Source organism: Peribacillus sp. P4_D6 (assembly GCF_056401795.1).
Map to the genome: position 1 here is coordinate 1 of NZ_JBFUIQ010000024.1, position 53,335 is coordinate 53,335.

A 53,335-nucleotide genomic window follows, 5' to 3' on the forward strand; every position below is an offset into this window, starting at 1 on the left:
GTAAACTCAGGTACACTTGCGAGCCTTGGCCGTAAGGATGCGGTGGCAACCGTTGGGGCCAATAACACGTCCCTTAAAGGCCTTCCGGCTACATTGATGAAAGAAGCAAGTAATGTTCGTTACCTATCACACATCAAAGCCCTATTCAGCCTGGCTTATTAATTTTAACAATAAAAGAGGACCATTCATCTTTTGATGAATGGTCCTCTTTTGAAATCAAATCTTTACTTGGTTGATGCTGAATCTAAGGGAAAATCCCTCAGGTAATTTTGCCTTTGTCAATATCCTGGTTTCTTTCAAGCGTATATCATTATAAGAGGAGACTTTCATCAATTCTTCATCCATATAAGCAGGATGGGTCATTATCTCCACACTCGCCCCATCCATTACTCTCCCTTTCAAGTTTTGAAAGTAATCTTCAACCACCATTTCTCCATAAAAATCATCCAGGAATACATCTGTAACGGTTTGAATCCCTGCAAGGTGGCTTCCGGCATTACGGACTGGCAATCCATATTTATCTGACAGCTTTTTAATAACCGGTAGAAATGCTTTGATCCCGTGTACATGATGGTGGCTATCGAAATGAGTCGGGAATAGGCCAAATTCCAAAAATCTTTCGATTTGCGCTGACCACTCCCTCTCCAATTCGCTCAAGGAAATGCAGGCAGGATCCCCATATACCGTACCTTGCTTCTTAAAGAAACCAGATTCGTCAACCAAACTCGGAACATCACTCAACAAAGGTTTACCCCATGTCAGGACTAAGTGAATACCTACCTTCAACGAGGGTGTTTTCTTGGCGATTTCAATCGCATGCTCCGTTGCTTTTGCATTCATCATGATCGTTGCCGAATTGACAATTCCATATTTGTGGCTATCCAAAATCCCATAATTCACCGCTTTAGTTAATCCGAAATCATCTGCATTTACAAGGACTTCTATCATGATAAATTATCCTGCAACTCCTTTTTTTCAAAAAACTGCGGCAAATAATCTTTATGTGCCTCCAGCATTTCATCCAGGATAAGTTTTGCAACCCGGTCGCTTGGAACGAGTGGATTGATCGTCATGGCAAGCAACGCAGTATCATAGTCCCCCGAAATTGCAGCTTCGATGGCTACCCTTTCAAAGGATTTGATTTGCTGAATTAATCCGCGGACAGCGACAGGAAGCTCTCCTACATTGATTGGTTTAGGACCATCCTTAGTTATCACGCAACTGGTTTCAATCGCCGATCCGTATGGGATGCCTTCAATCGCACCATGGTTGACCGTATTCACCGCTTGAATATCTCGCTTATCCGTATGCATCGAGCAAATCAACCGCACAGCCGCATCACTGTAATAGGCACCTCCGCGCTCTTCAAGCTGCGGCGGCTTGATAGCCAGATCCTGGTCTTTGTATAGCTCGAATAAACCTGCTTCAAGCCTTTGAACGACCTCTGCACGTGTTTCCCCTTTTTCCGCATCCTTCAATTCTTGGGCCAGCACATCACCCGTTTTATAATAGTAGTTGTGGTATGGACACGGAAACAGGTTCAACGCTCTAAGGAATTCCGGCTCCCAGCCCATTGCATGAATATTCTTCATCGTGACAGCTTTAGCTGGATCAGTAATCAACTGGATGATTTGATCTTTGACACTCTCGCCATCAACGAATACATCCAAGCCGTAAACCATATGGTTCAACCCAGCAAAGTCGATACGGACCCTTGATGGTTCTACACCCATCAAATCCGCAACACCTCGTTCCATCCCAATCGGCACATTGCAGAGTCCGATGATTTTGGAAATATTACTGTGACGCAGAACTGCTTCCGTTACCATTCCTGCAGGATTCGTGAAGTTAATCAGCCATGCTTCCGGACATAACTCCTCCATCTCATGAGCAATATCCAGAATGACGGGAATCGTTCTAAAGGACTTGAAAAGCCCGCCTGGTCCATTCGTCTCCTGTCCGATCACTCCGTGTTTCAATGGAATCTTTTCATCAAGAGCCCTGGCTGCGAGCTGGCCAACCCGCAGCTGGGTTGTTACATAATCAGCGCCTTTAAGCGCTTTCTTTCTATCCAGCGTGAGATGGACTTCAATATTCACACCAGCCTTTTCAATCATCCTTCTTGCCAAATTCCCGACAATTTCAAGCTTTTCCTTTCCCGCTTCGATGTCCACGAGCCAAATTTCACTCACAGGAAGTTCTTCATGATATTTGATGAAACCTTCGATCAGTTCAGGCGTATAGCTCGAACCTCCGCCAATCGTGACGATCTTCAACCCCTTGCTCATTCAGCAGTCCTCTCCTTCACAGCATCTGCATGTAAGAATTCTTCGCGTAGATCGATCATTTCAATTGCAAGATCCTTCATAGTCATCGCTGTCATTAAATGATCTTGTGCATGCACCAGGATAATGGGAAGATCAAAAGAGTCCCCGCCTGCCTCAGCATGGATTAATTGGGTTTGGTATTTATGGGCTTGCAGTAATTCCGTTTCCGCCTCGGCGATTTTCAAACGGGCAGAATCAAAATCCTTCTTCTTTGCCTCCTGCAACGCTTCCATTGCAAAGCTTCTCGCATTCCCGCTATATAAAATCAATTGAAAGGATAGCTGGTATAATTCTTCTTTTTCCATTTTTCATCACTACTTTCTTAAAGGCTTAGCGTTTCTGAATCTTTTGTAAGCTTTGTTTCATTTTTGGTGTCTATCTTCACTTGAGCATAAACGAATGGTAAATAAATCGCTGTTGAAATGACTAGATTGATTGCAGCCAGGACCGCTCCAGACACATGCCCGCCTGTGGCCAGGAATCCACCCACAATCGGAGGGGTTACCCATGGAATCTTAGCGACGATCGGGAAAACCATTCCGCTGCTTACTGAGATATAAGATATCACCGTTGTAATTACCGGGCCGAGAACAAAAGGGATGAACCACATTGGATTCAGAACGATAGGCAATCCGAAAAGAATGGGTTCGTTAATCTGGAACACTCCTGGCGCCCCTCCGAGTGCAATCATCTGTTTATACCGTTTCCGACCGGCAATGATCATTGCAATGATAAGGCCCAATGTTGCACCAGATCCGCCTAAATATACAAATGCATCCAGGAAAGAACCCGCCAATACGCCGTATTGGTCCATGTCTTTGACGCCTTTTGCATATAAATCGATATTTTTCACTCCCGAACTTTCAAAGAGCGGTGTCGTTATCCCGCCAAGGATATTAGGTCCATGCAAACCGATCATCCATAATAAATGAACAAGAAAAACTAGTAAAATAGCGAATGGCAATGAATCTACTGCACTTTGTAACGGAGATACAATCACTTTACTCAGCCAGTCATTCAGTACCTGCCCATCCGTAGCTTTACGGAATAGCAGTCCGAATATACCAGCGATAAAGATCGTTGCCATACCCGGCACTAACTTTGCAAATGAACGGGCTACCGCTGGAGGTACTCCATCTGGAAGCTTGATGACTAAATATTTTACCCGGGAAAGTCTTACGAAGATTTCAGTTGCTATTAAGGCAACGACAATTCCTGTAAATAGGGCTGTAGCATTAAAATAGTTTACGCTTACAAAACCCCATGCCCCGCCGGTAACATCCTTATCATCGATGGTTAAAGTGACATTTCCGATTTGAGGTAATAATAAAAAGAAACAGGCTGCGGAAACCAACATCGCTTCAAAACCATCGTCACCGTATGACCGTGCCAATTTATAAGAGATGCCGAATACAGCGAATACCGTCATGAATGCAAAGGTTCCAAACCAAATATCACCGCCAAGCGTATTCCATGCAGGACCGAAGATGGCCTCCATCATTCTCCCGTAAGGCTTGATGACTTGCCCTAGATTATTAAACAGGACGGCGAATGAACCGATCATTGTAATCGCTATCATTCCAATCAATGCGTCACGAATTGCAAGCAAATGCCGGTTATTTCCTACCTTTACCGCCCCAGGCATAATATACTTATCAATAAAAGTCATCATATCCTTATTCTCCTTTTATTAAAGTAGTGGCTTGTTTTAGCACTTCTTCACCATTACATAGTCCATAGAACATCGGATTGATGGTTGCGACAGGTATTCCCTTTTCTTTCCCCGCTTCCTGTAGCTTGGAAAGAAGATATCTAACCTGCGGCCCTAATAAAATAACATCGGCCTTATCTATTTCATTGTTAACTTCTGTAGAACCAACTGCCCATATATGACACTCTACCCCTTGGTTTTTAGCACTTTCCTCCATCTTGGTAACTAATAAACTAGTAGACATCCCTGCAGAACAACATAATAATATATTCATTGAAATTACCCCCCTTTTTAATGATTGATTATTCAGTATTTTCAAGTGAGTTGAAACCGTTTTCTTTCTTATAAATAACCGATGTTACTTTTTTATCACTTCCCTTGGATGAAATGGGTATTATTGCCTCCATACATACATTGTAGTTACAAATTGAAAAAATATCAACACAAATTTAAATTTGTTACTACAAATTTGTGAATTAAAGTTGATTATTGTACTTATCCGAGATAATCTATATGTATATATTGGGAATGAGCATAGGAGGAATCACTGTGGAGACCATGAATAAAGAAGCGGCATTGCATTCCATAGTTAAGGAATCGATTATCGATCTCATAAAAAATGGCGAATACCAAACAAATACAAAATTACCGACTGAGGCTGAATTTTGTAAAATATACGGAGTAAGCAGGACAACAGTTCGCACGGCCTTACAGCAATTGAACGTCGAAGGCTATATTTACCGTGTCCAAGGCAAAGGTACTTTCGTTTCGGAGAATAAAGTGAAGCAATTTCTTACAAGCACGGTTGAAAAATTCTCTGAGCAAGTCACGATGCAAGGAAAAAACCCTTCAACAAAGGTCATTAGCTTAAAGGTGATTGAAGCAAACGCTACCCTTGCCAAGCTTTTCAAACAAAATATTGGAGACCCCGTAAATAAACTGGAACGGATACGTTACGTAAACGATATCCCCCTTCAATATGAAATTGCCTTTCTCCCTTGGTATAAAACACCCGGGCTTAATATCGAAGCCTGTGAAAAATCACTCTTTAAAGTACTTGAGACACAATTCAATTTAAAAGTAAAAAAAACGGTCGAACACTTGGAGTTTTCACTTGCCGACGATTCCATTTCTGACAAGTTGGACGTACCGAACGGCTCACCTTGTTTTTCATTGGAAACTTACACATATGAGAATGACGGATCGGTCATTGAATTCTCTAAAACTCTCTTTAGAGGCGATCGTGCTCACTTTGTCATCGAGCGGAACTATTGAAATAAGACGGATGCCTTATTAATTAAGGCATCATAGTCTGTAGACAAACTCGATTTTTTTAGTGTTTGTAAGATTGGAACGTTGAATTCCACACCAGTGGCCCCCTCCAATCAACTGGAACGTTTTTTTAATAAAAACTGCATGCAAACTTATTTTTCTTTTAGAGGCAATCATAACGATTGCCTCTTTTTGTTGCACATCTTATATATTTTTACATAATTACAAATACATTCATTTTATGAGTAAAATTGACAAATATACCATAATCACCTAATCTAGAAGACTAGGAGATTCCATTCTATTTACATTGGCATTCAACTTTGTACCTATTTTTTGAAAATATTAATAAAAGATATTAGGAAATCTCTTACTATTAATTAATTAGGCAGGTGGATTTTATGTGCGGTTTTGTTGGATGTATTCACGAATATCCGAAAGCCATAAATTCAAATATGAAAGAAACGATTCAGAAGATGAACACGATCATTACCCATAGGGGGCCGGATGATGAAGGATATTTCTTTGATGAATTTGTGAATTTTGGATTTAGGAGATTAAGCATAATCGATATAGATAATGGAAACCAACCCCTTTCATATGAAAATGAAAGATATTGGATCATTTTCAATGGCGAAATCTATAATTATATTGAACTAAGAAAAGAACTCATTGATGAAGGATATGAGTTTACGACAGATTCTGATACGGAAGTAATATTGGCCCTCTTTAGTAGCCAAAAAGAGCAAACTGTCCAGAAATTGCGAGGCATGTTCTCTTTTGTCATTTGGGATAAAATCGAGCTAAAGCTTTTTGGTGCAAGGGACCACTTTGGAATCAAGCCTTTTTTCTATTGTGAGCAAGATGATGTTACTTATTTTGCATCAGAAAAAAAGAGTATTTTGACAGCCATGAATGACGAGCTGGATGTGAATTCATTACAGCATTTTCTCAGTTTTCAATATGTTCCCGAACCATCGACCCTATCCAAGAATATTGAAAAGTTATTACCTGGACATTACTTCACTAAAGAACCAGGAAAGAAAATGGATATAAAAAGGTTCTGGAAACCTATTTTTCACCCTTCCAATATAGAAGATTCAAAGGTCCTAAAAGAAATACAAGACACTCTGATGGATTCCGTAAACGTCCATATGAGAAGTGATGTTCCAGTTGGATCTTTTTTATCGGGCGGGATTGATTCATCATTTATCTGCTCCATCGCAAAAGAGATTAACCCAAAGATCAAAACTTTTTCTGTTGGGTTCGAAAGAGATGGATATAGTGAAATAAACGTTGCACAGGAAACAGCAGCCGCACTGAATGTAGAAAATATAAGTTATATCATTAGTCCTGAAGAATTCTTGGCGGAACTGCCGAAGATCATCTGGCATATGGATGACCCTTTAGCGGACCCCGCTTCCGTTCCACTATATTTTGTCGCCCGGGAAGCTAAAAAACACGTCAAGGTCGCTTTGTCCGGTGAGGGGGCAGATGAGTTATTCGGCGGATATAATATATACCGGGAGCCCCATTCCCTGCGCATGTTTTCCTATTTTCCAACATCATTGAACAAAGTGTTGAAGGCGATTTCCTCTGTTTTGCCAGAAGGTGTTAGAGGAAAGAGTTTTATAGAGCGTGGAGTGACACCTTTAGAAAACCGATATATCGGGAACGCAAACATATTCGGCGAGAAAGAGAAAAAACGACTACTTGTGAATTATCTCAACGGACTAGAAAATGAGAAAGTGACAAATCCCATCTATTCAAGTTCTTTAGGGTATGATCCTATAACCCAAATGCAAAATATTGATATTCAAACTTGGCTAAAAGGTGATATTTTATTGAAGGCAGATAAAATGTCCATGGCGAATTCTTTAGAGGTGAGAGTTCCCTTTTTGGATACATGCGTTTTCAATACGGCTTCAAAACTTAATATGGATCAAAAAGTGAGAAATGGAACGACCAAATACATGCTCCGAAAAGCTGCCCGCGGGATAGTGCCGGAACATGTATGGAACAGAAAAAAGCTAGGCTTTCCTGTTCCGATACGACATTGGCTGAAGGATGAGTTATACGATTGGGCAGTAAGGTTAATCCAGGAAAGCCCGACTGACTACCTTTTTAATAAAGCGCAAATTATAGAATTACTTGAAAACCATGTAAATAATAAAGCGGACAACAGCCGGAAGCTCTGGACCATTTTGACGTTTATGACTTGGCATCAAATTTATATAGAAAAACGATATGAGCCCCAAAAGAATTCACAATATGTTGTAAATTAAACATCCATTAAAAAAGGGAATATTGCTTAAGTGCTTATTAAGCATAAAATAAACTTAGTTCGATTTGGCGCGGCTCTTTAATCCCGAAGGACTTTTGCGATAAACTGAACCCCGTCATAACGGGGGTTCAGACTGTAGACAAACCCGATGAAAATCGAGTTTGTCTATTTTTATCGCTTGTACAATTTGGACGTTTATTTCCACTCCAGGCACTCGCTTTCCGCGGGCGGTCGGGGAGCCTCCTCGGCTTTCGCCTGCGGGGTCTCCCCTAGACGCGCTTTTCCCGCAGGAGTCTCGTACCTTCCGTTCCAATCAACTTCGGCTTACCTTTTAGATAGAACACTTTTGCCTAGAGTCATTTTTGCTTTAATATAGAAGTATTAAAACTTGAGGTGATGAGGATGCTTTCTAAACATGATTCTATTCAACGAGATCAACTTGAAGTAATTACTTTAGATCAACTGGTTCCACCGAACCATTTGGTTCGTAAAATGAAGGCTTCCATTAATTTAAAGAAGATAGCCAATTGGACATGGTGAGATCCAAAAATGGCCTAACAAAAAAAGGGCAAATGATTTATCGGAGATCTTGCAAAGCAGGTTGCTGCATTAAGATTTTTGGCTGATATCCACAAGAAATCTAAGCCCCAGGTCTTACTATTGGTTAAATCCCAGGTCCGTTTTCTAAAGATGGCTTAGCCAGTACACTTAATCACACAAAGGAAATTCACCTAAAGGGGAAAGAATTCTGTGATTCTTGAAAAGAAACTGCCTGAATTGTGGACGCATTTATTGATGGTCGCTTTTGCAGCCGTGTGCGTGTATGTGTTTTTGCCATCGTTGCTGATAATTTATAAAATTATAGTTACAGTCATTTTAATAGTCATTCTGTCTATTGATCTTGTCTTGATAATTAGGAAAAAAGTAAACTATTTAAAACTTACGAGGCTCGCCTTAGTGTACTTGAGCATTTTACTGATTATAGTCTGTTTGATCTTTTATACAACGAAGTTTTTGGTGCTGACAGATGCAAATAGCTTAAAGAGCGTCTTAGGAGGAAGTACCCTAATGGGCAAGCTCCTTTTCCTCCTTATTTGTTTCCTTCAGCCAATCGTGCTGCCCTTGCCTGAAGCTGTGACGATTCCTGCTGGCAGTGCAGTATTAGGCTCATTTAACGCAGCATACCTAGGCTATTCCGGAACTATTTCCGGAATAGCAACCATGTTCCTTTTAGCTAGAATAGGAGGGCAAAAGCTCGCATTAAAATTAGTTAAAGAAAAGCACTTGCAAAGCTATCAGGAGTATGTGAAAAAAAATGAAACCGCCATCCTGTTCCTTCTGTTCATTATCCCGATTCTACCAGATGAAATCATTTGCCTTGGTGCGGGGATAGGCGGCGTTTCTTTCAGAAGATTTATCCTGATAGCTTCCCTATCAAAATTACTGACAGTCTCATCACTTTCATATTCAGTAGATTTGGCGAAAGCCCTATCCCTTACAGGGCAGGAAGTAATATCGGCTGTGTCACTTACTGCTGGTGGATTGTATACTTTATCAATATTAGTAAAATGGGTTTTAAAGAAAAGAAAAATGGAATAGGAGCATTTTATGGAAACACGCTGGTTATATCAGTAGGGTCTCTGGAACTCTCTCGAAAACTTTATTTCCCCTTGAAGTTATTTGGTTAGGAATGAATGGTAATGGCCTATGTCAACCGTCTAACTTTAAATTTGCCATAGTACTCAATCGCCATCTTCTAATTGCTATATTAATGTATCCTTACCTCTGAAGTCTAACTGACAAAAAATGTTTAAACGATATTCGGATATGAAAAGAAAGCATGTTTTGAGTTAGACTACTAAAAGGGGATAAATAAATGTAGATTCAGGAGATGTTTATCTTTCCTGAAATTAAAAAGGAGGAGGCCCAATTGGACATGGCAAGATTCAAAAATGGCACATGACTGGCCAAAGAACCCATCTCTTAACGAAGAGAAGCTTCTGCCACCTCAGCTGATAGCGGCAGCCACATTCCTTATAATCACTCGAAAAAACTATAGACAAAAATTTCATTTTTTTTTGAGTTTGTCTACAGTTTGGTATGATTGCTTCGATCTTTGTATCCCCAGAATCCATCCGTTTCTTTTGTCTTTCTTTCCAAGTCAAAATATATTTCGGTATTAAAATGCCCTCAATTTTGAGGGCATTTTAATAAGGCTTAATCCCCGTTCTGATTAAGCCATTTTTTTGTGACAGCTATCATCTCTTCTTGTTGTTTCTTAGCTGAGATAGTCGCTTCATTATCTCCCTTTTGCTTTCCATATACACCAAATTGACCGTGGTTTCCTCCCGCTATCTTATGCATGTTTGCCTCTTTAGATAGTAAGTGCTTTGTCTTCATAATCTTCTCTACTGTAGATAGCCCATCATGTTCTGCATATAACGATAGCATAGGAACTTTCATTTTTGAAAAGTCATTCGAGTCACTGGGATATGAACCGAGGAGGATAATCCCTTCCACCTCTTTTGGATTTTCATAAGCATATGCGGAGGCGGCTACTCCTCCTAACGAGTGTCCAGCAACATACCATTTCTCCACTTCTGGATATGTATCTTTAGCTTCCGTCGCTTTATTTTTATCAAACAAAGCGAAATTGAACCTCACATTTGGGATAACGACTGTATATCCCTCTTTTGATAATTCTTTTGCATAATATCCGTATGCTTCCGGCTCAACCTTGGCACCTGGATACAGGACAATGCCCACTTTCTTAGTTTTTGTTGGTTCAAATGTGACAAACCCATTTTCCTTTTTTATATCCCCCTTTCCAACTAACGCATACAATTCATCTGATGGTTTGTATGTTTGTTCTGACCATATATAAAAGGCGCCGAAAGCAATAATCATTAATAGAATTATACTAACGAGAATATATTTCATAACTTTTTTCATTTTATACCTCACTATCCCTAAAATTTATTTCTAAGTACTTTTACTAACGCACATAGATACTGGAATTGCTCTTCATTTCCTTATGGGCTATATAAAACAAACATTACGTCTAACTTCCTTTTCTTTTGAATAGCTTATGTCATTTTCCTCATGTAGACGGATAAGTCATCTCTACTTAATCTAAAAAAGAATCAAGGCGCGAAAGAAGGTGGTTACCACGTATTTCAATGGCTGCTTAACAGTAATATCGCTATTTATATGCATTTTTGATGCAATGCTTCCATCCTTGTTTAAATATAAAGTTTCTTATGTAGACCTTTGATACTTTATAAAAACCACTTATAAAACCTACCCATTATATTCTCTGATATAGGTATTTACAATCTTTCTTGAACAATTTAACATTAAACTAACATTATATTTAAAAGGGCACTTTTATGTTTTGTTCTATTATAGTACGGAAAAAACAATATAGGGGGTGATGTAGTTGGATACTATTTTATATTTTTGTTATTCAATCGTTTATATGATTCTTTTTATCATGGGAATGGTGTTACTTCGACAGGACCGCAAACTCTTTTCGTATTCAAGCTTTCTTCTTTTAGTTACTTTCGGGCTTATCGTGGATAACTTAATTATTGCCTCGGGAAAGTTCATTGGTGATGGCCCTTTGTTAAAGTCATTAAATGCATTACGTTTCTGGAGTCATGGATTTATCACTCCCACATTGATCTTGTTTGGATGGGGAATGGCAAAAAGGATACATATTCCTTTTACAAAAAAAACGATAGCACCCTACTTTTTCCTTTTCCTTACAGCTGGGCTTATCATCTATGAATTTATTGAAAATATGCATAAGACATTTGTACCAATCTACGAGTATGGAGTTTTAAGATATGTTAGTGAGGAATCTTCGGGCCCACCTTTAATGGTGCTTATTGTCACCTTTATATTATTGGTGATTAGCATCTACATATTTATAAAAACACGTTGGATTTGGATGCTTTTAGGGGTTATAGTCATGATAGTTGGAAGTGCCATTCCTATTCCCATAGAAAGTTCGGCTGTTACCAATGCATTTGAATTAATTTTTTTATGTTCACTATGGCTTACAAACTATAAACTAGAACCTCGCTCTCCATAGACAAAGTGGTTCATCCTTAGAAATAAAAGGGCATAAAATTAAAAGATAAAAAATGAAATAGGAGCATGCAAAAAAAAAGTAATAAGGATTTTACAATCCGCTTTAAATTAAGCACCTTTATTGGCTTCACTCTTTGCACCCAAGCATCCATGAAAGATTGCTTGGGTGTTTTTATCACCGAAAAAACAATATCCATTCAATATAACAATTGGTATATGACGAATTTCTCAAAAGGATTAGATTCAGTCAAGCCAGGTAATATCACTTCGTTTTTCAGCTCGAAAGCGGTTTGATTTTCGAGGAAAAAAATATAATCCTGTGAAGCATAATATAATATCAGTTTGATTTGGCGCGGTTCTTTTTCAAAGGACAGCAAAATGTTATTGATGATTTTCATGAAAATCTGTACCGAGAACGGATTAAAGAAATAAAAATGATTGTCCTGCTTATCAATATCATATTCTTCTGCCAAGCAACAGTGGAATTCTATATCGTTATTGTCGTTTTTCCTTTTTTTCATGTAGCCATTCAGATTCTCGATCGCTTCTTTATAGAAATTTTCATTCATTTCCACGCCAACCACAGATGATTGATAGAAGTGATGGATCAAAAAATTCAAGCGTCCTTTACCGCATCCAAAATCCACAATGCGATCATTTCTTTTCAGTGGATATTCTTTGAATAACTGTTCTAATGCGCTGTATGGCGTAGGTTCATATCGATGATAATGCAAAGAATCATTGAATTTTTTTTGTTCACCTTCCGTCCTGATGTTCAGCAATTCATCATAATTTTTCACTTCCATTGTTATATGCACCTGCTTCATGTTTTTTAATAAAGGGCGTCCTGACTAAAAACCCCGGAAAGCGTTGATCTTATCCAGGGTAATGTTTTGTTATATGAATGTCCAGACAATTAATTGGATTTGCTCTCGTTACATAATCATTAAAATCAGAGATGCTTGTGTTGGCTATATGATGACCGCCTTCCACTTGGATCGTCTGACCTGTAATGAATTTGGACTCGTCAGATGCAAGGAATAGTACGGTATAACCGATATCATCCGCTTCACCATGGCAATTGAATTTGCCAAAAATATCGAGTACGGCCTGAGGCATATTATTTTTCGCTGCAGGAGTTAAATTGAGACCTGGTGCCACTCCATTACAACGAATATGATCTTTACCATACTGTGCAGCGATATAACGAGTCAAATTCACTACACCCGCTTGGACGCACCATATGCGGATCGTACGGAGTCACCTGTAAATCCGGCCATTGAGGCCGTATTGATAATTGAACCTCCTCCAGCTTTAATCATGTGAGGAATCGCAAACCTGCTTCTCAATAGCACACTTTTTAAATTCACGTCCATAAGTCATTTCCATTCTTCCAAATCTAAGTTCACGACATCCAGATCTTTATGCAGGTTAGTTAAACCCACATTATTAACGAGTACCGAAACCGTTCCATATTGTTCAATGGTAAAGTCGACTGCTGCCTGTATGGAATCTGCTTGTCCAGCATCCAAAAATACTCCAGCTGCTTCCCCACCTTGTTTTTTAATGTTTTCGGCCGCTTCTTTTGCTCCTGCTTCATTAAAAACAGCAATCACGACTTTTGCGCTTTCTTTAGCCATTAGTGGGGATATGGATAACCCAATGCCTGAAGCTCCACCTGTCACTAACTTTACCTTGTACTCTTCCCATGATAAACCACCTGCTCTTCAAAATGTGAATAGTTTTGTTTTATTAATCATGACTAACAGTACAGAATACACCGCATATAAAGTTATTACAAATAATTATACCTATAGTATAATTTGATAAAATGCAGATGTGGTAAATTTTGTACCAATACAGAAAAAAGCTGAAGCACCCAGAAGTGCTTCAGCTTTTTTTCATTTTTCTTCTTCATCATCCCATATGATCCAATCATGAGCCTCTAGAATTTCCAGGAATTTCATCAACCTCGGTAAGGCTGGTTCCGCTTCCTCACCAAAATGTTCACTCATCGCTTCAGAGATCTGATTTACATTCCTTTGGAACTCCATCTGTTTAATGGCATATGCTCCAAACTTATCAAGCTTGATTTTACGGACTGATGGCTGTTTTAAGAAACGAATGGTCATTCTTTCCACAAAATTGGTCCTTTGAATGACCAAAAAAGTGGCTTCCGAAGATTCTTGCACCATAGTGACGCGTCTTTCCAAAAGGGGAACCATGGTTAACAGGTTCCTCTTTTTTGATTGGCGTTTACGAAGCATCTTCTTTTTTCCCTTTGCTGGATACGAACCAAAGCAATCCAGCTAGAGCAAGGAATAATAAGAATGGCAGCAAATTGCTGGCTAATTTAGCCGCAGCCGGAACTTGGACACCTGCTGCGATCAATATGGCAATAAGAACACCAATCAATGATTCACCCGCTATTAAACCAGAGGCAAATAATACACCTCTGTCAACCCGTGCTTTAAGCGCTTCTTTTGTTTTCGAGAAGAACTCAACGAAGAAACGAATAAATCCACCGATCATGATTGGGGCACTAGTATGAACCGGTAAGTATATGCCGACAGCAACAACAAGTGAATTCAAACCGAAAAACTCTAATGTAATGGAAATAGCCGCACCGATAAAGATCAGAGTCCAAGGTAAATCTCCCCCTAGAACACCTTCGGCAAGTATTTTCATAAGTGCCGCTTTAGGTGCAGGCAGTTCTGCAGAACCCATCGTATATGCGTTATCCATAAGAACCAGGATAAAACCAATGACAGAAGCGGACGCAACAACACCGATCATCATGGCAACTTGTTGTTTCCATGGTGTTCCGCCGACGATATATCCTGTTTTTAGATCCTGAGAAACATCACCTGAAACCGCAAGCGCTGTACAAATGATTGCAGCGACGGTTAAAGCGGCTACCATTCCAGTCGTACCAGTAAAACCAGTTGCCTTATAGACAATCGCAACAATCAATAGAGTGGCGATCGTCATTCCAGAAACAGGGGAAGACGAACTTCCGACGATTCCAACAACCCTTGAAGCCACTGTCACGAATAAAAATCCAAAAATCGCGATTGCAATCGCACCGATGATTCCTACATCCGTTATAGGTGTGAAAGCAATGATTAAAATTAAGATGATCGTACCCAACCAAACGTATTTAGCCGGTATGTCTTGTTCTGTACGGATAGAACCCGATTTTAGTTGCCCTTTATTGGCTTTTACGCCTTTAAGAGTATCAATAACTGAACTGAAAAGTATTGGTAATGTTTTGATCAAAGTGATCAATCCGCCCGTTGCAACGGCACCAGCACCAATATAGCGAATATAATTATCCCAAATTCCCCATGCATCCAATTCACCGATCGGTACATCAGAAGGGAAAATGGCTGTCCCATTGTTTCCGCCAAAAAAGCTTATGGCCGGTATTAAAACGACCCAGGCTAATAAACCCCCACCTAGCATTTGTCCTGCAACACGCGGTCCAATAATGTACCCTACACCCAAAAGGGAAGGAAAGGCATCAAGACCAACCACTGCATTTTTAAAATTCGTGATCCCTGTTTCAACCTCTGTCTTGAAAAGCTTAAATCCATCACCAAGCCCTTTAACAACACCGCCAATTACCAAACCGGCTCCGATTAGCTTGGCGCTTGTACCGCCCTTTTCTCCTGACTTCAGGACCTCGGCACATGCCGTACCTTCTGGATATGGTAATGTTTCATGCTCCCTTACAATCAAAAGCTGGCGAAGGGGAACCATCATGAAGACCCCTAAAAATCCCCCAGTTAATACTACGAAAATGATGAATGCTTGACTCACTTCCATGTCCCACATGAATAATGCCGGAATGGTAAATACAGCACCGGCACCAATAGCCTCACCTGCCGTGGTCATCGTTTGCACAATATTGTTTTCTAATATTGAATCCCTGCGAAAAACCCCTCTTAATATGGCCATTGAAATTACCGCCGCGGGTATAGAAGCAGAGACAGTTAAACCAATAAGTAGGCCTAAGTATGCATTTGCCGCCCCGAATACGATTGCAAGAATGATCCCTAGAATGATTGCAGTTGCAGTCAATTCCGGTAGAGATTTAGATGCAGAAACGTACGGGACGAATTTACTCTCTTTTGAATTGTTCGACAATTTAGCCACTTCCTATGTTAAACTTTAAAATCACAGAGAACATTATATCACTGTAATTTAAAGTCGCGCAATGGGGAAATTCTGCTTATTAAAAGTTTGATTATATCCAATAATCAGATTAGTAGTTTCGGTTATACAATATATAAAATAATATTGATATAATAACCACGACTAATACGTTACCCGAAGTCACTGTCTATCATTCATTCAATGACAGTATCATCAGCAACCCATATCACCTCGATTGGCACATAACCACTAGGTTAGTGCACATTAGAATGAGATTTAACATATCCTGAAAAATCAAGTCTTAAAAAAGGAATGATAAATTCATGGTCTCCTATATGGACTATACTTCACCATCCACACAATTCTTTTTCGATGTCAATAAAAGCAATTTCATGAAAAAAGACAATCAAAACTATATTAATGCATTAGGTGTTAAACAATTAAATACCCTCGAAAATGTTTCATTATTAGATATTTACCTTAGTACAGACAATGTCGTAGAACCGCATTATCACCAAAATGCAGCGGAGCTAGTGTATTGCATTTCTGGAGCGGCAACCGTTTCCTTACTGAATCCATTTACAAAGCAAATTCAAAATTACCCCATTAAACCCGGTCAAGTAGCCAACGTCCCACAAGGTTGGTGGCATTATGAAGTGGCTAATGCTGATAAAACCCACTTGCTCGCCATTTTTAATGCACCAACACCTGAGGTGATCCTCGGTTCAGATATCTTAAAATTGACGCCTGCAAATATTATGGCTCATACTTATTGCATGGATGAAAACCAATGGAAAAAAGCAATTGCACCAGTTCAGCCATCAACATTCATCGGTCCGCCAGCCAACTGCCATCGAGCGGCCGAAGAAGACATGCAACAATATCCTCAATATATTAATCACTATGATAACCAAATGTATACTGCTCCTGCTTACAACTATCAATATCAGCCCAATCTCCCGTATTATTATTATTGAAGATAGATATTGGGAGCATGATTCCCCCTGTTCGAGGGCCTATACAACTAATAAATCGGAATCGAAAAAAGCATGGAGAACTCCGTTACATAAGGGTTCTCCATTGCCTTTAATTACATGATCCGTTTTTCACGCCACATCTTACATTATGGTAGGCACCTAATGTGATTTATGGCCATTCATGATACGCTTGGATACAATTATCAGTTATCTTCTCTTTATATTCTACCGAGTTTCTTCTTATAATATAAGAAATCTCAAATTGCCCCCCATCTATAACAACAGATGATTCACTTCAATTTTGCGGTTGGCTCAGAGCTTTTCTTCTATAAAGGTACCTACAGATATCAAAGTGTCTAATCCAATTCCATAAATTGCAACTATAATGTTGGAGTTCGGAGAAAATGCTAAAATGGTATCAGAAAGATTAACACATTCAAAATCAGGACTCTTCAGCAGAAAACTTTACAAAGGCTAACTTTTTACAAAGTGACAGCTTCCCTGTTTTAAGTTTAGACTTTAAGAAGGAAGCTGACTGGACTGCAGCCATTGCAGCCTACGATTGGATTAAACAAATTAAAAGTAGCTGCACAGCTAGTGAAGATTTCCGAATAGATCAAGTGATTTATAATGATGATGTTGATATTACTGAGTTAGTTAAGAACGTTAGGACTAAATTTTATTTACTATTTAAAAAAACAGCCAAGTTATGCGAACAGGCTGTTTTTTTAAAATAGAAAAGGCTTCTTATAACGATAATAATTTTTGTTTTTGAATCTGAAACTCTTCATCTGTTAGAAATCCTTGTTCTTTTAATTTTGCTAGTTTTTCTAACTTTTCAACAATATCAACCTCTTTTATTGAAGGAATTGAATTAAGCAGTACTAATACTTGATTTTGCCCAGTACGTTTCATTACCCTGAAACCTTGATCTGCAGCTGTAGCAATACCTTCTTTAAAAGGACGACAGTAACCGCCTGCCTTACATGTACCGTCATCGCGAACGAGAAGCTTCCCGACTAGCCCTACCGCCACCCATTCAGGTTTTTCTAACCTTGAACCGCATTGGTTGGCTGGATCCCACAAAGGATTTAGTTTCTTTCTTGATAGCTCGTGCTCTTCTATTAGAATGTTTCCTTCATTATCAGTTACGTCCGGAATTATGACTTCTTCGTAGACAGGCCGGTTCCATTCATCCAGTAAATATTTACTACATTCAGGGTCTTGAATATCAGCAAGTACAGCAGGGTTCGAACTAGTAATTCCTACGATAAAATCATCGAATGAATTCGCTATACGAATTTTTTCAGTTTCCCCGTCAAACGTGACAAAATAACCAACATCAATCGGTTTACCGTTGGACGTTTCAAACATTTCAGCAAAGTCACAGGCCACGGGTGCAACGATGTTGGCAGATACATCTCCTTCAAAACAGGCCGATCCATCGTTTAGTATTTTGGCAACGACTCCACCCAACGCACCGTTTACTAGGTACCATGAAAAAGGTAAGTCTCCTACAGCTGGTCCACCATTTTGCCCCATTACGTGAACTCCATTCAGACCACTTGCTGTAGTATTCAACCCTTCAGTATGTGAGAAGTCAGCATTTGCAATCGTTCCTAGTCCTTCCGCATGAGATGCTTGCCCACTGGCAGTTGTATCTGCCCCTTCAGAATGAGAGTAAATCCCATTAGCGGTTGTACCTATACCTTCTGCATGGGAGAAGGCCCCGCTGGCAATTGTATTTGCCCCTTCGGCATGGGCGGAAGGTCCAACGGCGGTAGTCTGAAAACCCTCAGCATGGGAAGCTGATCCACTAGCGATTGTTCGTTGCCCCTCGGCATGAGCACCAAAGTTTCCAGTTGCAATTGTATTCATTCCTTCTGCATGAGAGAAATCCCCCAAAGCTTGCGGACCAGATTGGGATGTAATATCTTGGGTTCCCCCTTCCGCATGAGCAGCAAAACCACTTGCAGTTGTACCGATGCCTTCTGCGTGTGCACCATCCCCGCTTACTAAGGTAGGTGCGGGATTACTCATTTGATCTACTCCACCTCCTTCTGCATGAGATGCCCTGCCACTTGCTGTATTCCCTTCTCCTTCCGCATGCGCATTAACACCGCTTATCGTAGTTTGCGTATTCAATCCTTCTGTGTGCGAATTTTCTCCTGCTGCTGTTGTATTGTTCCCTTCAGCATGAGAAGCATCTCCATTGGAAGTTGTAAACAAACCTTCGCTATGAGAAAATGCTCCGTTGGCAATCGAAGCGCCTTCCGCATGAGAAGTCAATCCAAAAGCTCTTGACTGGCCTTCGGCATGGGACGCAAATCCATTTGCAATTGTATTGACACCTTCCGCATGAGAAACATCTCCGCTTGCAGTTGTACTAATTCCTTCGGCATGGGAAACTATTCCGCTTGCTATTGTAGAGGATCCTTCCGCATGAGCACTATCACCTTGTGCCAAAGTTGTATTGCCTTCGGCATGTGACGCAAATCCACTGGATGTAGTCTGAAATCCTTCGGCATGGAAATCTGTTGCAGTAGCGTTTGTAAGTTGGCCTTCTGCGTGAGAATTAATCCCAATAGCGTTTGTATTGCTACCCTCGGCATGAGAAGCTTCCCCACTTGCGGTTGTACTTTGCCCTTCCGCGTGGGAACGTGGCCCACTGGAGACAGAACCCTCCCCTTCGGCATGGGAGGAATCCCCACCCGCATTTGTTCCTAACCCTTCCGCGTGGGCAGCAAATCCACTCGCATTTGTATTGACACCTTCGGCATGGGAAGCAAGTCCATTGGAGATTGTACTAATTCCTTCCGCATGGGCAGCAGGATTACCGGCAGATGTATCGAAGCCCCAATAAATGTGGTCATTTTGTGGTCATTTAACTAAAAAAGCAATGGAGAACCCCATTATATAAGGGTTCTCCATTGCTTTTAATTACATGATCCGTTTGAACATTTTTTCCATTTCATATATGGAATATGAGATGATGATAGGTCTTCCATGAGGGCATGTGAAGGGATCTGTTGTCCGCCTCAGTTCATCCAGTAGTGCTTGGATTTCATCATTGCGCAGATGACGGTTTGCCTTTATGGAGGCTTTACAGCTCATCATGATGGCTGCTTCTTCGCGCAATTTTTTGATGTCGACCTTTTTCATCGATAGCAATTGTTCTATCATTTCCTCAAGGATTTCCTGTTCAATTCCTTTAGGGAACCATTGTGGATGCGATCGGACAATATAGGCATTATAGCCAAACTCCTCTAAAAAGACGCCGACTTTTTCCAACTCATTCCGATATTCATTTATCCGGATACATTGGTCCGTTGAAAATTCAAGGGTGATGGGGACCAGCATATCCTGTAGCTCGTTTTCAACTCGACCGACTTTTTCTTTAAAGTATTCGTATTTGATCCGTTCCTGGGCAGCATGCTGGTCTATGATATACAAGCCCTTTTCGTTTTGGGCGAAAATATATGTTCCATGCATTTGCCCAATCGGGTACATCGGAGGGATGCGGCTTTCCGGTTCATTCGCCTCGATTTCCTCCTCTTGTTCGACTGTGTAGGTTGTAAACTTTTCAGCTGACTCGAAATATGATTTGCTTTCATCATCTAGTAAGACCGGTACATAGACATCTTCCATTTGCTGCTGTTCAGTGCTATAGATTATTTCCTTTATTGGTTCAAGATTGAAATCTTCATTATGATTCACGTAATTCTTTTGTTCCTGCTTTTCCCGTATCAAGGTATCCTTCAAGAGGGATGCCTCTTTCTTGGCTTCTTCCAGGACCCGCTTGCCGCTTTCCACAACATGGTCCAATTCCAGAGTGGTTTGCTCACTTTTCACCTGTTCCGGCTTTGCTGCTGGTGTATATCCACTTGGTATTAGAGACATCTTTTTAAACGAAGATTTAATCGTTTCCGATACAAGACTGTACAATTCCTGTTCCTTGCTGAGCCTTACCTCCATTTTGGATGGATGTACATTGACATCGACAAGAATCGGATCCATTTCGATATTCAGCAAAGCGATTGGAAAACGTCCAATTGGAAGAAGTGTATGATACCCATCCAGGATTGCTTTCACGAGCGCATAGTTCTTAATGAAGCGCCCGTTTATCATGGTTGAAATGTAATTCCTTGATGCCCGGGTGATCTCAGGCATGACGATATATCCGGATAATTTGAAATCCAAGGAGCTTGCCTGAACCGGAATCATCTTTTTGGCAATATTCGTACCATAGATTGCCGCCAGCACCTGCCTGACATCACCGTTACCATTCGTATGGAGGATACGCTTCTCATTGTGTGTTAACCGTATAGAAACATCCGGATGTGAAAGTGCGAGCCTGTTAGCGACATCCGTAATATTCCCTAGCTCGGTATGAATGGTTTTCATATATTTCAACCGTGCAGGGGTATTAAAAAACAAGTCGGAAACCAGGATATCCGTTCCTTTACGGCTGGATGAAGCCTCAAGTTCCTTAACCAAGCCTCCTTCAAGAAGTATGCGCGTTCCTACCCCTTCGCCAGTGCTGCTTTTCATTTCAAAACGGGAAACTGAAGCAATACTGGGCATGGCTTCACCGCGGAAGCCAAGTGTTCGGATTCGGAAGAGATCATTTTCATCTTTAATTTTACTAGTGGCGTGACGTTTAAATGCCGCTTCTATGTCATCAGGTAAAATCCCATCGCCATTATCCACGATCCGAATGGAACCAAGTCCAGCCTCCACCAATTCAATCTCTATAATGGTACTGTTTGCATCTATTGCGTTTTCCACAAGTTCCTTAACGACTGAGGCTGGGCGTTCAACAACTTCGCCAGCTGCGATTTTATTAGATAAAGCCTCATCAAGCTGTATGATTTTTCCCATTTTTATCGCCTCGCTTTAATTCTCATTTAAGTTTCTTTTGTAATTTATAAAGGGTATTCATTGCCTCAAGCGGCGTCATTTCAAGGATATCCAGTGATTTTATGTCATCCAGCACCTTTTTTTCCTTTGGTGAAGAATTCACCCTTCCTTTAGGAGCTTCTTCTCCAAAGAAGGAAAGCTGTGCCTCATTGACGGATGTCACAGGGGCAGCTTCGGCAATAGATGCTTTTTCAGCAGCAGGCTGTTCAGGAATCGCCTTTGCCTGTCCATTTTCATTCTCTAGCTGGGCTAAAATAGCAGCCGCCCGATCTATTAACTGCTCCGGTAAATCAGCTAGCTTAGCCACATGAATTCCATAGCTTTTATCTGCTGGCCCTTCTTTAATTTTATGAAGGAAAACGACATTTCCATTTTGCTCAATGGCACTTACATGGATATTTTTCAATTTTGGGAGTTCCGTTGCCAATACAGTCAATTCGTGATAATGAGTCGAAAAGAGTGTCTTTGCCCCAATTTCCTCATGAATATATTCAATGATGGCCTGAGCAAGCGCCATCCCATCATAAGTTGATGTTCCCCGGCCTATTTCATCAAATAATATCAAACTGTTTTCTGTCGCATTCATGATGGCATTTCTTGCTTCAAGCATCTCGACCATGAATGTACTTTGACCGGAAATCAAATCATCTGCCGCGCCAATCCTGGTAAATACCTTATCAAAAATAGGTAATTCAGCTATACTTGCGGATACGAAGCATCCAATTTGCGCTAAAATCGATGTTAGAGCTATTTGACGCATATACGTACTTTTACCCGACATATTGGGCCCTGTGATCAAGAGTAACTCCCGATCTCCATCCATAAAGCAGTCATTGGGGACATATTCCTGTGATTGAAGGACTTTCTCGACCACTGGATGCCTGCCTTCCTTCAGTACGATTCTTCGATCATCGGAAAAGACAGGCTTCACATAATGGCGTTCTTCACTAATCGTCGCAAAGCACTGCAGGACATCCAGTTCACTGACGCCTTTCGCCAAATCCTGTAAGCGAGGGATATAGCTTTTGACCTCTTCACGAAGATTGAGGAATAAGTCATACTCCAAACTGATGCTTTTTTCTTCTGCTTGTAAAATCAAAGCTTCCTTTTCTTTCAATTCAGGTGTGATATAACGTTCGGCATTCGTTAAAGTCTGCTTCCGTTCATAACGGCCTTCTTCAAGCAGATGCAAATTTGCTCGTGTGACTTCAATGTAATAGCCAAATACACGATTATATCCGATTTTCAAGGATTTGATTCCGGTGCGTTCCCGCTCTTCGCGTTCAAGCTGTGCAATCCAAGTTTTCCCGTTTCTGCTGGCATCCCTGTATGTATCCAGCTCTTTATGGAAACCATCCTGAATGATATTCCCTTCCTTCACGGACAATGGAGGGTTTTCTACAAGCGCCGTTTCAAGTAAATCCGTCACTTCTTCACAAGGATCCAATTTATCGGCCAGGATTGAAATATCCTGATTGGAAGCCATTGATTTCACGATTTCACGAATGACCGGCACCTGTTGCAAGGAACGTTTCAGTTGAATCAAGTCCCGAGCGTTTACATTCCCGAAGGCCACCCTTCCGGCAAGCCGCTCCAAGTCGTACACTTCCTTCAGGCGTTCACGTAAGTCTTGTCGTTCGAAGTATTGATTTTTCAGGGTTTCAACAAGACTTTGTCTCCGCTCGATCTGTTTTTTATTAATGAGCGGTCTATCAATCCATTGCTTCAACATCCTTCCGCCCATGGCTGTTTTTGTTTCATCAAGCAGCCATAGTAATGAGCCTTTTTTACCTTTGGAACGAATGGTTTCAGTTAATTCCAAATTACGTTTGCTATAATAATCAATTTTCATATATTGTGATGTTTCATATGCAAGCACTGGCTGTAAATGATCCAGGCTGCGTTTTTGGGTACGGTATAGATAATTCAATAAACGTGAGGTCGTTGTCGCCAGTTTCTGGTCTTTTAACAAATGAAGCAATGGAGCGAATGACTCGCTTTGGTCCGAATTACTCTCTAGGGATAGAGCGGCTGCGCCCCGTTCTTGAAGCATTTTTTTCCATTCTTCATTGAAATCCTCGGCAATGACCACTTCACTCGCACCAAGGATGGCAAATTCATTCAGAACTTCCTCGAAACTCTCAATCAATGTAACCTTATTTTCCCCTGTCGATAAATCATTGTATCCAAAGCCAAACTGACCATCCGTAAAATAAGTGATGGTGGCAATATAATTATTTTCCTTTTCACGAAGACCCTTACTATCCATTTTCGTTCCCGGGGTAATCAGCTGGACAACTTCCCTGCGTACCACACCTTTGGCTTGCTTCGGATCTTCGGTCTGTTCACAAATAGCTACTTTAAAACCTTTTTCTATCAATATATCAATATAATTAGCAGCCGAGTGATACGGAATGCCGCACATCGGAATTCGCTCTTCACTACCGCCTTCTCGGCTCGTTAATGTGATTTCGAGCTCTTGTGATGCATTCAGTGCATCGTCAAAAAACATTTCATAAAAATCGCCTAAACGAAAAAATAAAAAGGCATCCTGATACTCTGCCTTAATTTTTAAATATTGCTGTATCATTGGAGTATATCCAGCCATTCCTTCAAAACCTTTCCAAACTAAAATCTATTACACATTTATGTCCTTCATTATAACATACGAAAATGCAACATGGCCTGTATTCGAAATTGCATGGTAAATCAATTATCCTTTACATTGTAAGCTAGCTGTATCTGCAAAGCCATAGGGACTTGTCCCGCTTCAAATGAAATAAAACCGGATGAAGGGAATGTCATCCGGTATTAATTTCTATATTCTATTCGTCTTCGAATTCATCAAGGAAATCCGGATCTAAATCTTCGAAATCCTCATCATCGAAATCAGAGCCCCAGTCATCCTCACAGCGGCCATCTGGACTTACAGCGACACAAATTTTCGTTTCGCCGACGACTTCCACAAAGAATTCCCTTTCCACATGGACAATGATTTTTTGTCCACATGGGGAGATGCATGCTTCTAAACAATTCGGCTGTTGGACAGCTTTTGCAGCGATTTCATGGTCATCAAGATAATCGGGATCACGGTATTTCAGCGAAATAACGTCGGTATATTGCACTTTTTCAGTTACAACTTCCGTCTTCGAATTATGGTTATAAGAATACCAGACGTTGATTTCGTAGCTGCCGTGAATTTCTACCTTTTTGCCGACTTTCTTTGCATCGTATTTATGGTTGATGATCCAACAACCTAGAATGCTAGAAGGATGATGAGCCGGGCAAATGGTGTGAGAGGACTTTGTGAATTTACGTCCTTTTGCCACCACCGCTTTAGTAATTATCTCTCTATATTGTGACATGCTAGCGAACCCTCCTCATACAGTTTCCATTCATCCTATGCGTGGTAAAAGTCTATTGTGCGTAGAATTTTAATTGTTTGAAAACTGCTGTAATGTTTTAAACCTAGGTTATTTTATGCGCATGTTTTGGGATATGTGTCACGAATGGGCACTGTATAAGGATTTCCGCATATTAAAAAAGCCCTTCTGAAACCAGAAGGGCTTTTTTAATATTCATGAACAGCTTCCGCCGCCTGCTTGTACCTGTGAACCTGTCTCACCTCGAAGGACATCGCCTTCGGTTGATTCAATAATCAGGTCCGTCACCTTATTCGATACCTGTGATGAGACCATTTGTAAAAGATCATTTACATCCACTTGGGATTGTTTGAATTCTTGCACGATCGGAAGTTCGTCCAATTGTTTTTCCAGTGCATCAATTTTGGCCTGCACTTGACTGTATGCTTTCTCTTTGCCGTAATGTTGGAAGTTTACAGCCTGTTTTTGCAAACTCTTGATGCTGGCGATCATTTCACGGATTTTTTGATTTTCATTGATGTGAGCTTCTGCCCGTTTAAAGAAATCGACTTCTTCCGTGCTGGCAATCATTTCAGCAAGCTCGGCCGCTTTATTCAGAATGTCATCTTTAGTATATTTAGTCATATTACTCCACCTCAATCGCCGTTGCTTCTTCAACCATATCCCCATTTAATGACCATGTTTTCGTTCCGGTGATTTTCACTTTTACGATTTTGCCAATAGCGGATTTTGGTCCTTTGAAGTTCACGAGCTTATTTTTCGTTGTATAACCTGCTAATACTTCCGCATTCTTCTTGCTTTCGCCTTCAACGAGCACTTCAACAATCTGTCCATCATACTCTTTCATTTTCAATGCGCACGTTTCATTTACAAGGGCATTCAAGCGTTGCAGACGTTCCTTTTTCACTTCCATCGGTACATTATCCTGCATTTTCGCAGCCGGTGTTCCCTCACGTGGTGAATAGATGTAAGTATATGCTGCATCGAAACCAACTTCACGGTATAATGACATCGTTTCTTCAAAGTGCTCTTCCGTTTCATTCGGATAACCTACAATAATGTCCGTGGTTAGCGATGCACTTGGGATAGCTTCCTTGATTTTTTTAACTAGCTCTAAATATTGTTCGCGTGTATACTTACGGGCCATGATTTTAAGTGTTTCCGTACTTCCCGATTGAACTGGAAGATGGATATGGTCAACGAGATTTCCGCCTTTAGCCAGTACTTCAATCAAATGATCATCAAAATCACGGGGGTGGCTTGTCGTAAAACGAATACGCGGAATGTCGATTTTGCGGATTTCATCCATCAAATCGCCGAAACGATAATCGATATCCGTAAAATCTTTACCGTAAGCATTCACATTCTGTCCAAGCAGGGTTATTTCCTTGTAACCCTGTGCCGCTAAATGACGGACTTCCTGGATGATATCTCCAGGCCTGCGGCTTCTTTCTTTCCCTCTCGTATACGGTACGATGCAGTATGTACAAAACTTATCGCAGCCATACATGATATTGACCCATGCCTTGGTTTTTCCTTTACGCACTTTCGGAAGGTTCTCGATTACATCACCTTCTTTAGACCAAACCTCGATGACCATTTCCTTGGAAAGATAAGCTTCATTAAGAATTTGCGGCAGGCGGTGGATGTTATGCGTTCCGAAAATCATATCTACAAAATGGTGCTTCTCTAGAATCCGCTTTACAACTGTCTCCTCTTGTGACATACAGCCGCAAACCCCAAGCAATAGATCCGGCTTTTCCAATTTCAATGATTTTAAATGCCCCAATTCACCGAACACTTTATTCTCTGCGCCTTCCCGAATCGCACAAGTGTTAAGTAAAATGACGTTAGCATCATCCACCGAGTCTGTCGCCTGATAACCAAGTGCCATAAAGATGCCCGCCATGACTTCTGTATCATGTTCGTTCATTTGACAGCCAAAAGTGCGAATGTAAAACTTTTTACCTTCTCCCATTCCGCGGAAGCCTTCAGGAATGGCAAAGTCATCATGATATTCTACTTCTTCTTTTCCCCGCTTTTTCGCATCCTTTAAGGAAGGCGGAATATAAACGGCTTGAAAGTACTTACTGAAGTCCTTTTCGGATTTTTTGTCCGCTGGATTCTCAGCCTGTACTTGTTGTGATTCTAATCGTTGTTTCTCGTTCATAGTTAATCTCCTTTCAAAATAGTTAGTTTATTTCTTTCACCAACTATTTCAAGACCTATCATCAAATGGATTTATACGGATTCCTTTTTAAGAATTTCCAGTAAATATTAGCTATTAAGTGTGATATATCCACATTATCATAGTATAAAGCTTTTAACAGCAAGAAACAATCATTCTGTCGTGGCTTCTTCAATTGTAAGAAATTTTTCACAAATATTGAAAATAAGAACATGAAAGAAGAGGCTATGACGAATTTAGCCTCTTCTTATCATTTTTGGATGACGATTTCCCCTTTCATGATTTTTCAAATGCAGAGCATGCAATTTCCACCTTTTTAGGTGTTCAAGGTATAAGGAGAACCTTACCACACTGGCCTTTGATCATCAGTTCAAATCCCTTTTCAAAATCACTGAGTGAGAAGCGATGGGTAATCATTGGTTTTACATCAACCTTGCCACTTTCAAGCAGACTTGAAACCTGTTGCCAGGTTGAAAACATCTTCCTTCCAGTTATCCCTTGGACAGTAAGACCCTTGAATACGATATCCTCTGTTATATTAATCGTGACGGGCTTAGAAGGCAGACTTAGAATGGATATTCTTCCACCATTGGTCGCCATCTTGAACCCTTGTTGGATAGCTGCTGGATTCCCGCTCATTTCACAAACAACATCCACCCCGTCCCCACTTGTAATGCTTTTCGTGATTTCCACTGGATCCTGATTCATTGAATGAATGAGGTGTGTGGCACCCATCTTTTTTGCTAGCTGAAGTCGATAATCATTAATATCAAGAGCGATTACTTTATCAGCACCTGCGGCCTTTGCTACAGCAATCGCCATAAGCCCAATTGGACCACAACCGATTATTGCCACCGTTTTACCCAGCACCTCGCCAGCTAGCACTGAATGGACGGCATTCCCCATCGGTTCTTGGATGGTAGCTATATCGAGTGGCATATCACTTGGATTTTTCCATAAATTCTTGGCTGGCAGAGCTATGTACTCTGCAAAGCACCCTTGTTTATCCACACCGATAATGTTTGTTTTTTTACAGATATGGAATTGTCCGGTTAAGCATTGCCTGCATGTACCGCAAACTATATGTGTTTCGGCAGATACACAATCACCAACTGAAACATTACTGACACTTGCTCCTATCTCGATTACTTCCCCTGCAAATTCGTGCCCAAATACGTATGGCGGGCTCACCCTTCCTTGTGACCATTCATCCCAGGTGAAAATATGAATATCCGTTCCGCAGATCGAGGTCATCTTCACTCGAATCAAGACCTCGTCATCACGAATGTCCGGTATATCGACAACTAGTAATTGTGCCCCATAACCTCGGTGATGTTTGACGATCGCTTTCATTTTACCTCTCAACATGTACATTCCCCCTGAAATAGGGCTGTGCTTTTTCATCTACCTTAATATGTAAAGATATGAAAAATCAATCACAAAAATACCATAATCACTTTTGTACCGGCCTTTTCACATTAATAATGATGATTTTTAGGCATTCGTACATTTTTGTTAAATGGGTCATGTTTCTATAGCATCTTGTCCGCTCTCGAATAAGATATCTTGTACAACAAAAAACAAAAACAATGAAGGAGTGACTTATATGTCATGTGGATGCAATAATCATGATCGGGATCGCGATCGGGATAGAGATCGGGACAGAGATAACAAGAGAATCGCAGACGATTTTTGTCGTGCTGTGAGGGGCTGCAATAGGCGCGACCGCGACCGGGATCGGGACCACGATCGGGATAGAGATCGGGACCGCGATCGGGATAGAGATCGGGACCGCCATCACAATTGTTGCCGTAGAAGGAATCGTTGCAATTTCTTCGGATTCTAATTTAGAGAGTATAGTGATTCTCTCTACTTGAGCTTTCCATTTAGTCATAAAAAAGGTTCACCCCGTCTTAAGGGGTGAACCTTTTAACTTTTACATAAATTCAGCAACAAGCTTATCAAAGTGCGCTTGATCCAGTGTCAAATCTGATTTGTTTAGCGCTTTTTCGGCATACCCTGGCACTAATTCCTGGTACGAAGGGCGTGAAGAGTCTTGATAAATGATCCCTGTCACAAGGCTGTCATGCTGCATCAAAGTCTGCATGGCCTGTTCTTTATTTGATGAATCATAGCCTTCAATCGTGTTCAATTTAGTTAAGTTTTGTTTAAACCAATCATACGTATTGATCTTATTATATGTTACGCAAGGAGAGAAAACATTGATAAAGGAGAACCCTTTATGGTTTATCCCTGCTTCAATGATCGCCGTCAGGTCTTTCAAGTCAGTGGAAAAGCTTTGGGCCACAAACGTAGCGCCAGCTGACAATGCTAATTCCATAGGTGAAACAGCCTGTTCTATTGATCCTTCTGGAGTGGATTTCGTTTTAAATCCAGCAGCTGATCTAGGGGAAGTCTGGCCTTTAGTCAATCCATAAATTTGGTTATCCATGACAATATACGTAATGTCGATATTGCGGCGGATCGCATGGATGGTGTGTCCCATCCCGATTGCAAAACCATCTCCGTCACCGCCTGAAGCTATAACGGTCAATTCACGGTTGGCCATTTTTACTCCTTGGGCAATTGGCAGTGAGCGCCCATGGATGCCGTGGAAACCATATGACTTGATGTAACCGGATATACGCCCTGAACAGCCGATACCGGAAACAACGGCCAAATTCTCCGGCTCCAATCCCACATTGGCTGCCGCACGCTGCATGGCAGCCTGAACGGAGAAATCTCCGCAGCCAGGACACCAGTTTGGTTTTACATCATTCCGAAATTCTTTAAACGTTGCCATATTCGAACATCTCCTTGCATTGTGTGTGAATTTCATGCGGGAGGAATGGGTTGCCATCATATTTTAGGATGCTTTTTATTTTATTAACATGTCCGACATTCATCTTGATAATATTAGCCAATTGTCCAGTCGCATTATTTTCAATAACTACTACTTTCTTAGCACTTTGCACCAATGAAAGGACTTCATCAGCTGGGAAAGGATGAATCAAGCGGATTTGCGCATGATTCACTTTCATTCCGTCCGTTTCTAAACGGCCGATCGCTTCATCAATCGTCCCGCGTGTTGAGTTAAAACCAAGAATTAATAAATCCGCTTCTTCATGCGGTGTGTTTTTGTATACTGGTGTTTGGAATGTGTTAGTTAAATTATTCAGCTTACGCATCCGTTTATCCATTTGCACTTTGCGATTCAAGGCCGTCTCGGAAGGTCTGCCCGTTTCATCATGTTCAACACCCGTAACATGGTGAATTCCATTTTTCATACCAGGCACTACCCGTGGTGAGACTCCGTCTTCCGTTACTTCATAACGCTTGAAGTAAGATTTGTTTTCTGGCTCTTCAATTTCAAAGTCAACCAATTTTCCGCGTCTTATCTCCACTTTGCCGTAATCAAGCGGCTGAACCGTCTGTTTACCTAATGATAGCTGTAAGTCGGATAAAACGATAACCGGACATTGATATTCCTCTGCAAGGTTGAATGCTTCTGCCGTATCATAAAAAGCTTCCTCAACAGTACTCGGAGCCATGACGATTTTAGGTATTTCACCATGTGTACCATAAATCATGGCCATTAAATCGGATTGCTCCTGTTTTGTAGGAAGTCCCGTAGATGGACCGCCACGTTGAGTATCGACGATGACAATTGGCGTTTCGGTAATGCCCGCTAAACCAATCGCCTCCATTTTCAAGGAAAGCCCAGGTCCAGCTGAAGCTGTGATGGCACGTACACCGCCATAGTTCGCACCGATAGCCATTGTGGCTGCCGCGATTTCATCTTCAGTCTGTATGACCGTCCCGCCAAATTGAGGAAGTTTCTTAATTAAGTATTCCATGATTTCCGAAGCCGGAGTAATCGGGTAAGCTGCCATGAAGCGGCAACCTCCTGCAACTGCGCCTAAAGCGATAGCATCGTTTCCGATCATGAACATTCGTTTCTGGCCGTCTGCCTTTTCCAGCTCCATCGCGCCCAGTTTTTCTCCAAGCAACACTTCCATTGCCTTATAGCCTGCAGTAATGGCATCCATATTCTTCTTAACGATTTCTTCACCTTTACGGCCGAATATTTCATCAACCACATCGTTGAATACGGAGATTTCCATTCCGAGAACAGCACATGTTGCACCGATGGCAACCATATTTTTCATTAATGATGTTCCTAATTCGGCTGCTATTTCCGTAAAAGGAACAATATATAATTCTGCCTTTGTATCTTCTGGGCAGACAGGTTTGAATTTTGCATCTGCAATTATGATGCCACCCTCATGTAATTCTTTATAATTGACGTCAATTGTTTCTTGGTCAAAAGCAACTAAGATGTCTAAATCATCAGAGATAGCACGAGTTTCCGTAGTACTTACACGAATTTTGTTATTCGTGTGTCCACCCTTGATTCGGGATGAGAAATGACGGTAGCCATACAAGTAATAACCTAAGCGATTGAGGGCAATACAGAATATTTCTCCTGTACTTTCAATACCTTCACCTTGTTGTCCGCCAACTTTCCATGAAAGTTGATTGATCATGTCTTACACTCCTTTAGGACGTTCGTATATAAATGCATTTAACCGCACCTCTCTTAGAACATTCAACTATGTATAATTATCGTTCTAATTTAGGAAAGGTGTACTAAACGCTTTCAATTCTATCGGTTAAATCATCAAATTGCAACCTTTTTGCTTTTATTTTTTATATTTTCAGAATATTTATTCATATCTATATAGTAAGAATTGAAAATCACTTAAGATATTTCCTTTTCAAGCGGAAAATTACGAGTGAAATTATCAAAAAGGAGACCTTTTACAAACTCACTGGAATAAAGCCTGTTCAATTCATTTATTAAGTTATGATAATCCTTATATGACGTTAACTTCTCTACCATATGATCGATTCCATCGAAGTCGGACCCTAATCCAATTTGTCTTTCCCCGCCCAAACTGCATATATGCTCTATATGTTTCAAGATATCCTTTATCGTAACCGGGCCATTTGCTAGAAATTGCGGGACAAAGGTTACTCCGATCACCCCATTTTTCTGTAAAAGGGCTTTTATCTGCCCGTCCTTTAAATTTCGCGGATGCGGACAAAGTTGATAAGCATTCGAATGGGAGGCGATCGGGAATTTCGCCAACTTTAGGGTGTCCCAAAATCCAGCTTCAGATAAATGGGATAAATCACACCAAATTGACTTCTCATTCAGTAGCGCGACCACTTCCGTTCCAAATCCTGTCAAGCCTCCCCCTCTTGTTTCCATTGCCCCATCCGCTACCAAGTTAGCGTGATTCCAAGTCAAACCTACGGAGGATACTCCAAGATGAATAAGGGTTTTCAGTTTCAACAAATCATTTCCTATGCAATCGCACCCCTCCAAAGTTAGCATTGCACCGATTTCCTTTTCTTTTAAAGATTCGATATCTGCCTTGGTCTTTATAAATTTCATTTCCGGCTCCGACAAAATCTTTTCATGAAAAATATCCACCATCGCCAAAGCCGCTTGAAATCTCATATCAGGGTGGACTTTTTCAGGTATATATATGGCAAAACATTGGACTTTTCCCCCTTCGTCCAATAAACCCCGCTTTGTTATATGTAATTTATCACTATTTGTAAAAGAAATATCCGGATCGATGAACATCTTCATCAGCACATCACAATGTGCATCAAAAATCTCCAATGTAATCCCCCTTCCTGTACTTTTTTATGATTATATATACCATTATAAAGCGACACGGGCCTTTCGTCATTTGGAATTCACGACAAAAAAGAGCCTGCTCGCCATCCGACAAACAGGACACCCAAACTTGCAATTATCTTGGTTCAATGATTAGTTTTATTGCCGTTCTCTCTTCGCCATCAATAAGTATATCTGTAAAGGCAGGAATACAAATCAAGTCAACTCCACTAGGTGCGACAAACCCTCTTGCGATTGCTACTGCCTTGACGGCTTGATTTAACGCACCTGCACCGATTGCTTGAATTTCGGCTGCTCCTCTTTCCCTGAGCACTCCCGCTAGTGCGCCTGCTACAGAATTAGGATTAGATTTTGCTGAAACTTTTAATATTTCCATTCCTAGTCCTCCTTGTTTTCCCTGCCGATTCTAACTTGGCTCAATAGTTATAACACTTTCCACTGCTACTATATTCATCAAGTAAAACTTGTATGACAAAGAAAACCGGGATTGTACACCATTTATTAAAGAATGGAAAAACGGATGGCAGTTTGACTGTCCATCCGTTCGAATCAATGGTAAAAGGGATGATCTTCGTTAATCAGGATCCTTTCTATCTTCTTTGCCTTGCCAGTTTTCTCATCAATTTCAAGGAGAACCCCGCTTAATAGGGTACGTCCCTCTTTTGGGACTTCGAAACGAACTGGAAGGCTGGTCAGGAACCGATGGATGACTGCCTCTCTTTCCATACCAAGGATGCCATCATATGGTCCTGTCATGCCTACATCTGATATGTAAGCGGTGCCTGCAGGTAATATACGGTTATCGGCTGTCTGGACGTGTGTGTGTGTACCAACGACTGCTGTAACCTTACCATCCAGGAACCAACCCATGGCTTGCTTTTCACTTGTCGCTTCACCATGAAAATCGACAAAGATGATCGGTGTCTTTTTTCGAGCCTCCGCCACTAGTTCTTCCGCCTTTTTGAACGGACAATCCAAATCCGGCATGAACGTTCTCGCTTGCAAATTGATGACCGCTATTTCATGTTGGTTCAATTTTAAAAATTTCATACCTTCTCCGGGTACCCCGTCTGGAAAGTTTGCTGGACGGACAAGATATTTCGCTTCATCAATAAAGTTGAAAATATCACGATTATCCCATGTATGGTTTCCCATGGTCACTGCCTGCGCTCCCCACTCTAAAAAACTGCGGTAAATCTTTTCTGTAATCCCCCGGCCACTTGCTGCATTCTCGCCATTGATGACCGTGATATGCGGACGATACTTTTCTTTTAACTTAGGAAGGTATTCTTGGATCATGTCACGACCTGGAGATCCCACTACATCCCCTATAAATAGCAATTTCATTGTAAAACCCTTTCTGGATTCACCTGATTATATGAATTATTCAAGTATGTATTGTAACATAATTGGGGGTAATTATAAGAATTATGCTTAACGATTCATATCGGAAAAAGAAAAAACGAAGTGGTTTGCACCACTTCGTCTTTCACTAACAATTATTTGGCATATTCGACTGCTCTTGTTTCACGGATGACCGTGACTTTTATATGACCTGGGTAATCGAGCTCTTCTTCAATCCTTTTCCGGATATCACGTGCGAGTCGATGTGCCGAAAGGTCATCGATTTGTTCTGGTTTCACTAGAATCCGCACTTCTCGTCCGGCTTGAATCGCAAAAGATTTCTCCACTCCATCATAGGACTCGGAAATTTCCTCAAGCTTTTCAAGTCTTCTAATGTAATTTTCAAGCGTTTCACTTCTTGCTCCCGGTCTTGCAGCTGATAATGCATCAGCGGCAGCCACAAGCACTGAAATGATGGAAGTTGGTTCCGTATCGCCATGATGTGAAGCGATGCTGTTAATGACAGTTGGATGCTCTTTATATTTGGTTGCTAATTCAACGCCAATTTCAACGTGACTGCCTTCCACTTCATGATCGATCGCTTTCCCAATATCATGCAATAAACCTGCACGGCGGGCAAGAACTTCATCCTCACCGAGCTCAGCGGCCAGTAAACCTGAAAGCTGGGCCACTTCAATTGAATGTTTAAGTACGTTTTGCCCATAACTGGTACGGAATTTCAAACGTCCTAGTATTTTGATGAGATCTGGATGGAGACCGTGAACTCCAACTTCAAAAGTAGTCTGTTCACCAATTTCACGAATATGTTCATCTACCTCACGTCTTGCTTTGTCAACCATTTCTTCAATGCGAGCCGGATGGATCCGTCCGTCCTGAACAAGTTTCTCAAGAGCCAAGCGTGCCGTTTCCCGTCTAATTGGATCGAATCCAGATAAAATGACAGCTTCAGGAGTATCATCAATAATAAGGTCAATACCTGTTAGCGTTTCTAACGTCCGGATATTTCGTCCTTCACGTCCGATTATCCGTCCTTTCATTTCATCGTTTGGAAGATTTACTACAGAAACGGTGGTCTCTGCAACATGATCAGCCGCACAACGCTGAATGGCAAGAGAAAGGACTTCTTTTGCTTTTTTATCAGCTTCTTCTTTGGCACGGGTATCACTTTCTTTAATCATAAGCGCTACATCGTGAGCAAGCTCGTTTTCCATTCGGTCTATAATGATTGCTTTAGCCTCTTCACGAGTTAAACCGGAAACACGTTCAAGCTCTGTTTGCTGCTTACGAACCATCTCTTCCACTTTGCTTTCCATCTCTTCAATATGCTGTTGTCTTTGGTTTAGAGAATCTTCTTTTTTCTCCAAAAGGCTCTCACGTTTGTCTAACGTTTCATCCTTACGGTCCAGATTCTCTTCTCTTTGCAATAACCGATTTTCTTGTTTTTGTAATTCGTTCCTTCTTTCACGGGCTTCCCGATCCGAATCGGCACGAACTTTATGAATTTCATCTTTTGCTTCCAACAAGGCTTCTTTCTTAAGTGCTTCCGCTTCACGTTTTGCATCCTCAAGGATGTGTTCTGCAGAGCCCTTTGCCCCTGCTATTCTACTCTCAAATTTTGATTTGTGAATAAAATAACCAACAACTGCACCGACGATTAGGCCAAGCAAAGTGAAGATGATTGTCATGGGTTCCATCGTTTCACCTCCCCTTGCTATGAACTTTTTACATAAAATGTTGAACTGTCGGCAAGTACATTGCACATAAATTCAATATACAGCACTTAATTTTCAAAATTTTAGTTTGAAAAATTGTAAAATATACATATTAATTGTATAGTTGAGAATTTTTATTGTCAAGCGTTTGTCCCTTATGTATCAATGTTTATTCAAGTTTTCTTAATATCAACCATCATAATGTACAGCATTCATTATGGAAGCAGTCTGTAAATCTGATTACAATGCCATTTAATCCACTGAAAATTTCGCATTTTTCTTAAAATATACATAAAAGGCCTAAGCGAATAAGCTTAGGCCTTTTCCAAATATCATTAATCAAGCAATTCAAAATGCTCTTCTGTTTCATTTTCTTCTGGTGGTAATTCATGCTCTCCATCAAGATTATAGTGATCTCTGATTTTCTGAGAAATTTCCTGAGCGATATCCTGATTTTCTTTCAGGAAAAGCTTCGCATTTTCACGGCCTTGTCCGACACGCTCTTCATTGTATGAATACCATGAGCCGCTTTTAAGGACGATATCAAGGTCTGCACCCATATCGATGATTTCACCTTCCTGTGAAATCCCTTGACCATACATGATGTCAACTTCTGCTTGGCGGAATGGTGGAGCAACCTTGTTTTTTACAACTTTGATTTTCGTTTTATTACCCACGATTTCATTCCCTTGTTTTAATTGCTCCGCACGGCGCACTTCCAGACGAACAGTTGAATAGAACTTCAATGCCCGGCCTCCCGGAGTCGTTTCTGGATTCCCAAACATAACACCGATTTTTTCACGGACTTGGTTAATGAAAATGGCAATGGTATTTGATTTATTAATGGAACCAGACAGTTTTCTAAGTGCCTGAGACATCATCCGGGCTTGGAGACCCATATGGGAATCTCCCATTTCGCCTTCGATTTCAGCTTTTGGTACAAGTGCCGCCACCGAGTCAATGACAATGATATCTACCGCTCCGCTTCGAACTAGCGCTTCAGCGATCTCTAAGGCTTGTTCACCCGTATCAGGCTGTGAAAGCAGTAACTCATCGATATTCACACCAAGTTTTTCTGAATATGCTGGATCTAAAGCATGCTCGGCATCAATGAATGCAGCCGTCCCGCCAGTCTTTTGTACCTCTGCAATGGCATGTAATGCTACAGTCGTTTTACCGGAGCTTTCAGGTCCATATATCTCAATGACCCGGCCTCTTGGATATCCGCCTACTCCCAACGCTACGTCCAATGCTAAAGAACCGCTTGAAATCGTTGAAATCCTACGATCAGTCTGTTCCCCAAGTTTCATAATCGAACCTTTACCAAATTGTTTCTCAATTTGTTTTAACGCCATATCTAAAGCCGCTTGACGATCACTCACTTAATTTCCTCCTCTATATTCAACTAATCGGCTGTCCGATTAAAGGTGTACTTACGTTAGCAATTATTCGAGTTCAAGGTTTGTACCCTGTCTCAAAACCTATCTTTACTATATACTCTTTTTACTATTTTGCCAAGCAAAAAGTCGAACATTCATTCGTTTTTTTCTTTCGGGATATTCTTTGTAAAAAAGCGTTTTAGCTTAAGGAAATTTCCATTTCGCTTCACTTACTCCCTAAAAAATACATTTTTATTGAATTAACTTTTTTCTTTTTTCCCTATTTTTCAAGAAACAAACTTCTAAAACCAAATAAAAAGCAGAGCTGTATTAAAGCTCTGCTTATGGCGTTTATAAATCCCTTAATAGGTAATGACAGCCGTATTTCACACTCCGAATACGGTTTTGCGCCCTGCTACCGGAAAGATTCAACTCCTTGAAATGAGTGTTTCCATCGCGATAGGAAATGCCAATAAATACTGTACCAACAGGCTTGCCTTCTTGTTCATCCGGCCCTGCAACACCCGTAAAGCTTATGCCTACATCCGCATCGAGCTTACTCCGGACATTAGAGGCCATTTCCATTGCACACTCACCGCTGACCACCCCATACTCAGATATGGTATCATCACTGACGCCGAGGACATTGGACTTCGCATCATTCGTATAGCAGACCATTCCGCCCTTAAAGACTTTACCGGCGCCCGGGATGGTTGTCAGCTGTTCTTGGAACATCCCCCCGGTCAAGCTTTCAGCTGCCGCGATTGAAAGCTTGCGGACCGTTAATTCTTTTACAAGTTCCTTTATTAGCGAAGTATTATCACTTCCATAATGGAACTTGCCGACCCTGCCAAGAATTTCTTTTTCCGTTTCTAAAATAAGTTCTTCGCATTTTTCTTTGGAAGGGCCTTTGGCGGTGATCCTTAACGTCACTTCCCCTTCGGCTGCCAGCGGAGCGATTGTCGGATTCGTTTGATTGACAAGGAGATCTTCAATCACCGTTTCCAGTTCGGCTTCACCTATACCGTAGAACCGTAAAACCTTGGAATCGATCCGTTCATGCTTTTCCAATTTATTCATGATCTTTTCATAACCATAACTTAAAAACATCGGCTCCATTTCACTTGGTGGACCAGGCAGGAGCATATATGTAATCCCGGATTTGGACAAAACCATTCCTGGGGCCATGCCATGATCGTTTGCCAACACTTCACTGCCTTCTAAGACAAGGGCCTGCTTTTTGTTGTTTTCCGTCATCGGCCGTTCCCGTTTTTGGAAGTAAGCTTCAATGGATTGCAAAGCTTCATCATTAAAAACGAGCTTTTTCCCGATATGGCGAGCAATCGTTTCTTTCGTTAAGTCATCTTTGGTAGGCCCAAGCCCACCGGTAAAAACAATCAAGTTCGCCCTCGATTCAGCGATTTCTATAGCTTGTTGTAATCGACGGTCGTTATCCCCGACCACAGTATGGTAAAAAACGTTGATCCCCATTTCCGCAAACTGCTGCGATAAGAATCTTCCATTAGTGTTATTGATTTGACCTAAAAGAAGCTCTGAGCCCACTGCAATGATTTCTGCATCCATCTTTTCAAAACCACCATTCGTTTTTACTTTGAATTAACAAACACTTCTTTGTTTTTTATAAAATAATCCAAACCTGACCAGATTGTAAAGATTAATGCAATCCATAATGCGATATTGGCAAATGGAAGTGAAATGAGGGCAAATGGAAGGTTATGCAGCAATAAAGCCGAAATAGAAACAATTTGTGCCCATGTTTTAATTTTACCTAGCTGGTTCGCTGCAACCACTTCCCCTGTACCCGCTAACACCAAACGCAATCCAGTGACTGCAAACTCGCGACTTATGATCACGATGGCAATCCAAGATTGACCGTACATTAAATCCAGATCAACCAAAACGATTAAGGCAGCCGAAACAAGAAGTTTATCTGCCAATGGATCTAAAAATTTCCCTAAATCAGTAATCATATTATATTTTCTGGCAAAATGGCCATCGATCCAATCCGTAGTGGAAGCGATTATAAAGAGGATGGCTCCAGCCAGGTGTGCCACTGGCAAACTGTATTCTCCCCAAGTCAGAGTCCCCCATGAAAAAGGAACGAGCATGATGATTAAAAATACTGGTATTAAACAGATTCTTGCTACTGTAATCTTATTAGGCAGATTCAAAACTTTTACCTCCAAAATTTACGCCTGCCATTCGGGCCTGCGTCTTAGATCTAAAATAATGCTTATATGTATAATTTAACTCAAAATCCAATCTTATATGCCGAGTGGACCATTTCCCGCCGCCTTACCATTAAATAGAGCAAAAATAGTCATCTATAAGATGACTATTCGGCTTTCGTAAATTGTATCGTAACCAATTGCGTATTCACTTCAGTCGGTGAAATGGAATACTCCAGCTTCTCATCATTCACATAAATCTCTGTTTCATATGCCCTGCCTATATTGATGACAGCTTCTTTTTCATTGGTGAAATCAATTTCCTGGCTTTTGTCCTTTTCGATAGTGCCTTGGAAAAGTAATTTACCTTCACCATTTTTTATGCCGACCCATGGTGAGCCTTTGGAGGTCACCTTTAATTTAAAAGTATCGGTATTTTTTAATTCATACGTACTATTTTTACCGCTGGAACTTGTGACGGCAAGATTTTGCTCTTTCTCTTCATCTTTGACTGCTGTATCATCTTCATTCTTCTTTTCAGATGAATCTGATTTTTCTTCATTCTGTTTTTGGTCTGCATTCTCTTCTTCTTTGTTAAACTCTTCACTTTTATTGTAACCCACGGCATCGCTTTGTTTCGCGTCCTTTTTGTCCTCGTTATCCGGATTACTCATATAGTTCAATACCAGAACCCAAATCAATACGGCCGCACCAATGACTAAAACCGCAGCCAAGATCTTCGGTAACAATTCCACTACCTTTGAATCTCCTGCCGGAATGGTTTTCCGGGATTGGACCCGTGAAAGCTGTTCTGGCAATTCCTCACTATAGACCGATGGTATTTCACTCTTATATTGTTCGAAAATCTCTTCTGAATCCAGTCCGACCGCTTCACAATATTGCTTTATGAATGCCCGTACATAGAACTTTCCTGGCATCATACTGTAATTTCCCTCTTCAATGCCAATGAGGTAACGCTTTTGGATCTTCGTTAATTCCTGCAAATCTTCTAGGCTAAGACCTTTGGCTTCCCTAGCTTCCTTTAATCGATTACCCAACTCAGTCAAATAAAACACCTGCCATTTTAAAAGTCAAAGGAACCAAAATCGGACCCTGAAAACTGGTCTTTTTGGTCGACAACTTCATATGTTATTTCTTCTTCAGGATTGTTTCGCAATTCAATAATATAATCAAAGTCTTCGAGGGTATACTCCGTATTTTGGACAAAAACATCCGGATGTTCGATTACTTTGACAGCATCAAGCCTCATTATTTCACGAATCAACTGCCAATGACGCTCATTTGCACGGCGAGTGGAAACAATTCCATCTAAAATGAACAAATTATCATTATTATATTCATCCTCAATAAGCTGGCTGCGGATAGTCTGCTTTAAAAGGGTCGAGGACACAAACAACCATCTCTTATTAGCACAAACACTCGATGCCACGATAGATTCAGTTTTTCCGACACGGGGCATCCCTCGGATCCCGATCAATTTATGACCTTCCTGTTTAAATAGCTCGGCCAGGAAATCGACAAGCAAGCCTAGTTCATCACGAACAAACCTAAAAGTGTTTTTCTCATCGGCATCGCGCTGAATATAGCGTCCATGCCTGACTGCGAGGCGATCACGTAATTTAGGTTCCCTAAGCTTAATGACCTTTATCGTATCCATCGTACGGAGAATTGACTCGAATCTTTCTATATTACGGCTGTCTTTGGCCAACAAAAGTAACCCACGCCTGCCTTCATCGACCCCGTTAATGGTGATGATATTAATGGAAAGCATACCCAGAAGGGATGAAATATCCCCTAATAAACCAGGACGGTTGACTTGAATTTCATATTCAAAATACCATTCTTTATTATCCACGATAACACTCCTTAAGCCTAAAAGCTTTTACCCTAATCATGGGCAAAAAACTTATCCATCATAAATTTCAAGGTCTGAACACTTTAATATTAATTGTCTAGCTTCTATAATATAGCATTTCGTGATAAGTTAAAAGGAAAAACCCTATAAAAGTATTCATTTTTATATAAGAGGACAAATAGTCATCCCCCTCGAATCCAAAAGGCCCTGTTAATTAATAACAGGGCCTTTTGGATTGATATTTTACTTCGTTCCATTGTTCTCGACTAACTTGACCATGACACTTGCCATGGCATGTTTTTCTTGATCGCTTGCCACTGACCAAAGATCAGCAAGCACTTTCTCTTGATCATTCTGGGGCTCAACCTGATTAGCTAGGTAATCACCGATTTCGTAAGCCAAGTTGGTAACAGCGCCTTCTGACAAGCCTTGTTGTTCACCTTGATGTAATCTGTCGCCTAAGAAGTTTTTCCATTGATCCCAATTGTCCAGTACAGACATGAATGGTCACCCTTTCCTTCAAAATAGTACAAAGATATTTTGTGAAGAAATTGAGGAAATTATTCATGTCTTTAAAAAAAATCATGTGTACCATCCGCCATTTACGCCTAAAATCTGCCCGGTTATATAGGACGACTTGTCGGAAAGCAAATAGTATACGGCCTCCGCGACCTCTTTGGAATGCCCCATCCTGCCCATCGGGATATCGCCTTTGATGATTTCCAGATCTTCTGCACTGAAGGATTCGAGCATGGAAGTGGAAATCGCACCGGGGGCAACGGCATTCACCCGGATTCCATTAAGCGATACTTCTTTGCTAAGCGCCTTGATAAAAGCATTTTGACTGCCTTTGACCATTGAATATAATACTTCACAAGATGCACCTGTCTGCCCCCAAATTGATGTGACGGCAACGATGGCAGCCTGTTCTTGGTACATAAGCTTTGGAAGCAGTTCCTTTGTTAATTGGAAAGGGCTCGTTACATGCAGCTGAACCATTTCAGTAACGATAGTCTCATCCATATCAGATATAAGCCCATAATAGCTATTGCCACTATTAAGGACGATTGCATGAAGGGCAAAAATATTTTCCGCCAATTTCTTATAGCCGTCCGGTGCAGCCAAATCCGCTTGTATCGGAATAAGTTCGACTTGATGAGGCTTCAGTTCTTCAATCAGGGCAAGTATCGCTTCCTCATTGCTGTTATAATGTAAATAAAGTGAGTAATTCTCCTCGGCGAGCTTTATAGCGATTTCCCTGCCGATTCCTCCACTGGCTCCTGTAATAAGGGCAAAACGTTTCCCCACTTTCACGCCCCCTTTATATTATTTCGGAAGTACCTGACAGACTGTCATCCGTTCATCGGATATTAAGTCCTTGGCGACCTCCCTGATATCTTCGATAGTTAGTTTTTCCAATACCGATACAACATCGAACAAGTTCATATCATTGAATGCATATCTGGTGAATTGATTCGCTATATATTCCGGCGAATTCAAGGAACGAAGGAAAGAACCGATTTTTTTCTTGATAGTCCTTTGCAGGCTTTCTTCATTCAGGCCGGTTCCGGCTTTTGATTTTTGCAGGATACCGAATAAAGACTCCATCAACTCATCAGGTTTGGCACTGTCCCCGCCAATTAACGCAAACCCAAAACCTTGTTCCTGTGTGTAATCATATGAGAAGCTTTGATCGATCAACCCTTCCTCATACAGCTCCTCATGCAAAGGCGAACTTTTGCCAAACAGCATTTCCAAATAAATATTGGTCGCCAATTCCCTTTTCAAAAGCTGTAAACCGGATTGGTTTACATTGATGGCCTTGATGCCCAGCATCACTTTTGGTGTCTGGACATTCATCCTTAAGACTTCCTTATCCTTGGCAACGATTTCCGGCTCTTCGTCAAATTTACGTTCCACTGCTGGTTGTTCGTTGTACCCTTTATCATTTTGGTTATCCCGAATCAGTTTCATGGTACTTTCGACATCTACCGGTCCTACAACAAATAGGAGCATGTTGCTAGGATGGTAAAACGTATTATAACATTCATAAAGCATATCTTTCGTAATACCTGCAATCGATTCCACAGTACCGGCAATATCGATTTTCACTGGATGCTGATGATACATATTGGCAATCGTCCCAAAATATAACCGCCAGTCTGAATTATCATCATACATGTTGATTTCCTGCCCAATGATTCCTTTTTCCTTTTCTACCGTCTTTTCCGAAAAGTAAGGGTCCTGGACAAAGTCAATTAAGGTAGTAAGATTCCTCTCGAAATCAGACGTGCTGGAAAATAAATAAGCTGTACGGGTGAAAGAGGTAAAGGCATTTGCAGATGCTCCCTGCTTTGAAAATTGCTGAAAAACATCACCATCTTCCTTTTCAAATAGCTTATGTTCAAGAAAATGGGCAATCCCATCTGGTACTTTAGAGAATTCCGTTTCATTCAATGGTTTGAAATGGTTGTCGATTGAACCATAATTCGTCGTGAAAGTCGCAAATGATTTATTGAACCCGCTTTTCGGAAGAATATATACTTCAAGACCATTATCCATTTTTTCATGGAAAAGCTCTTCTTTCAATTGAGTGAATGCTATTTTTTCCATTACCCTTGCACCTCCGCTTCCGTTAGGAAATAAATCGTATCAAGCTGGATCTTTTGACCAACTGCAATGATTTCTTCCTTTGTCGTCCGCTCTGTTTTTGCAAACCACTCGTCGAGTGATATATCCTGCCCGGAAATCACATTATGATATAAAATTTCCACAAGCCCTCTCGAAACGTCAATGGTTTCAAGGAGCTGGTTCTTAACGACCGCCTTTGTCTGTGCAAGTTCTTCATCGGAAAAGTTACCTTGCTTCATTTCCTTCATTTGTGCATGAATGATATCCAATGCCTGCTTGTAGTTGGCATTTTCAATGCCGGCCATGACCATCAATAGTCCTTTATGACTTTCAAGCCTTGAAGCTGCATAATAAGCAAGGCTGGCTTTCTCCCTGACATTAATGAAAAGTTTTGAATGTGAAAAGCCACCAAAAATCCCATTGAAAAGCTGAAGAGCATAATAATCCGGATCACCGTATGCAACTTGGGTTCGATAACCGATATTCAATTTCCCTTGTTTTACATCCGAATTCTCGATGATTTCTTTTTCCTTCTCCACTGCCTTGCCCGTATCCCTCGGCAGTCTAACAGGCTCACGTTCTTGCAACGACACATACTTGTCAGCCAGTGCCTCCACTTCCGATCCATCGATGTCGCCGATTACATATAAATCGATTTCATCTTCCGACAGCATTTTTTTATAGTAGGCGAATAGGGACTTTGGAGTTATCGTTTCCAAGTCTTGAAGATTACCGCTCGCTTCTAAAGCATATGGTTCGTTTTTGCACATTTCCTCTACTAGACGTGTAGCTGAATATCGCATTTTGTCATCGGAAATGGATTGAATCCGCTGTTTTAAGGAGCGGATTTCATTGGAAACCGTTTTAGAGTCAAAGGCTTCGCCGTTTTTCTTCGGATTGAAGATCACCTCTGATAACAACCCAAAAGCCTTTTCGAGAAGCGGGGTTGAATCACTAAGGAATTTTTCATTGACGATATCAATCGTAAAACTTATGATTTGATATTCTCCTTTTTTAGCTACATCGACATAAAACCCTGCTCCATATAAATCATCAAGATAAGATCGAAGCTCGGGTGTTGTAGGATATTTACTTGTATTGCTTTGTAACACATATGGCAGCAGTGCACGATATGTAACGTCCTCTTTTGTCAAAGCGGCCTTCATCTTCAGCACGAGAGTATTCGTTTTATATTTATCCGTCCGGACCACATGAAGCTTGTAGCCGCTTTTTTCCGTAATTGTATCGGAAGCAATAGACATGAATAATCCTCCTCATTATATAAATCACCTTTATTAGCTTATTGTTTGTAGTTTGGAACCCTTTTAAACATCTACTTAAAATATACATGTGAAAGGAAAAATCATGCAAGTTACAGCTACTTTTTTTGTTTTTTCACCAGCTCACCATCATTTATGGCTCAATCTCTAAAGAAAAAACCGGCCAGCACAGTTTGCTGACCGGTTAGACACTTATCTTTTCCCTTTGATGTATGGCTGTCCGGATGCTTTTGGAGCATCAGCACGTCCAATGAAACCAGTTAGCGCAATGATCGTCAGAACATATGGAGCGATCAAGAGGTAAACTGATGGAATATCCTTGAAGAAGGGAAGGCTCGAGCCAACGATACTTAAACTTTGAGCCAAACCAAAGAATAAAGCTGCTCCCATTGCCCCGATCGGGTGCCACTTACCAAAAATCATGGCGGCAATGGCCATGAAACCTTGACCATTAATTGTCACATGATTGAATTCATTTGAAAAGATGGTAGCATAAATCGCTCCGCCGATCCCTCCAAAAGCACCTGATAATAAAACGGCGGCATATCGGATTTTCGTAACATTGACACCCATCGTATCAGCAGCCATGGGATGTTCTCCCACTGCACGAATCCTTAACCCGAATGGTGTTTTATAAAGAACATACCAAACGACAAAAGATATGAGAATCGCTATATATACGATGTAATAACCATTTGCGAAAAAGATGGGCCCAATAAATGGAATATCACTTAATAACGGAACATCAATCCTTGGGAATGTTTCTGTGATTCTATCAGTTTGACCTTTGTCAAAAATCAGCTTCACCAAAAACATGGTCAGACCTACTGCCAACAAGTTGATGGCAACCCCACTAACCGTTTGGTCCGCCCTGAACGTAATGCATGCCACAGCGTGCAGAATGGAAAACAGCAAGCCGGCAATCATTGCCGCTAAGACTGCGAGCCAAGGAGTCCATTCCCCAAATACATCAGCAAACATTAAGTTAAAAACAATCCCTGTAAAGGCACCAATGACCATCAAACCTTCTAAACCGATGTTTATGACACCAGCCCGTTCAGAAAACACTCCTCCAAGTGAAGTAAAAATAAGTGGAGCAGCTAGAGCTATCATAGATGGAATAATAATTTGTAATACTTGGAAAAAATCCACTTATTTCACCCCTTTCTTAAATCGAGCGGCAATCCAACGAATAAAATAACTGGATGCTACGAAGAAAATGATCAATGCTATGACAATATCCACAATTTCACTAGGTATTCCGGTTTCTAGCGGCATATTTAAGGCCCCGGCTTTCAGTCCCCCAAATAATAAGGCTGCAAGCACAACACCAATAGCCGTATTCGCCCCTAATAAGGCTACTGCAATCCCATCAAAGCCCATACCTGTGAACCCGCCTTTGACCGCGGCATAACCGAAAGTTCCAAGGCCTTCCATCGCACCCGCAAGTCCTGCAAAAGCACCTGAAATAACCATGGAAAGTATGATGTTCTTATTGACACTCATCCCTGCATACTCGGACGCGTGCTGATTGAAACCTACCGCTTTCAGTTCAAAGCCGGTTTTGGTCCTTTCAAGCAGGAACCACATGATGATTACGCAAATAATCGCTACCACTATTCCCCAATGCATCCGGGAAAAATCCGTAATGCTTTCAAAAAAAGGAGACCGCAGTGATGCTGTATCAGCAATTCTTTCTGTTTTATCCAGCTTGTCAGTCATTACATTCCTAATTAAATAATTCGTCACATATAAAGCTGTATAATTCAACATGATGGAAACGATTACTTCATGTACACGGAACTTAGCTTTTAAATAACCAGGGATAAAAGCCCACAATGCCCCAGCAGCTGCACCAGCTAATATGGCCAATGGCAAATGGATGATCCTTGGAAGATCAAAAGCGATTCCGACCCAAACTGCCGCCAGCCAGCCTACAATTAATTGCCCTTCTACACCGATATTGAAAAGGCCCGTGCGAAAAGCAAAAGCCACTGCCAAACCGGCAAGGATATAAGGGATGATTGTCCTGACGGATTCCCCTACATAATAAGAATCCCCAATAATTCCATTTACCATGGAGCCATAGCCGGCAACTGGGTCATAGCCGCTTACCAACATGATTATGGCCCCAACGACTAAGCCGAGGATAACTGCTATTAACGGACTCGTTAATTTAGATAAATACTTAGACATTTTGTTTTCCACCTGCTTCCGTCCGTTTACTGCCGGCCATTAGAAGGCCAAGCTCCTGTTCAGTCGTTTCTTTCGGATCGACAATTGCGACGATTTCCCCTTCGTATATAACGGCAATCCTATCGCTCACATTCATGATTTCTTCCAATTCAAATGAAATGAGAAGTACCGCTTTTCCTGCATCACGCTGTTCAATGAGCCGTTTATGGATAAACTCGATCGCTCCTACATCAAGCCCGCGTGTTGGCTGTGCGGCAATCAATAAATCCGGGTTCCTATCAACTTCCCGGCCGATGATCGCTTTTTGCTGATTCCCGCCAGAAAGAGCCCTTGCCGGGGTATATTCACTCGGAGTCCTAACATCATAGCTTTTGATCAATGAACGGGCTTTTTCAAATATTTTCTTTGAGTTCAAGATACCGGCTTTTGAAAAAGGCCTTTGATAGTAGGTTTGCAAGACGATATTTTCCCCAATGCTGTAATCGAGAACCAAGCCATGCTTATGCCTGTCTTCTGGAATATGGCCGACACCTGCTTCAGTGATTTTACGCGGCTTCAGATTCCTGATTTCTTTTCCATTTAGCATGATCGAACCAGCTGTTGTCTTCCTTAGGCCAGCCAATGCTTCAATTAGTTCGGATTGTCCATTTCCATCAACACCGGCGATACCGACAATTTCTCCTGCACGGACAGTTAAATCCAAGTTCCGAACAGCTGAAACGCCCCGGGAATCCTTGACTTCCAGTTCCCGGACCTCGAGAACTACATCCGAAGGAATAGCTGCCGTTTTTTCCGTCTTGAACAGAACTTCCCTACCGACCATTAAGCTAGCCAATTCGTTAGGATTCGTTTCGTTGACATTCACTGTACCAATTCCTTGGCCTTTGCGTATTACCGTTACCCGGTCACAAACCTCCATGATTTCCTTAAGTTTGTGTGTAATTAAAATGATGGATTTCCCCTCTTTGATAAGGGCTTTCATAATATAAATCAATTCCTTGATTTCTTGAGGAGTCAATACAGCGGTCGGTTCATCAAAAATCAATATTTCCGCACCACGGTAAAGCGTCTTAAGAATCTCGACACGCTGCTGCATCCCTATTGAAATATCGGCAATTTTCGCATAGGGGTCAACACGAAGCTGATATTGTTCTGATAGTTTCCTAACTTCCTCGCTCGCTTCTTTTAAATCGATCTTACCCGCTTTGGATGGTTCTTTTCCTAAAATGATATTTTCTGTTACTGTAAAGGGGTCTACGAGCATAAAATGCTGATGGACCATCCCAATCCCTAAATCATTGGCAATGTTAGGACTGGTAATCTTGACTGGCTTGCCGTTCACACGGATTTCTCCCTGTTCAGGCTGGTATAAGCCGAATAAAACATTCATCAATGTGGATTTGCCCGCGCCATTTTCACCTAATAATGCGTGAATCTCCCCTTTTTTAACCTGAAGGGTAACGTTATCATTTGCGACGATGCCGGGGAATTCCTTACGGATATTAAGCATCTCAATTACATATTCCACGTATTATCAACTCCTAAAATGAGTGTAAATATTCTTAAAATCATTTAATTGCATCTACTAGCTTATTGATTTTTTAAAAAAAACCAAATGAAAAACTACGATTCTATCATAGTTTTTCATTCGATATTTTTCAGTTGCAAAGACCAATTGGGAAAAGAAAGAATAGAGGGCAATTCGCCTCCCTATTCTTTCTGGCATTAGAGATTATAAATCAAGTTTTTTGAATTCTTCATCCGTTCCCGGAACTACGAATTCACCTGATTTAATTTTTTCTGTCCACTCTTCGACCGCTTTTAAAGATTCTTCTGTTACGTTATCTTTTGTATCGGAAATGCCTACACCATTTTCTTCGATACCGTACTCAATTACTTTTCCGCCTGGGAAGTTTCCTTCTTTCGCTTTCTCGGAAAGGTCTTTAACTGCCACGTCAACACGTTTTAGCATGGAAGTAAGTGTGATGTTGTCGTCAGTTCCAGGAACTGCCCCTAATTTAGCTTGGTCGCTATCTACACCGATAACATAGATTTCCCTCTTAGGATCTTTTTGCTTTTGCTCGACTGCTTCAGTGAATACACCTTTTCCAGTTCCGCCAGCAGCATGATAAATGATATCGATGCCTGAAGAATACATGGAGCCTGCTGTGGATTTACCGATATCAGCTTTATTGAAATCTCCGGCATATTTAACTTCAACTTTCGCATCCGGATTTACAGATAAAACCCCAGCCTTAAAGCCAACTTCGAATTTCTTGATTAATTCAGATTCAACTCCGCCGATAAAACCGACTTTGTTTGTTTTCGTTTGCAGACCGGCAATTACACCTACAAGGAATGAACCTTGCTGCTCTTTAAAATTGATGCTGGCTACATTCTTTTTATCTACAACTGTATCCACGATAGCAAAGTTTGAATCCGGACGTTGGTCGGCCACTTCACCAACAGCTTCGGCTAAAAGAAAACCGATACCATAGATTAGTTGGTAATCTTCACGTACAAGCGTATTCAGGTTTTTAGCGTAATCGGCATCAGATTTAGATTGCAGGTAGTTGTAGCCATCCTTACCTTTTTCCAGACCATTATCCTTACCGAATTCCTGAATGCCCTTCCAAGCGGATTGGTTGAACGACTCGTCATCCACGCCGCCAGTATCAGTTACCATTGCAACAGTGAAGTTATCTTTGTTTTTCCCATTTGAAGATTCTTTATCATCATTCTCTGAATTACCACATGCTCCCAGTAGCGTACCGGCTGCAAGAACAAGTGAAAGAGCTAGTCCTAATTTGCGCTTTTTCAATTTTTATCCCCCTAATTTACATAGTTTTTTGAGCAGGAATGTTCTGAAAAGTCATTCATGTTTGCGTTTTCACTTCTCGTTAATTTTTTTTGCATACGTTTTGATCGACTTTTTTTGGAATCGAAACAATCGCTTGCATTCATCCGTTTGCAGAGTCAAGGCCTACACACGTTTACGAAGAACATGAAAGCTGAACATATTGGCTTTAAAGTAGTTAACAGAATACAGGATAGGCTGGTCCCAATCATCCAGATGCATCTGCTTTAAAACGAGTAGCGCGGCTTCTGGCGAGCATTTAAGGATAGGAGAAACTTTCTCATGATATCCAATGGGCTCAATCTCCGCTACGGCATGCGTAATTTTCCGATGCGCATCTCTTTCCAAAATATCAAAAAGAGACTCATCATTACGGTCAAAATTTTCTGAAAGAATAGATTCAGGAATTTTGTCAATACAGTAGACGACTGGCTCCCCATTCGCTGTCCTTACTCGTTCGATGCTGACGATGCGTTCGTCTGTTGAACAAGAAAACCTGCGTATATCCTCTTCTGTAGGTTCTTGGGCCGTCGAGCTTAAGAAAATCGTACCCGGCTTCATCCCTGCCTCTTCAATCATGTTCGTGACACTTTTTAATTGCTCGATACCTGAAGTGAACCGAGGTTTCGGATTGACGAAAGTCCCAACTCCATGGCGGCGAATGATAATGTTTTCTTCTTCCAAAATTCGCAGCGCTTCTCGAAGTGTCGCCCTACTAACTCCCAATTTTTTCGCAAGATCGAATTCTGAAGGGAATTTTTCATTTTCCTGATAGACTCCAGCTTCAATATCCTGCTTCAGGTAATCAATGACCTGCAAATATAAATGTCGACTATCTGATTTTATTGACATACAGTTTCCCCCAGCTAATTTCTTAAGACATCAGACCTCTGATGTTGAATCATTCCTACTAATCGAAAATAATATAACATTTTTTTTAATATAAATAAATAGTGTTTTACTATTTACTTTAAAAGAATTTAGGAGAAATTACCCTTCCCTGTGTCTTTCAATCTAGATGTGGCCGCGGAATTTGTACGATTATTCTCCTAAATCAGATAAATTTATAAAAAAATGCAAGATGCATGCAGCTATGTTCAAGATCTTTTTTCCTGTATAATAGGATTTATCTTCTTTGAAGGGATGTACACAAGATGTTAAAGATTACAGAATACACAATCGAAAAATTGAATGATCCATTTGGTATTTTGTCCGGGGAACGTTACGAGTTGTTCTTGGATATTGAAGTGCCTGAAGAGGATGAGCTCTTTTCAGAAAATGGTTTATATATCCGGGTGCTTTTTGCTGTAGAAGAACAAAAAGGCAAATTGATTAAATATGATATTTTTGAAAAAGGGAACGAAGGCGCACTCGAATTCGATTTAGAAGAAGATGAAGAAGCGATGATTACCGACTTCTGCCTTCAACATTTAGACGAGGCGATGAATATTTAAAAAACCGGGCAGCTGCCCGGTTTTTTCTTTACCTATGATGAATGCGCTTCATCTTGTTCATCTTTTGTAACCAATACATTTCGTGGTTTACTGCCTTCATATGGACCGACAATTCCCCTAGCCTCCATTTCATCAATCAATCTGGCTGCCCGGGTATAGCCAATCCGGAAACGGCGCTGCAGCATGGAAACGGATGCAGTCTGCATTTCTACGATCAAGGATACCGCATCCCCATATAAATCATCTTCGACTTCACCATTTGAGGTTTCTGCAATTTCATCGGGTATCATTTCTTCGTTGTATTGTGCTTTTTGCTGTGAAATGACATATGTGACAACTTCCTCGACTTCATTGTCGGATAAAAAGGCCCCTTGGACGCGGACCGGTTTTGAAGCTCCTGAAGGCAGGAAGAGCATGTCACCCCGGCCTAACAGTTTTTCGGCCCCGCCCATGTCGAGGATCGTTCTCGAATCGGTCATTGATGAGACACTAAAGGCAATCCTAGATGGGATGTTCGCTTTAATGACCCCTGTAATTACATCTACGGATGGCCGCTGAGTGGCAATTATCAAGTGGATGCCAGCAGCACGTGCCATTTGTGCAAGCCTTGTGATGGCATCCTCTACATCGTTAGAAGCGACCATCATCAAATCTGCCAGCTCATCGACAATGACCACGATATAAGGCAAGAGCGGTTGTTTGGCGTCTTCTTCAATGTTATACCGGTTAATGTAATCATTGTAGCCTTCAATATTTCGCGTACCGGAATGAGAAAATAGCTCATAGCGCCTTTCCATTTCACTGACCACTTTTTGCAGAGCCTGTGCAGCTTTCTTCGGATTGGTCACTACAGGTGCGAGTAAGTGGGGAATTCCATTATAGACATTCAACTCGACCATTTTTGGATCGATCATCATCATTTTCACTTCATGCGGTTTTGCCCGCATCAGAATACTCGTAATAATCCCATTGATACAAACGGATTTCCCGCTGCCCGTAGCACCAGCCACTAGTAAATGCGGCATTTTATTGAGCTCCGCCTTAACCGCTTCACCGGAAATATTCCGCCCTAAGCCTATTTGCAGTTTTGCGTCAGGCTTGTCAACTTCTTTGGCCTCTAAAACTTCCCTTAATGACACCATCGCCACTTCGGAGTTAGGCACTTCTATTCCGATTGCCGATTTTCCGGGAATCGGCGCTTCGATCCTAATATCCTTTGCGGCAAGTGCAAGGGCCAAGTCATCGGATAGGCTGACAATTTTACTTACCTTCACCCCTACATCCGGATGTACTTCATATTTGGTTACGGCAGGACCTAAATGAACTTGAGTGACCCTCGCTTTCACTCCAAAGCTATGAAAGGTGCGC

Annotated in this window: 45 protein-coding genes and 2 pseudogenes; 8 read left to right on the forward strand and 39 right to left on the reverse strand. The window is 41.1% G+C overall.

Annotated features, from left to right (window positions below):
- Positions 1-162: pseudogene (locus AC1DVB_RS10365) on the forward strand (NAD(P)/FAD-dependent oxidoreductase); the annotation flags it as partial.
- Between the two features lie 54 nt (positions 163-216).
- Here the strand turns inward: AC1DVB_RS10365 and chbG are convergent.
- From chbG to AC1DVB_RS10390, 5 genes are read right to left on the reverse strand one after another with little or no spacing between them, the layout of a single operon-like run.
- Positions 217-948, reverse strand: a complete 732-nt coding sequence (gene chbG, locus AC1DVB_RS10370) for a chitin disaccharide deacetylase (RefSeq protein WP_239860723.1) — start codon at positions 946-948, stop codon at positions 217-219.
- On the reverse strand, positions 945-2,288 hold the full coding sequence (locus AC1DVB_RS10375) for a 6-phospho-beta-glucosidase (protein ID WP_477589174.1): 1,344 nt from the start codon (positions 2,286-2,288) through the stop codon (positions 945-947). The genes chbG and AC1DVB_RS10375 overlap by 4 nt, the downstream gene beginning before the upstream one ends.
- A complete protein-coding gene (locus AC1DVB_RS10380; RefSeq protein WP_095678825.1) occupies positions 2,285-2,632 on the reverse strand; it encodes a PTS sugar transporter subunit IIA in 348 nt (115 codons plus the stop codon). Before AC1DVB_RS10380 ends, AC1DVB_RS10375 begins: the two co-directional genes overlap by 4 nt.
- Positions 2,633-2,649: 17 nt before the next feature.
- The gene (locus AC1DVB_RS10385; protein ID WP_477589176.1) at positions 2,650-3,999 is read right to left on the reverse strand and encodes a PTS sugar transporter subunit IIC; all 1,350 of its coding nucleotides are present in this window, start codon (positions 3,997-3,999) and stop codon (positions 2,650-2,652) included.
- Positions 4,000-4,003: 4 nt separating this feature from the next.
- Positions 4,004-4,312: a PTS sugar transporter subunit IIB gene (locus tag AC1DVB_RS10390; RefSeq protein WP_063576866.1), complete on the reverse strand. Its 309-nt coding sequence runs from the start codon at positions 4,310-4,312 to the stop codon at positions 4,004-4,006.
- 284 nt (positions 4,313-4,596) lie between these two features.
- Here AC1DVB_RS10390 and AC1DVB_RS10395 point away from each other — a divergent pair, with 284 nt between their 5' ends.
- The 4 genes from AC1DVB_RS10395 (at position 4,597) to AC1DVB_RS10410 (ending at position 9,193) form a co-directional block, all read left to right on the forward strand.
- Entirely contained in the window at positions 4,597-5,313 is a 717-nt protein-coding gene (locus AC1DVB_RS10395; protein WP_057278475.1) for a GntR family transcriptional regulator, read from the forward strand.
- 398 nt (positions 5,314-5,711) lie between these two features.
- Positions 5,712-7,595, forward strand: coding sequence for an asparagine synthase (glutamine-hydrolyzing) (gene asnB, locus AC1DVB_RS10400; RefSeq protein ID WP_095678826.1), 1,884 nt, complete (start codon positions 5,712-5,714; stop codon positions 7,593-7,595).
- Positions 7,596-7,996: 401 nt separating this feature from the next.
- Entirely contained in the window at positions 7,997-8,134 is a 138-nt protein-coding gene (locus AC1DVB_RS10405) for a hypothetical protein (RefSeq protein WP_170946904.1), read from the forward strand.
- Between the two features lie 210 nt (positions 8,135-8,344).
- The gene (locus AC1DVB_RS10410) at positions 8,345-9,193 is read left to right on the forward strand and encodes a TVP38/TMEM64 family protein (protein ID WP_239860718.1); all 849 of its coding nucleotides are present in this window, start codon (positions 8,345-8,347) and stop codon (positions 9,191-9,193) included.
- A 618-nt stretch (positions 9,194-9,811) separates the two neighbouring features.
- On the opposite strand, the gene AC1DVB_RS10415 is transcribed toward AC1DVB_RS10410, so the two are convergent.
- A complete protein-coding gene (locus tag AC1DVB_RS10415) occupies positions 9,812-10,546 on the reverse strand; it encodes an alpha/beta fold hydrolase (RefSeq protein ID WP_095678827.1) in 735 nt (244 codons plus the stop codon).
- Positions 10,547-11,033: 487 nt separating this feature from the next.
- Between AC1DVB_RS10415 and AC1DVB_RS10420 the strand changes: the two genes are divergently transcribed.
- Positions 11,034-11,690 carry a hypothetical protein gene (locus AC1DVB_RS10420; protein WP_239860716.1) on the forward strand — a complete coding sequence of 219 codons (657 nt, stop codon included), beginning with the start codon at positions 11,034-11,036 and terminating at the stop codon, positions 11,688-11,690.
- 196 nt (positions 11,691-11,886) lie between these two features.
- Here the strand turns inward: AC1DVB_RS10420 and AC1DVB_RS10425 are convergent, their stop codons facing one another.
- The 4 genes and pseudogenes from AC1DVB_RS10425 to AC1DVB_RS10440 all read right to left on the reverse strand — a co-directional run bounded on the left by AC1DVB_RS10425 (position 11,887) and on the right by AC1DVB_RS10440 (position 15,838).
- The gene (locus AC1DVB_RS10425) at positions 11,887-12,495 is read right to left on the reverse strand and encodes a methyltransferase (RefSeq protein ID WP_095678828.1); all 609 of its coding nucleotides are present in this window, start codon (positions 12,493-12,495) and stop codon (positions 11,887-11,889) included.
- 70 nt (positions 12,496-12,565) lie between these two features.
- A pseudogene (locus AC1DVB_RS10430) lies at positions 12,566-13,374 on the reverse strand (SDR family NAD(P)-dependent oxidoreductase).
- 216 nt (positions 13,375-13,590) lie between these two features.
- Complete coding sequence (locus AC1DVB_RS10435) at positions 13,591-13,956, reverse strand: PqqD family protein (RefSeq protein WP_057278372.1); 366 nt, start codon at positions 13,954-13,956, stop codon at positions 13,591-13,593.
- Entirely contained in the window at positions 13,946-15,838 is a 1,893-nt protein-coding gene (locus AC1DVB_RS10440) for an OPT family oligopeptide transporter (RefSeq protein WP_057278373.1), read from the reverse strand. Before AC1DVB_RS10440 ends, AC1DVB_RS10435 begins: the two co-directional genes overlap by 11 nt.
- A gap of 332 nt (positions 15,839-16,170) precedes the next feature.
- Between AC1DVB_RS10440 and AC1DVB_RS10445 the strand changes: the two genes are divergently transcribed.
- Positions 16,171-16,824: a cupin domain-containing protein gene (locus AC1DVB_RS10445; RefSeq protein ID WP_477589181.1), complete on the forward strand. Its 654-nt coding sequence runs from the start codon at positions 16,171-16,173 to the stop codon at positions 16,822-16,824.
- A 747-nt stretch (positions 16,825-17,571) separates the two neighbouring features.
- Here the strand turns inward: AC1DVB_RS10445 and AC1DVB_RS10450 are convergent.
- From AC1DVB_RS10450 to AC1DVB_RS10585, 28 genes are all read right to left on the reverse strand, one after another.
- Positions 17,572-19,290, reverse strand: a complete 1,719-nt coding sequence (locus AC1DVB_RS10450; protein ID WP_477589183.1) for a peptidase G2 autoproteolytic cleavage domain-containing protein — start codon at positions 19,288-19,290, stop codon at positions 17,572-17,574.
- A gap of 474 nt (positions 19,291-19,764) precedes the next feature.
- Positions 19,765-21,705, reverse strand: coding sequence for a DNA mismatch repair endonuclease MutL (gene mutL, locus AC1DVB_RS10455; protein ID WP_095678833.1), 1,941 nt, complete (start codon positions 21,703-21,705; stop codon positions 19,765-19,767).
- 22 nt (positions 21,706-21,727) lie between these two features.
- Positions 21,728-24,352 (reverse strand): DNA mismatch repair protein MutS, encoded by a 2,625-nt coding sequence (gene mutS / locus AC1DVB_RS10460; RefSeq protein WP_095678834.1) that lies wholly within the window; start codon positions 24,350-24,352, stop codon positions 21,728-21,730.
- 217 nt (positions 24,353-24,569) lie between these two features.
- On the reverse strand, positions 24,570-25,109 hold the full coding sequence (locus tag AC1DVB_RS10465; RefSeq protein WP_057278378.1) for an outer spore coat protein CotE: 540 nt from the start codon (positions 25,107-25,109) through the stop codon (positions 24,570-24,572).
- Between the two features lie 213 nt (positions 25,110-25,322).
- On the reverse strand, positions 25,323-25,751 hold the full coding sequence (locus AC1DVB_RS10470; protein WP_034313499.1) for a YlbF/YmcA family competence regulator: 429 nt from the start codon (positions 25,749-25,751) through the stop codon (positions 25,323-25,325).
- A 1-nt stretch (position 25,752) separates the two neighbouring features.
- Positions 25,753-27,297 (reverse strand): tRNA (N6-isopentenyl adenosine(37)-C2)-methylthiotransferase MiaB, encoded by a 1,545-nt coding sequence (gene miaB, locus AC1DVB_RS10475; RefSeq protein WP_048684706.1) that lies wholly within the window; start codon positions 27,295-27,297, stop codon positions 25,753-25,755.
- 342 nt (positions 27,298-27,639) lie between these two features.
- Positions 27,640-28,680 (reverse strand): L-threonine 3-dehydrogenase, encoded by a 1,041-nt coding sequence (gene tdh, locus AC1DVB_RS10480; protein ID WP_057278477.1) that lies wholly within the window; start codon positions 28,678-28,680, stop codon positions 27,640-27,642.
- 244 nt (positions 28,681-28,924) lie between these two features.
- Positions 28,925-29,209, reverse strand: coding sequence for a hypothetical protein (locus AC1DVB_RS10485; RefSeq protein ID WP_477589185.1), 285 nt, complete (start codon positions 29,207-29,209; stop codon positions 28,925-28,927).
- A gap of 42 nt (positions 29,210-29,251) precedes the next feature.
- Positions 29,252-30,118, reverse strand: coding sequence for a 2-oxoacid:ferredoxin oxidoreductase subunit beta (locus AC1DVB_RS10490; RefSeq protein ID WP_057278380.1), 867 nt, complete (start codon positions 30,116-30,118; stop codon positions 29,252-29,254).
- Positions 30,105-31,862: a 2-oxoacid:acceptor oxidoreductase subunit alpha gene (locus AC1DVB_RS10495; protein ID WP_057278381.1), complete on the reverse strand. Its 1,758-nt coding sequence runs from the start codon at positions 31,860-31,862 to the stop codon at positions 30,105-30,107. The genes AC1DVB_RS10490 and AC1DVB_RS10495 overlap by 14 nt, the downstream gene beginning before the upstream one ends.
- A gap of 215 nt (positions 31,863-32,077) precedes the next feature.
- Positions 32,078-33,010, reverse strand: coding sequence for a dipeptidase (locus AC1DVB_RS10500; protein ID WP_082609415.1), 933 nt, complete (start codon positions 33,008-33,010; stop codon positions 32,078-32,080).
- 133 nt (positions 33,011-33,143) lie between these two features.
- Positions 33,144-33,404: a stage V sporulation protein SpoVS gene (gene spoVS, locus AC1DVB_RS10505; protein WP_029281188.1), complete on the reverse strand. Its 261-nt coding sequence runs from the start codon at positions 33,402-33,404 to the stop codon at positions 33,144-33,146.
- 173 nt (positions 33,405-33,577) lie between these two features.
- Positions 33,578-34,375, reverse strand: coding sequence for a TIGR00282 family metallophosphoesterase (locus AC1DVB_RS10510; RefSeq protein WP_095678835.1), 798 nt, complete (start codon positions 34,373-34,375; stop codon positions 33,578-33,580).
- Positions 34,376-34,527: 152 nt separating this feature from the next.
- A complete protein-coding gene (gene rny / locus AC1DVB_RS10515) occupies positions 34,528-36,087 on the reverse strand; it encodes a ribonuclease Y (RefSeq protein ID WP_057278383.1) in 1,560 nt (519 codons plus the stop codon).
- Positions 36,088-36,440: 353 nt separating this feature from the next.
- Positions 36,441-37,487, reverse strand: a complete 1,047-nt coding sequence (gene recA, locus AC1DVB_RS10520; RefSeq protein ID WP_034313522.1) for a recombinase RecA — start codon at positions 37,485-37,487, stop codon at positions 36,441-36,443.
- 348 nt (positions 37,488-37,835) lie between these two features.
- Entirely contained in the window at positions 37,836-39,068 is a 1,233-nt protein-coding gene (locus AC1DVB_RS10525; protein WP_057278384.1) for a competence/damage-inducible protein A, read from the reverse strand.
- Positions 39,069-39,091: 23 nt separating this feature from the next.
- Complete coding sequence (gene pgsA / locus AC1DVB_RS10530; RefSeq protein WP_034313524.1) at positions 39,092-39,676, reverse strand: CDP-diacylglycerol--glycerol-3-phosphate 3-phosphatidyltransferase; 585 nt, start codon at positions 39,674-39,676, stop codon at positions 39,092-39,094.
- A 164-nt stretch (positions 39,677-39,840) separates the two neighbouring features.
- Positions 39,841-40,740: a helix-turn-helix domain-containing protein gene (locus AC1DVB_RS10535; protein WP_057278385.1), complete on the reverse strand. Its 900-nt coding sequence runs from the start codon at positions 40,738-40,740 to the stop codon at positions 39,841-39,843.
- Between the two features lie 17 nt (positions 40,741-40,757).
- Positions 40,758-41,549, reverse strand: coding sequence for a DUF3388 domain-containing protein (locus tag AC1DVB_RS10540; protein ID WP_034313530.1), 792 nt, complete (start codon positions 41,547-41,549; stop codon positions 40,758-40,760).
- 243 nt (positions 41,550-41,792) lie between these two features.
- Positions 41,793-42,050, reverse strand: coding sequence for a DUF3243 domain-containing protein (locus AC1DVB_RS10545; protein ID WP_057278386.1), 258 nt, complete (start codon positions 42,048-42,050; stop codon positions 41,793-41,795).
- 81 nt (positions 42,051-42,131) lie between these two features.
- Positions 42,132-42,857 carry an elongation factor P 5-aminopentanone reductase gene (ymfI, locus tag AC1DVB_RS10550; RefSeq protein WP_048684725.1) on the reverse strand — a complete coding sequence of 242 codons (726 nt, stop codon included), beginning with the start codon at positions 42,855-42,857 and terminating at the stop codon, positions 42,132-42,134.
- An 18-nt stretch (positions 42,858-42,875) separates the two neighbouring features.
- Positions 42,876-44,162, reverse strand: coding sequence for an EF-P 5-aminopentanol modification-associated protein YfmH (yfmH, locus tag AC1DVB_RS10555; protein WP_057278387.1), 1,287 nt, complete (start codon positions 44,160-44,162; stop codon positions 42,876-42,878).
- On the reverse strand, positions 44,162-45,442 hold the full coding sequence (gene yfmF / locus AC1DVB_RS10560) for an EF-P 5-aminopentanol modification-associated protein YfmF (RefSeq protein WP_477589190.1): 1,281 nt from the start codon (positions 45,440-45,442) through the stop codon (positions 44,162-44,164). The genes yfmH and yfmF overlap by 1 nt, the downstream gene beginning before the upstream one ends.
- Before the next feature lie 210 nt (positions 45,443-45,652).
- On the reverse strand, positions 45,653-46,573 hold the full coding sequence (locus tag AC1DVB_RS10565; RefSeq protein ID WP_477589197.1) for an ABC transporter permease: 921 nt from the start codon (positions 46,571-46,573) through the stop codon (positions 45,653-45,655).
- 39 nt (positions 46,574-46,612) lie between these two features.
- Positions 46,613-47,656 carry an ABC transporter permease gene (locus AC1DVB_RS10570; RefSeq protein WP_034313547.1) on the reverse strand — a complete coding sequence of 348 codons (1,044 nt, stop codon included), beginning with the start codon at positions 47,654-47,656 and terminating at the stop codon, positions 46,613-46,615.
- Entirely contained in the window at positions 47,649-49,184 is a 1,536-nt protein-coding gene (locus AC1DVB_RS10575; RefSeq protein WP_057278389.1) for an ABC transporter ATP-binding protein, read from the reverse strand. The genes AC1DVB_RS10570 and AC1DVB_RS10575 overlap by 8 nt, the downstream gene beginning before the upstream one ends.
- A gap of 204 nt (positions 49,185-49,388) precedes the next feature.
- On the reverse strand, positions 49,389-50,477 hold the full coding sequence (locus AC1DVB_RS10580; protein WP_095678836.1) for a BMP family lipoprotein: 1,089 nt from the start codon (positions 50,475-50,477) through the stop codon (positions 49,389-49,391).
- 162 nt (positions 50,478-50,639) lie between these two features.
- Entirely contained in the window at positions 50,640-51,365 is a 726-nt protein-coding gene (locus AC1DVB_RS10585; protein ID WP_034313556.1) for a GntR family transcriptional regulator, read from the reverse strand.
- Between the two features lie 302 nt (positions 51,366-51,667).
- On the opposite strand from AC1DVB_RS10585, the gene AC1DVB_RS10590 reads away from it, so the two are divergent.
- Positions 51,668-51,967, forward strand: coding sequence for a DUF6509 family protein (locus AC1DVB_RS10590; RefSeq protein WP_057278391.1), 300 nt, complete (start codon positions 51,668-51,670; stop codon positions 51,965-51,967).
- A gap of 32 nt (positions 51,968-51,999) precedes the next feature.
- Here AC1DVB_RS10590 and AC1DVB_RS10595 read toward each other — a convergent pair.
- A partial coding sequence (locus tag AC1DVB_RS10595; protein ID WP_477589194.1) for a DNA translocase FtsK occupies positions 52,000-53,335 on the reverse strand: 1,336 nt, incomplete at its 5' end.

Coding starts and splice junctions, on each gene's coding strand:
- chbG (WP_239860723.1), bottom strand. CDS start 948: ATGATAGAAGTCCTTGTAAATGCAGATGATTTCGGATTAACTAAAGCG.
- AC1DVB_RS10375 (WP_477589174.1), bottom strand. CDS start 2,288: ATGAGCAAGGGGTTGAAGATCGTCACGATTGGCGGAGGTTCGAGCTAT.
- AC1DVB_RS10380 (WP_095678825.1), bottom strand. CDS start 2,632: ATGGAAAAAGAAGAATTATACCAGCTATCCTTTCAATTGATTTTATAT.
- AC1DVB_RS10385 (WP_477589176.1), bottom strand. CDS start 3,999: ATGATGACTTTTATTGATAAGTATATTATGCCTGGGGCGGTAAAGGTA.
- AC1DVB_RS10390 (WP_063576866.1), bottom strand. CDS start 4,312: ATGAATATATTATTATGTTGTTCTGCAGGGATGTCTACTAGTTTATTA.
- AC1DVB_RS10395 (WP_057278475.1), top strand. CDS start 4,597: ATGAATAAAGAAGCGGCATTGCATTCCATAGTTAAGGAATCGATTATC.
- asnB (WP_095678826.1), top strand. CDS start 5,712: ATGTGCGGTTTTGTTGGATGTATTCACGAATATCCGAAAGCCATAAAT.
- AC1DVB_RS10405 (WP_170946904.1), top strand. CDS start 7,997: ATGCTTTCTAAACATGATTCTATTCAACGAGATCAACTTGAAGTAATT.
- AC1DVB_RS10415 (WP_095678827.1), bottom strand. CDS start 10,546: ATGAAAAAAGTTATGAAATATATTCTCGTTAGTATAATTCTATTAATG.
- AC1DVB_RS10425 (WP_095678828.1), bottom strand. CDS start 12,495: ATGGAAGTGAAAAATTATGATGAATTGCTGAACATCAGGACGGAAGGT.
- AC1DVB_RS10435 (WP_057278372.1), bottom strand. CDS start 13,956: ATGCTTCGTAAACGCCAATCAAAAAAGAGGAACCTGTTAACCATGGTT.
- AC1DVB_RS10445 (WP_477589181.1), top strand. CDS start 16,171: ATGGTCTCCTATATGGACTATACTTCACCATCCACACAATTCTTTTTC.
- mutL (WP_095678833.1), bottom strand. CDS start 21,705: ATGGGAAAAATCATACAGCTTGATGAGGCTTTATCTAATAAAATCGCA.
- mutS (WP_095678834.1), bottom strand. CDS start 24,352: ATGGCTGGATATACTCCAATGATACAGCAATATTTAAAAATTAAGGCA.
- AC1DVB_RS10465 (WP_057278378.1), bottom strand. CDS start 25,109: ATGTCACAATATAGAGAGATAATTACTAAAGCGGTGGTGGCAAAAGGA.
- AC1DVB_RS10470 (WP_034313499.1), bottom strand. CDS start 25,751: ATGACTAAATATACTAAAGATGACATTCTGAATAAAGCGGCCGAGCTT.
- miaB (WP_048684706.1), bottom strand. CDS start 27,297: ATGAACGAGAAACAACGATTAGAATCACAACAAGTACAGGCTGAGAAT.
- AC1DVB_RS10485 (WP_477589185.1), bottom strand. CDS start 29,209: ATGACTAAATGGAAAGCTCAAGTAGAGAGAATCACTATACTCTCTAAA.
- AC1DVB_RS10490 (WP_057278380.1), bottom strand. CDS start 30,118: ATGGCAACGTTTAAAGAATTTCGGAATGATGTAAAACCAAACTGGTGT.
- AC1DVB_RS10495 (WP_057278381.1), bottom strand. CDS start 31,862: ATGATCAATCAACTTTCATGGAAAGTTGGCGGACAACAAGGTGAAGGT.
- spoVS (WP_029281188.1), bottom strand. CDS start 33,404: ATGGAAATATTAAAAGTTTCAGCAAAATCTAATCCTAATTCTGTAGCA.
- AC1DVB_RS10510 (WP_095678835.1), bottom strand. CDS start 34,375: ATGAAATTGCTATTTATAGGGGATGTAGTGGGATCTCCAGGTCGTGAC.
- rny (WP_057278383.1), bottom strand. CDS start 36,087: ATGGAACCCATGACAATCATCTTCACTTTGCTTGGCCTAATCGTCGGT.
- AC1DVB_RS10525 (WP_057278384.1), bottom strand. CDS start 39,068: ATGGATGCAGAAATCATTGCAGTGGGCTCAGAGCTTCTTTTAGGTCAA.
- AC1DVB_RS10545 (WP_057278386.1), bottom strand. CDS start 42,050: ATGTCTGTACTGGACAATTGGGATCAATGGAAAAACTTCTTAGGCGAC.
- yfmH (WP_057278387.1), bottom strand. CDS start 44,162: ATGGAAAAAATAGCATTCACTCAATTGAAAGAAGAGCTTTTCCATGAA.
- yfmF (WP_477589190.1), bottom strand. CDS start 45,442: ATGTCTATTGCTTCCGATACAATTACGGAAAAAAGCGGCTACAAGCTT.
- AC1DVB_RS10565 (WP_477589197.1), bottom strand. CDS start 46,573: ATGATAGCTCTAGCTGCTCCACTTATTTTTACTTCACTTGGAGGAGTG.
- AC1DVB_RS10570 (WP_034313547.1), bottom strand. CDS start 47,656: ATGTCTAAGTATTTATCTAAATTAACGAGTCCGTTAATAGCAGTTATC.
- AC1DVB_RS10585 (WP_034313556.1), bottom strand. CDS start 51,365: ATGTCAATAAAATCAGATAGTCGACATTTATATTTGCAGGTCATTGAT.
- AC1DVB_RS10590 (WP_057278391.1), top strand. CDS start 51,668: ATGTTAAAGATTACAGAATACACAATCGAAAAATTGAATGATCCATTT.